Origin of the sequence: Meiothermus luteus, from assembly GCF_003574085.1 — a bacterium.
Classification (GTDB): domain Bacteria; phylum Deinococcota; class Deinococci; order Deinococcales; family Thermaceae; genus Meiothermus; species Meiothermus luteus.
On record NZ_QWKZ01000003.1, the window covers coordinates 1 to 51245 of the forward strand.

At 64.7% G+C, this 51245-nt stretch carries 52 protein-coding genes, 1 tRNA gene and 1 pseudogene; 35 read left to right on the plus strand and 19 right to left on the minus strand.

What is annotated here, in order from left to right; translation table 11 throughout:
• Window positions 1-938 (minus strand): M20/M25/M40 family metallo-hydrolase (locus tag Mlute_RS00840; RefSeq protein WP_147371016.1); only part of this gene is annotated, 938 nt, incomplete at its 3' end.
• A gap of 77 nt (window positions 939-1015) precedes the next feature.
• On the opposite strand from Mlute_RS00840, the gene deoD reads away from it, so the two are divergent.
• Complete coding sequence (gene deoD, locus Mlute_RS00845) at window positions 1016-1720, plus strand: purine-nucleoside phosphorylase (protein ID WP_119358886.1); 705 nt, start codon at window positions 1016-1018, stop codon at window positions 1718-1720.
• A gap of 1 nt (window position 1721) precedes the next feature.
• On the opposite strand, the gene Mlute_RS00850 is transcribed toward deoD, so the two are convergent.
• On the minus strand, window positions 1722-3239 hold the full coding sequence (locus Mlute_RS00850) for a CoA-acylating methylmalonate-semialdehyde dehydrogenase (RefSeq protein ID WP_119358887.1): 1518 nt from the start codon (window positions 3237-3239) through the stop codon (window positions 1722-1724).
• A gap of 141 nt (window positions 3240-3380) precedes the next feature.
• Here Mlute_RS00850 and Mlute_RS00855 point away from each other — a divergent pair, with 141 nt between their 5' ends.
• The 7 genes from Mlute_RS00855 to folE2 all read left to right on the plus strand — a co-directional run bounded on the left by Mlute_RS00855 (window position 3381) and on the right by folE2 (window position 8686).
• Window positions 3381-4328: a nitroreductase family protein gene (locus tag Mlute_RS00855; protein WP_119358888.1), complete on the plus strand. Its 948-nt coding sequence runs from the start codon at window positions 3381-3383 to the stop codon at window positions 4326-4328.
• Window positions 4329-4725: 397 nt separating this feature from the next.
• Window positions 4726-5118, plus strand: a complete 393-nt coding sequence (locus Mlute_RS00865) for a helix-turn-helix domain-containing protein (protein ID WP_119358889.1) — start codon at window positions 4726-4728, stop codon at window positions 5116-5118.
• Between the two features lie 18 nt (window positions 5119-5136).
• Window positions 5137-5604: a GyrI-like domain-containing protein gene (locus tag Mlute_RS00870; protein WP_119358890.1), complete on the plus strand. Its 468-nt coding sequence runs from the start codon at window positions 5137-5139 to the stop codon at window positions 5602-5604.
• A 10-nt stretch (window positions 5605-5614) separates the two neighbouring features.
• Window positions 5615-6334 carry an ImmA/IrrE family metallo-endopeptidase gene (locus Mlute_RS00875; RefSeq protein ID WP_119358891.1) on the plus strand — a complete coding sequence of 240 codons (720 nt, stop codon included), beginning with the start codon at window positions 5615-5617 and terminating at the stop codon, window positions 6332-6334.
• Between the two features lie 8 nt (window positions 6335-6342).
• Window positions 6343-6750 (plus strand): NUDIX domain-containing protein, encoded by a 408-nt coding sequence (locus Mlute_RS00880; RefSeq protein WP_119358892.1) that lies wholly within the window; start codon window positions 6343-6345, stop codon window positions 6748-6750.
• The gene (tmpR, locus tag Mlute_RS00885; RefSeq protein WP_119358893.1) at window positions 6747-7460 is read left to right on the plus strand and encodes a bifunctional dihydropteridine reductase/dihydrofolate reductase TmpR; all 714 of its coding nucleotides are present in this window, start codon (window positions 6747-6749) and stop codon (window positions 7458-7460) included. Before Mlute_RS00880 ends, tmpR begins: the two co-directional genes overlap by 4 nt.
• A gap of 197 nt (window positions 7461-7657) precedes the next feature.
• Window positions 7658-8686 carry a GTP cyclohydrolase FolE2 gene (folE2, locus tag Mlute_RS00890; protein ID WP_119358894.1) on the plus strand — a complete coding sequence of 343 codons (1029 nt, stop codon included), beginning with the start codon at window positions 7658-7660 and terminating at the stop codon, window positions 8684-8686.
• Here the strand turns inward: folE2 and Mlute_RS00895 are convergent.
• Window positions 8683-10539, minus strand: coding sequence for a phosphoenolpyruvate carboxykinase (GTP) (locus Mlute_RS00895; RefSeq protein WP_119358895.1), 1857 nt, complete (start codon window positions 10537-10539; stop codon window positions 8683-8685). The two genes, folE2 and Mlute_RS00895, sit on opposite strands and share 4 nt — an antisense overlap.
• Before the next feature lie 85 nt (window positions 10540-10624).
• Here Mlute_RS00895 and Mlute_RS00900 point away from each other — a divergent pair, with 85 nt between their 5' ends.
• The 7 genes from Mlute_RS00900 to prmC all read left to right on the plus strand — a co-directional run bounded on the left by Mlute_RS00900 (window position 10625) and on the right by prmC (window position 15447).
• Window positions 10625-11629: a tagatose 1,6-diphosphate aldolase gene (locus Mlute_RS00900; protein WP_119358896.1), complete on the plus strand. Its 1005-nt coding sequence runs from the start codon at window positions 10625-10627 to the stop codon at window positions 11627-11629.
• An 83-nt stretch (window positions 11630-11712) separates the two neighbouring features.
• On the plus strand, window positions 11713-11871 hold the full coding sequence (rpmH, locus tag Mlute_RS00905) for a 50S ribosomal protein L34 (RefSeq protein ID WP_119358897.1): 159 nt from the start codon (window positions 11713-11715) through the stop codon (window positions 11869-11871).
• 46 nt (window positions 11872-11917) lie between these two features.
• Window positions 11918-12250, plus strand: a complete 333-nt coding sequence (rnpA, locus tag Mlute_RS00910) for a ribonuclease P protein component (protein WP_119358898.1) — start codon at window positions 11918-11920, stop codon at window positions 12248-12250.
• A gap of 7 nt (window positions 12251-12257) precedes the next feature.
• Window positions 12258-12557, plus strand: a complete 300-nt coding sequence (gene yidD, locus Mlute_RS00915) for a membrane protein insertion efficiency factor YidD (protein ID WP_182482438.1) — start codon at window positions 12258-12260, stop codon at window positions 12555-12557.
• Window positions 12554-13930: a YidC/Oxa1 family membrane protein insertase gene (locus Mlute_RS00920; RefSeq protein ID WP_119358899.1), complete on the plus strand. Its 1377-nt coding sequence runs from the start codon at window positions 12554-12556 to the stop codon at window positions 13928-13930. The genes yidD and Mlute_RS00920 overlap by 4 nt, the downstream gene beginning before the upstream one ends.
• A gap of 74 nt (window positions 13931-14004) precedes the next feature.
• On the plus strand, window positions 14005-14607 hold the full coding sequence (locus Mlute_RS00925) for a Jag family protein (protein WP_119358900.1): 603 nt from the start codon (window positions 14005-14007) through the stop codon (window positions 14605-14607).
• Window positions 14608-14613: 6 nt separating this feature from the next.
• On the plus strand, window positions 14614-15447 hold the full coding sequence (gene prmC, locus Mlute_RS00930; protein WP_119358901.1) for a peptide chain release factor N(5)-glutamine methyltransferase: 834 nt from the start codon (window positions 14614-14616) through the stop codon (window positions 15445-15447).
• Here the strand turns inward: prmC and Mlute_RS00935 are convergent.
• From Mlute_RS00935 to Mlute_RS00945, 3 genes are read right to left on the minus strand one after another with little or no spacing between them, the layout of a single operon-like run.
• Window positions 15444-15671 (minus strand): DUF1653 domain-containing protein, encoded by a 228-nt coding sequence (locus tag Mlute_RS00935; protein ID WP_119358902.1) that lies wholly within the window; start codon window positions 15669-15671, stop codon window positions 15444-15446. The genes prmC and Mlute_RS00935 overlap by 4 nt on opposite strands.
• A 9-nt stretch (window positions 15672-15680) precedes the next feature.
• On the minus strand, window positions 15681-16817 hold the full coding sequence (locus Mlute_RS00940) for an acetoin utilization protein AcuC (RefSeq protein ID WP_119358903.1): 1137 nt from the start codon (window positions 16815-16817) through the stop codon (window positions 15681-15683).
• Window positions 16814-17449 carry a CBS and ACT domain-containing protein gene (locus Mlute_RS00945; protein WP_119358904.1) on the minus strand — a complete coding sequence of 212 codons (636 nt, stop codon included), beginning with the start codon at window positions 17447-17449 and terminating at the stop codon, window positions 16814-16816. Before Mlute_RS00945 ends, Mlute_RS00940 begins: the two co-directional genes overlap by 4 nt.
• Before the next feature lie 64 nt (window positions 17450-17513).
• On the opposite strand from Mlute_RS00945, the pseudogene Mlute_RS00950 reads away from it, so the two are divergent.
• The 3 genes and pseudogenes from Mlute_RS00950 to Mlute_RS00960 form a co-directional block, all read left to right on the plus strand.
• A pseudogene (locus Mlute_RS00950) lies at window positions 17514-18158 on the plus strand (putative ABC transporter permease subunit); the annotation flags it as partial.
• A 260-nt stretch (window positions 18159-18418) separates the two neighbouring features.
• Window positions 18419-19393 carry a putative ABC transporter permease subunit gene (locus tag Mlute_RS00955; RefSeq protein WP_245958794.1) on the plus strand — a complete coding sequence of 325 codons (975 nt, stop codon included), beginning with the start codon at window positions 18419-18421 and terminating at the stop codon, window positions 19391-19393.
• A gap of 27 nt (window positions 19394-19420) precedes the next feature.
• Window positions 19421-20941 carry an Rqc2 family fibronectin-binding protein gene (locus tag Mlute_RS00960; RefSeq protein ID WP_119358905.1) on the plus strand — a complete coding sequence of 507 codons (1521 nt, stop codon included), beginning with the start codon at window positions 19421-19423 and terminating at the stop codon, window positions 20939-20941.
• 22 nt (window positions 20942-20963) lie between these two features.
• On the opposite strand, the gene Mlute_RS00965 is transcribed toward Mlute_RS00960, so the two are convergent.
• The gene (locus Mlute_RS00965) at window positions 20964-22187 is read right to left on the minus strand and encodes a potassium/proton antiporter (protein WP_119358906.1); all 1224 of its coding nucleotides are present in this window, start codon (window positions 22185-22187) and stop codon (window positions 20964-20966) included.
• Window positions 22188-22303: 116 nt separating this feature from the next.
• Here Mlute_RS00965 and Mlute_RS00970 point away from each other — a divergent pair, with 116 nt between their 5' ends.
• On the plus strand, window positions 22304-23494 hold the full coding sequence (locus tag Mlute_RS00970; protein WP_119358907.1) for an anion transporter: 1191 nt from the start codon (window positions 22304-22306) through the stop codon (window positions 23492-23494).
• A gap of 13 nt (window positions 23495-23507) precedes the next feature.
• Window positions 23508-24146: a tRNA (adenine(22)-N(1))-methyltransferase gene (locus Mlute_RS00975; protein WP_245958795.1), complete on the plus strand. Its 639-nt coding sequence runs from the start codon at window positions 23508-23510 to the stop codon at window positions 24144-24146.
• A gap of 2 nt (window positions 24147-24148) precedes the next feature.
• Here Mlute_RS00975 and Mlute_RS00980 read toward each other — a convergent pair whose 3' ends face one another.
• The 4 genes from Mlute_RS00980 to Mlute_RS00995 all read right to left on the minus strand — a co-directional run bounded on the left by Mlute_RS00980 (window position 24149) and on the right by Mlute_RS00995 (window position 27596).
• The gene (locus Mlute_RS00980) at window positions 24149-24598 is read right to left on the minus strand and encodes a DUF6691 family protein (RefSeq protein ID WP_119358909.1); all 450 of its coding nucleotides are present in this window, start codon (window positions 24596-24598) and stop codon (window positions 24149-24151) included.
• A 3-nt stretch (window positions 24599-24601) separates the two neighbouring features.
• Entirely contained in the window at window positions 24602-25165 is a 564-nt protein-coding gene (locus Mlute_RS00985) for a YeeE/YedE family protein (protein ID WP_119358910.1), read from the minus strand.
• A gap of 96 nt (window positions 25166-25261) precedes the next feature.
• Entirely contained in the window at window positions 25262-25678 is a 417-nt protein-coding gene (gene ndk, locus Mlute_RS00990; RefSeq protein WP_119358911.1) for a nucleoside-diphosphate kinase, read from the minus strand.
• A gap of 67 nt (window positions 25679-25745) precedes the next feature.
• Window positions 25746-27596 carry a peptidyl-prolyl cis-trans isomerase gene (locus tag Mlute_RS00995; RefSeq protein WP_119358912.1) on the minus strand — a complete coding sequence of 617 codons (1851 nt, stop codon included), beginning with the start codon at window positions 27594-27596 and terminating at the stop codon, window positions 25746-25748.
• Between the two features lie 42 nt (window positions 27597-27638).
• Here Mlute_RS00995 and Mlute_RS01000 point away from each other — a divergent pair.
• From Mlute_RS01000 to Mlute_RS01015, 4 genes are all read left to right on the plus strand, one after another.
• Window positions 27639-27714: transfer RNA gene (locus tag Mlute_RS01000), tRNA-Arg, on the plus strand.
• 112 nt (window positions 27715-27826) lie between these two features.
• A complete protein-coding gene (locus Mlute_RS01005; RefSeq protein ID WP_119358913.1) occupies window positions 27827-28513 on the plus strand; it encodes an endonuclease V in 687 nt (228 codons plus the stop codon).
• A gap of 85 nt (window positions 28514-28598) precedes the next feature.
• Window positions 28599-29513, plus strand: a complete 915-nt coding sequence (locus Mlute_RS01010) for an MBL fold metallo-hydrolase (RefSeq protein WP_119358914.1) — start codon at window positions 28599-28601, stop codon at window positions 29511-29513.
• A 90-nt stretch (window positions 29514-29603) separates the two neighbouring features.
• Window positions 29604-31223: a long-chain fatty acid--CoA ligase gene (locus Mlute_RS01015; protein WP_119358915.1), complete on the plus strand. Its 1620-nt coding sequence runs from the start codon at window positions 29604-29606 to the stop codon at window positions 31221-31223.
• 7 nt (window positions 31224-31230) lie between these two features.
• On the opposite strand, the gene Mlute_RS01020 is transcribed toward Mlute_RS01015, so the two are convergent.
• The 6 genes from Mlute_RS01020 to argF are packed head-to-tail and all read right to left on the minus strand — an operon-like array spanning window position 31231 to window position 36481.
• Window positions 31231-32262 carry an NAD(P)H-dependent glycerol-3-phosphate dehydrogenase gene (locus Mlute_RS01020; RefSeq protein WP_119358916.1) on the minus strand — a complete coding sequence of 344 codons (1032 nt, stop codon included), beginning with the start codon at window positions 32260-32262 and terminating at the stop codon, window positions 31231-31233.
• Between the two features lie 11 nt (window positions 32263-32273).
• Entirely contained in the window at window positions 32274-33314 is a 1041-nt protein-coding gene (locus Mlute_RS01025; RefSeq protein ID WP_245958796.1) for a stage II sporulation protein M, read from the minus strand.
• 16 nt (window positions 33315-33330) lie between these two features.
• Window positions 33331-33879 carry an orotate phosphoribosyltransferase gene (gene pyrE, locus Mlute_RS01030; RefSeq protein WP_119358934.1) on the minus strand — a complete coding sequence of 183 codons (549 nt, stop codon included), beginning with the start codon at window positions 33877-33879 and terminating at the stop codon, window positions 33331-33333.
• A gap of 54 nt (window positions 33880-33933) precedes the next feature.
• Window positions 33934-34557, minus strand: a complete 624-nt coding sequence (locus Mlute_RS01035) for a DsbA family oxidoreductase (RefSeq protein WP_119358918.1) — start codon at window positions 34555-34557, stop codon at window positions 33934-33936.
• 1 nt (window position 34558) lies between these two features.
• Complete coding sequence (gene argC / locus Mlute_RS01040) at window positions 34559-35524, minus strand: N-acetyl-gamma-glutamyl-phosphate reductase (protein ID WP_119358919.1); 966 nt, start codon at window positions 35522-35524, stop codon at window positions 34559-34561.
• Between the two features lie 21 nt (window positions 35525-35545).
• Window positions 35546-36481: an ornithine carbamoyltransferase gene (argF, locus tag Mlute_RS01045; RefSeq protein ID WP_119358935.1), complete on the minus strand. Its 936-nt coding sequence runs from the start codon at window positions 36479-36481 to the stop codon at window positions 35546-35548.
• Between the two features lie 247 nt (window positions 36482-36728).
• Between argF and Mlute_RS01050 the strand changes: the two genes are divergently transcribed.
• The 10 genes from Mlute_RS01050 to galT all read left to right on the plus strand — a co-directional run bounded on the left by Mlute_RS01050 (window position 36729) and on the right by galT (window position 47817).
• On the plus strand, window positions 36729-37088 hold the full coding sequence (locus tag Mlute_RS01050; RefSeq protein ID WP_119358920.1) for a hypothetical protein: 360 nt from the start codon (window positions 36729-36731) through the stop codon (window positions 37086-37088).
• A complete protein-coding gene (locus Mlute_RS01055; RefSeq protein ID WP_119358921.1) occupies window positions 37085-37759 on the plus strand; it encodes a response regulator transcription factor in 675 nt (224 codons plus the stop codon). Before Mlute_RS01050 ends, Mlute_RS01055 begins: the two co-directional genes overlap by 4 nt.
• Before the next feature lie 12 nt (window positions 37760-37771).
• Entirely contained in the window at window positions 37772-39133 is a 1362-nt protein-coding gene (locus Mlute_RS01060) for a sensor histidine kinase (protein ID WP_119358922.1), read from the plus strand.
• 44 nt (window positions 39134-39177) lie between these two features.
• Complete coding sequence (locus tag Mlute_RS01065; protein ID WP_119358923.1) at window positions 39178-39960, plus strand: DeoR/GlpR family DNA-binding transcription regulator; 783 nt, start codon at window positions 39178-39180, stop codon at window positions 39958-39960.
• A 140-nt stretch (window positions 39961-40100) separates the two neighbouring features.
• Window positions 40101-41393 carry an ABC transporter substrate-binding protein gene (locus Mlute_RS01070; protein ID WP_119358924.1) on the plus strand — a complete coding sequence of 431 codons (1293 nt, stop codon included), beginning with the start codon at window positions 40101-40103 and terminating at the stop codon, window positions 41391-41393.
• Between the two features lie 63 nt (window positions 41394-41456).
• Complete coding sequence (locus Mlute_RS01075) at window positions 41457-42296, plus strand: carbohydrate ABC transporter permease (protein ID WP_119358936.1); 840 nt, start codon at window positions 41457-41459, stop codon at window positions 42294-42296.
• Window positions 42293-43303, plus strand: coding sequence for a carbohydrate ABC transporter permease (locus Mlute_RS01080; protein WP_119358925.1), 1011 nt, complete (start codon window positions 42293-42295; stop codon window positions 43301-43303). The genes Mlute_RS01075 and Mlute_RS01080 overlap by 4 nt, the downstream gene beginning before the upstream one ends.
• Before the next feature lie 56 nt (window positions 43304-43359).
• On the plus strand, window positions 43360-45300 hold the full coding sequence (locus Mlute_RS01085) for a beta-galactosidase (RefSeq protein WP_119358926.1): 1941 nt from the start codon (window positions 43360-43362) through the stop codon (window positions 45298-45300).
• A gap of 3 nt (window positions 45301-45303) precedes the next feature.
• Entirely contained in the window at window positions 45304-46752 is a 1449-nt protein-coding gene (locus tag Mlute_RS01090) for a glycoside hydrolase family 36 protein (RefSeq protein WP_119358927.1), read from the plus strand.
• Window positions 46753-46761: 9 nt separating this feature from the next.
• Window positions 46762-47817 carry a galactose-1-phosphate uridylyltransferase gene (gene galT, locus Mlute_RS01095; RefSeq protein WP_119358928.1) on the plus strand — a complete coding sequence of 352 codons (1056 nt, stop codon included), beginning with the start codon at window positions 46762-46764 and terminating at the stop codon, window positions 47815-47817.
• Between the two features lie 6 nt (window positions 47818-47823).
• Here the strand turns inward: galT and Mlute_RS01100 are convergent, their stop codons facing one another.
• Window positions 47824-48336: a DinB family protein gene (locus Mlute_RS01100; RefSeq protein WP_119358929.1), complete on the minus strand. Its 513-nt coding sequence runs from the start codon at window positions 48334-48336 to the stop codon at window positions 47824-47826.
• Between the two features lie 3 nt (window positions 48337-48339).
• Window positions 48340-49179: an ABC transporter substrate-binding protein gene (locus tag Mlute_RS01105; protein WP_119358930.1), complete on the minus strand. Its 840-nt coding sequence runs from the start codon at window positions 49177-49179 to the stop codon at window positions 48340-48342.
• Between the two features lie 103 nt (window positions 49180-49282).
• Here Mlute_RS01105 and lepA point away from each other — a divergent pair, with 103 nt between their 5' ends.
• Window positions 49283-51082, plus strand: coding sequence for a translation elongation factor 4 (gene lepA / locus Mlute_RS01110; RefSeq protein WP_119358931.1), 1800 nt, complete (start codon window positions 49283-49285; stop codon window positions 51080-51082).
• Window positions 51083-51245: the final 163 nt, after the last annotated feature.

Consider the following 51245-nt stretch of genomic DNA (forward strand, 5'->3'; position numbering starts at 1 on the left):
CCCAGGTGGAGCCCCAGCCCCTCCCCGATGCGGCGGGCTGTCTCGAAAAGGGCCATGGAGGCCTGGGTGGGCTCCATGGGCGGGCGGTTGAGGCCGCCTTCTAGGCGTAAAAGAGCACCGGGGAGTTCCGGCCTCAGCGCCCTGAGCGCCGTTTCTATTCGCTCGGCCTCGGCCTGGGTCCAGACCCTAAGGTCTATCTCCACCCAGGCTTCCGCGGCCACCACGTTGGAGGTGGTGCCGCCCCGGACCACGTTGGGCCCCAGGATGGTGCCCTTCTCCCAGTCCTGTAGGGCCACGATGCGGGGAATTTGGTGGGCCAGCTCCAAAATGGCGTTGACGCCCTTTTCCGGTTCCACCCCCTGGTGGGCGGCCTTGCCCTGGGCGGTGAGCCGGTACTGCCCCACCCCCTTGCGGGCCACCTTCAGGTCGCCGTTGCCCATGGGGGGCTCCAGCACCAGCACCGCCTGGCTCCGCAGGGCGGCCTCCTCTATGGCCGCCCTTGAGGCATGGGAGCCCACTTCCTCGTCCGGGGTGAAGAGGAGCTCGAGCCGGGGCCAGCCCAACCCGAGCTCCCGGTTGGCCCGCAGGGCCCAAAGGAGCTGCACGATGCCCCCCTTCATGTCGTAGACGCCTGGCCCGTAGGCCCGCTCCCCCTCCACCCTCCAGAGGGGTTGGAAGCTGCCGATGGGGTGTACCGTGTCGTAGTGGCAGAGTATCAGCACCGGCTTTCCCTCGCCAGCCACCTCTACCCGCAGCAGGGGGCCGTTGGGGGTCTGGGTCTGGGTTACGGGGCCGAAGGGGCGGAAGTGCTCCTCAATCCAGCCAGCGGCCTCCTCCAAGCCCGCCTGGTGATGGGAAGGGGATTCGCGGATGACGAGCGCTTCCAGGTCGGATAGAATCGCCGAAAGCCGGCTTTGCAGGTAGTCCAGGGGTCTCACAGGCCCATCCTAACGCCAAAGGGCTGGCTCGAGCAGGCCCCAAAGGGTGGGGTTGCCCGTGGGGTACTATAAGCACCATGACGCCGCACATTTCTGCCCCCAAAGAGGCCATTGCTGAAATCGTGCTGCTCCCGGGAGACCCCCTGCGGGCCAGGCACATCGCCGAGAGCTTCCTAGAAGACCCCGTGCTCTACAACCAGGTGCGGGGCATGCTCGGCTACACCGGCACCTACCGGGGCCGCCGGGTGAGCGTGCAGGGAACCGGCATGGGTATTCCCTCGGCCAACATATACATTCACGAACTTATCCAGTTTTACGGCTGTAAGACCTTGGTCCGGGTGGGGACCGCGGGGGCCATCCAACCCCACCTGCGCCTGCGGGATTTGGTCATCGCCCAGGCCGCCTGCACCGACTCCTCCCTCAACAACCTGCGCTTTGGTGGGCAAAACTACGCCCCTATCGCCAGCTTTTCCCTCTTGTACCGGGCTTTTGAGCGGGCCCAGGCCCGGGGGATGCCGGTCTATGTGGGCAACGTTCTCTCCACCGACACCTTCTACCCCGAAGACCCCGAGGCCTACCGGCTTTGGGCCCAGTACGGGGTGCTGGCGGTGGAGATGGAGGCCGCCGGGCTTTATACCCTGGCGGCCCGCTTTGGCGTGGAGGCCCTTTGCATCCTGACCGTGAGCGACCACCTGATAACCGGGGAGCGCTCAACCCCCGAGGAGCGGCAGGAAACCTTCAACCAGATGGTTGAACTGGCCCTGGAGACGGTGGCAGGGTAGCTCAGCGCACCTGGGGGAAGCCCAGGTCTACCTTGGAGGTGCTGGGATCGGGCCAGCGGCTGGTGACCACCTTGGCTCGGGTGTAGAACTGAACTCCCTCCGGGCCGTACATGTGCAGGTCGCCGAACAGGCTGGCCTTCCAACCGCCGAAGCTGTAGTAGGCCACCGGCACCGGGATGGGCACGTTAATCCCCACCATTCCCGCCTCCACGTCAAACTGGAACTGCCGGGCTGCCCCGCCGTCGCGGGTGAAGATGGCGGTCCCATTGCCGTAGGGGTGCTCGTTGATGAGCCGGACCGCTTCCTCGTAGGTTTTGACCCGTACCACGCTGAGCACCGGACCAAAGATTTCCTCGTCGTAGCACTTCATGCCGGGTTTTACGTGGTCCAGCAGGCTTACCCCCAGGAAGAAGCCCTCCCGTTTGGCGATAGGGTCTTGACGGCCGTCCACCACCACTGTGGCCCCTTCTTTGGGCGCGTTTTCAATATAGGAGGCCACCTTGTCGCGGTGCTCGCGGGTGACCAAGGGGCCCATCTCCACCCCTTCTTCCAGCCCCGGCCCCACCTTGATTTTGGGCAAGCGCTCCTTGATGGCGGCGATCAGGGCTTCGGCGGTGCTATCGCCCACCGCCACCACCACCGAGATGGCCATGCAGCGCTCCCCGGCGGAGCCATAGGCGGCGCTTACCGCGGCGTCGGCGGCCATTCCGATGTCGGCGTCGGGCAGCACCACCATGTGGTTCTTGGCCCCGCCCAGGGCCTGTACCCGCTTTCCGTTTTTGGTGCCGGTCTCGTAGATGTACTTGGCGATGGGGGTAGAGCCTACGAAGCTCACGGCCTTGATCTCGGGGTGCTCCAGCAGCCGATCCACCGCTACCTTGTCGCCCTGCACCACGTTGAAGACCCCATCGGGAAGCCCCGCTTCCTTCAGCAGCTCGGCCAGGAAGAGGCTGGGGGAGGGGTCTTTTTCCGAGGGTTTGAGGACGAAGGTGTTGCCGCAGGCGATGGCGTTGGCGAACATCCACATCGGCACCATGGCCGGGAAGTTGAAAGGGGTGATCCCGGCCACCACGCCCAGGGGCTGGCGAATTTGGTAAACGTCTACCCCCCGGCTTACCTGCTCGGAGTAGCCGCCTTTGAGAAGGTGGGGGATTCCGGTGGCGAACTCCACGTTCTCTAGGCCCCGGGCCACCTCACCCAGGGCATCGGCCAGGGTCTTGCCGTGCTCGAGCACGATCAGCTCGGCCAGCCGGCGGCGGTTTTGGTCCAAGAGCTCCCGGAACTTGAACATGATCTCGGCCCGCCGCGAAAGCGGGGTCTGCCGCCAGCTTTTGAAGGCCTCTTTGGCCACCGCCACAGCCTGGTCCACCTCTTCCACCGAGGCGAAGTCCACCACCGCCTGCTGCTCGCCGGTGGCTGGGTTCCAAACCGGCCCGCTGCGCCCCGACCGGCCCTCCACTACCCGGCCGCCAATCCAGTGAGAGACGCGCTTTAGGGTTACTTGGGGTTCCTTGACCATACCTGCCTCCTTTGGGCTTCGTGTGAGAGTAGACTTTGGCGCCCAGACAGATTCATGGTAGGCGCAGGGCCCGGCCGGTGCAATGGACAGGGTGTCTAAAGACTCACATTCAGCTGGCCCCTCTCTATTAGGCTGGCCGCCATGAGCGAGCTGTATGCCCTGTACCAGCGCCGCGCCAGCGTGCGGAAGTTTAAGCCCGAACCCTTGCGGGAAGGGGATCTGGAGAAGATACTCTTCGCCGCCCAGCGCGCTCCCACCGACGCCACTGCGCAGATGTACAGCCTGTTGCGGGTCAGCGATCCCCTGCTTCGGCGCCAGATATCCAGCCATTCCGGGCGGAACCCCCACATAGAGACCTGCGCGGAGTTTTTCCTGATTCTAGCCGATGTCCACCGGCTGCAGAGGCTGCTCGAGCACCGAGGGGAGGCGCTTGGGCGCTGGCCCCGAACCGCCCTGCACTTTGCCATTGTGGACGCGGTGCTGGCCGGGAGCGCCTTGGCCACCATGGCCGAGAGCCTGGGTTACGGCATCGTCTGGATTGGGGGAGTTTTGAACGGAATTCGGGAGATTTCCCGGTTGTGTGGGCTGCCTCGAGGCGTGGTCCCGGTGGCAGGGCTTTGCGTAGGGGTGCCCGACGAAGCACCTCCGCCCCGGCCGCGCCTGCCGCGGAGCATGGTGCTGCACGAGAACCGGTACCGGGCCTACGAGCCTGAGGAGCTCGAGCAGGCCTACGCCCAGATGGCCCCCATCGCCCGCGGGGGGGACTGGCACGAGCTGCTCAAGCGCTACTTTGCCCAGGGGGGCACCATGGAGGCCCGTGAACCGGCCTACCGGGTCTTTACCGCCCAGCAGGGCTTTGAACCCGACCTGCCGGCAGAGCTGCTGGAGCGCCTCCAGGAGAGGGGGTTGGAGGCAGGCAGCCTGGGGGAGCTGATTGCCCAGGCCCACGCCCGGGGGTTTCGCAGCCTTCAGTTTCACAGCCAGGGCCACGTTTGGATAGAGAAAGAACCCGCCGCCTACCGGGGCCAGGGGGCTCCGGGAGAGGCCCTGGGCCAGGCCCTGTTGGAAGCCTTGGAACAGGAAGGTTAGAGGGCTCGGCGGCTCACGGACGTGAGGACTGAGGAGCTGGAAGAGTCGGGAGAGGCGGCTTTCAGGGTAGTAGGTCTCGCGGTACAGGACGGTGGCCTCCAGCCAAGCCTGGGCCAGGGGCCGGGCGGTAGGCCGCAAGCGGGGAATTTTTTTCCGGAGTTCTTGCTCTAGGGCGTAAAGCCCCACCGGGCCCTTGCGGTTGTCCAGCTCGGTCAGGACGTTCAGGACCTCGCTGGGGTGGGCCTTGCCCCGCCCGATGCTCTGCCAGATTCTTTCTTCACAGCTCATAAGCTACCTCTTTTTTATGATTATAGCATAAAAAAGTCTGCATAACACGATGTCTAGGGGGAGAGATTACGCCTTGACCATAGAAAGCTTTTATGCTAGCGTCAGAATCATGACCCTAGCCGAACGCCTGCGTGAGCTGCGCACCCAAAGGGGCTGGCGCCTGAAGGACCTATCCGAGAAAAGCGGGCTTTCCGTGCCTTACCTCTCCGACCTCGAGCGGGGCCGCACCAACCCCTCTTTGGAAACCCTACAGACCCTGGCCGCCTCCTACGGGCTCAGCGTCAACGACCTTTTGGCCCCGGTGGACTTCTACGGCGAGCGTACCCCTGCCTCGCTGCCCAAGGGACTGGCGGAGCTGATTGCCGACCCCCAGCTTGGGGCGGAGATAACCCCGGAGTGGCAGCAGACCCTCTCTCGGATCGAACTGCGGGGCAAGCGGCCGGAGTCTAAGCGCGACTGGTACGAGATATACCTGCACCTCAAGCGGGTCTTGGAGGGCTGAGGGCCTCCGCCCGGCCGTATGGAGCGTCCGATCCTGACCCGAGAGTGGGGTTTTCTGGTGGCGGGCTACGCGGTGCGCACCGCCCACAGCGCCGAGGCCGACCCCAGCAGGGCCCGGCTCCCTGGGCTCTGGGCCCAGCTAGAGGGGGGGGCCCTCGAGCTGGCCCTGCCCCGCCGGCTGGCCAAGGGCAAGCCCTTTGTGGTCTACCACGACTACGATGCGGACCAGGACCGCTGCACAATGCTGGTGGGCTATCAGGTGCGCGGGCTGGAGGATGTGCCCGATGGGCTTGCTGCGCTCAACGTTCCTTCGGGGCGCTATCTGATGTTCACCGCCCAAGGGCCCCAGCCCCAGACGGCCCGCCGGGCCTGGGTGGAGGTAGAGGCCTACTTCCGCCAGCCCCACGCGCCGCGGCGGGCCTACAGCTTTGATTTTGAGGTCTACGAAAACCATCTGCGGGCCTCAATATTTGTGGCGGTTCGCTGAGGGAACACTGGTGGACCTGCGTCAACGGGTTTTGGATCTGGCCCGGGCTTACCGCCGGGCCCAGGCCCCTCTCACCCCGGCGCGGCTGGCAGGGGGGGTAGGGGTCCACCTGGCCTACGGCCGGATGCCAGAGGGGCGTTTTGGCGCCTGGATGCCTGAGCAGAACCTCATCCTGCTGGACCCTCAGGCCCCGCTGCGGCGGCAGCGCTTCACCCTGGCCCACGAGGTCATGCACCTCCTCATCCAGCAGGACCCCGACCTCCTCTCCGAGCTGCACGAGGCCTACGCGGGGAAGGCGCTGGAGCGGGAGCTGGAGGCCCTGTGCAACCTGGGGGCGGCGGAGATGCTCCTGCCGAGTGAGGCGGTGGAGGCGGCCATCGCCCGGAAGGGGCAGACCCCAAGGCTGGTTTTGGAGCTGGCCGAGCAGCACCAGGTTTCGGAGGAGGTGGCCATCATCGCCCTGGCTGAGCGAGGCCCGGTCCCCTCCTTGGTGCTGATGGCGGGAGGACAGCCCCTGCGGGTCTACTTCAGCGCCCGGCACCCCAGCATTCCCGACCGGCTCTCCCGGGGGCTGGGTTTTCGCCGCGAGGACCCCTTGGCGGTGGCCTTGGAAACCGGTCTGCCCCAGCGGGCCGAGGCCCGCCTGCCCAACCATGCCCAGACCTACCACCTCGAGGCCTACCCCAAAGGGGGACGGGTTTACGCGGTTTACAAGGCCCGGCTAGACTGAGGCGGTTTATGGAGTACCCTATTCCCACCGTGGGCGCGTTGGCTCGAGGGCCCCAGGGCCGCGTGTTGATCGTGAGGACGGCCAAGTGGAACGGGCTTTGGGGGGTGCCGGGGGGTAAGGTGAACTGGGGGGAGCCGCTGGAGGCGGCCTTGAGGCGCGAGTTTTTGGAGGAGGTGGGGCTCGAGCCCTCCCGGCTTCGCTTCGCCCTTCTGCAGGAGGGGGTTTTTGACCCGGAATTTTACAGGCCGGTGCACTTTCTGTTCGTGAACTACTTTGCCGAGGTGGCGAGCGAGCGGGTGCGGCCGGGCCAGGAAATTTTGGAATGGGCCTGGCTGGAGCCAGAGGTGGCTTTGGGCTACCCCTTGAACCGGATTACCCGTGGCCTCCTCGAGGTCTACCTGCGGGAGGAGGGATGAGGCGGGTAGCCCTGGTGACCGGCTCCGCCAGGGGTATCGGGCGGGCCATCCTGCTGGCCTTGGCCGGGGCCGGTTTTGACGTGGCGGTCCACTACCGCACGAGCGAGGAGGAGGCCGAGGAGACCCGCAGGCAGGCCGAGGGGCTGGGGGTGCGGGCCATTAAGCTTAGGGCCGATGTGACCCGGCTCGAGGAGGCCCAAGGGCTGATCCGCGCTGTGGTGGAGGGCCTGGGGGGGCTTCATGTTCTGGTCAACAACGTGGGGGACTACCTCAAAAAGCCGGTGGAGGCCCTGAGCCCCGAGGAGTGGTGTAGGATACTGGACTCTAACCTCAATGCCCCTTTCTACCTGACCCAGGCCGCCCTCCCTTACCTGTGCGCGAGCGGCTACGGCCGGGTGGTGAACCTGGGCTTCGCTGGGGCCCAACAGCTTCGGGCCTGGCCGCAGATCACCCCTTACGCGGTGGCCAAGACCGGCCTCATCCTCTACACCAAGGCCCTGGCCCAGCGCCTGGCGCCTCGGGGGGTCACGGTGAACGTGGTGGCCCCCGGGGTGGCCGAGAACTCCGTTTCTAAGCCGGTGAGCGAGATTCCCATGGGTCGCTTGGCGGCCCTGTCGGAGGTGGCCCGGGCGGTGCTCTTTTTCGTGGAGGAGGGCAGCGGCTACCTGACCGGGCAGGTGCTCGAGGTGGCCGGGGGTTGGAACCTCTGACCGCGCTGGGGCGCTTAGACCATCGTTCAGGTTACGTTTAGCCTTCGTATAAGGTGGCATATTGGGCGGGTGTGGTCTGAAGCGTCCACACGGGCCCTCGGGCTGGGCGGAAGGGAGACGGCCCAGGGGCCCCGGCTGGGCTCCCTTCACCTGGCCACCAGACTCTCGAGGTTGCTGGTGGGAATAAGGAGACGCCCTTGCTTCGCTACGACGATAAGCAAACCCTCGAGCCCCTCCCTCCTAGTGGGCAAAACGGTGGCAGAAAGGCCTACCTGTTTCGCAATACCGATGGCGCCGAGCCGGTGATTCCACGGGTCTACGACGCCCATTTCCGCCCCGATGAGGCCTACCGGGCCAGCCTGCCCGACATGACCGAGACGGTGGATGCGGTGGAGGGGGCCAATGTGCCCATCCCGCAGGTGGGCATTGCGGGTTTCCGGCTGCCCCTTCGCTTCGCCGTCCCCTCAGGGGAGCCTTTGCTCCTGGAGGCCCGGGTGACGGGAACGGTCTCCCTCGAGGCCGACCTCAAAGGCATCAACATGAGCCGGATTATCCGCACCTTCTACGCCCGAAAGGAGGCGATCTTTGACCTGGATACGCTGGCCCAGGTGGTGCGCGACTACCAGCGGGAGCTGGGCAGCCTCAGCGCCCGGGTCAGGGTGGCCTTTAGCTACCCTATGCTGGTGCCCTCGCTCCGCTCGGGTCTGGAGGGCTACCAGTACTACGATGGCCGCTATGAAGCGGCGGTAGAGGGGAGCGGGCCGGTGCGCCGCTATGTCGAGCTGGACTTTGTTTACTCCTCGGCCTGCCCTTGCTCGGCGGAGCTGGCCGAGCACGCCCGCGACGTGCGGGGGGCCTACGCCATACCCCATAGCCAGCGTTCGGTGGCCCACCTCAGGGTGGAGGTGGCGGAAGGGGCCCGGCTGCACCTGGAAGACCTGGTTCATCACGCCCGGGAGGCTCTCAAGACCGAGGTTCAGGTGATGGTCAAGCGAGAGGATGAGCAGGCCTTTGCCGAGCTGAACGGGGTCTACGTGAAGTTCGTGGAAGACGCGGTGCGCCTGCTTTACGCCAGGTTGGTGGCCGACCCCCGCATCCACGACTTCCAGGTAGCCTGCGCCCACCTGGAGAGCCTGCACGCCCACGATGCGGTTGCGGTGATAGCCAAGGGGGTGCCAGGAGGTTTTCGGCCCGACTTCACCGATTTTTCCAGCCTGGTGCGCTAGGTGCTGTACCCCTCACCCCCCACGTCCCAGTGCTGGGGAGAGCGCCAGAGATTGGAGATAAGAATCTCCCGCATGGCCAGGAACTCCTTGGGCATCCGGGTGTAGAGCTTGATAAAGAGCTCCTCGTGGGAGAGGATTTCCTTGAGCCATAGGTCGCGGTCTATGGCCATCAGCTCCTGAAACTGCTCCTTGCTGAAGTTGAGCCCCCGCCAGTCCAGGTCTTCGTAGCGGGGCACGTAGCCCAGGGGGCTTTCGGTGGCGTAGCCCCGCCCGTTGGCCCGCTCCACAATCCACTTCAGCACCCGCATGTTCTCACCGTAGCCGGGCCACAGGTAGTTTCCGTCCTTGTCCTTGCGGAACCAGTTCACGCTGAAGATGCGCGGAGGGTCCACCACGCGGCGGCCTATATCCAGCCAGTGGTTGAAGTAGCTGGCCATGTGGTAGCCGATAAAGGGCAGCATGGCGAAGGGATCGCGCCGCACCTCGCCAATTTGTCCGAAGGCCGCTGCGGTCATCTCCGAGCCCATGGTGGCCCCTAGGTACACCCCGAAGCTCCAGTTGAAGCTTTGGTAGACGAGCGGGACCACCGTGGCCCGCCGACCGCCGAAGATGAAGGCCTTGATGGGCACCCCCTTGGGATTGTCCCACTCGGGGTCAATGGCCGGGTTTTGATGGGCTGGAGCGGTGAAACGCCCGTTGGGGTGGGCTGCTTTTCGGCCGCAGTCGGGCGTCCACTCGTTGCCCTGCCAGTCAATGGCCCTGGCCGGGGGCGGGCCGTCCATGCCCTCCCACCACACGTCCCCCTCCGGCGTGAGGGCCACGTTGGTGAAGATGGTGTTGGCCCGGATGGTCTCCATGGCATTGGGGTTGGTGGCGTAGGAGGTACCGGGGGCCACCCCGAAGTAGCCCGCCTCGGGGTTAATGGCATACAGGCGGCCGTCGGGGCCGGGCTTAATCCAGGCGATGTCGTCGCCCACCGTGGTAACCTTCCAGCCCTCTTCCTGGAAGGGCTTGGGGGGGACCAGCATGGCGAAGTTGGTCTTGCCGCAGGCCGAGGGGAAAGCCGCCGCCACGTAGGTCTTCTGGCCCTTAGGGTCTTGTACCCCCAGGATGAGCATGTGCTCGGCAAGCCAGCCCTCGTCGCGCCCGATAACGCTGGCAATGCGCAAGGCCAAAGCCTTTTTGCCCAGCAAGGCGTTGCCCCCGTACCCGGAGCCGTAGCTCCAAATGCTGCGCTCCTCGGGAAAGTGCACGATGTACTTGGTGGGGTTGCAAGGCCAAGGAACGTCTTTCTGACCGGGTGCTAGAGGCATGCCCACGCTGTGCATACAGGGCACGAAGTCGCCGTCCTCGCCCAGCACATCGTAGACCGCCTTGCCCATCCGGGTCATGATTCTCATGTTGACCACCACATAGGCCGAGTCGGTGATTTCTATGCCGATGTAGCTGATGGGCGAGCCCAGCGGCCCCATGCTGAAGGGCACCACGTACATGGTGCGGCCCCGCATGCAGCCGTCGAAGAGCTCCAGGAGGGTGGCCTTCATCTCCTTGGGGTTGACCCAGTTGTTGGTAGGACCGGCGTCCTCCTTGTTAAGGGAGCAGATGAAGGTGCGGTCTTCCACCCGGGCCACGTCGCTGGGATCGGTGCGGGCTAAGAAGCTGCCCGGACGCAGCTTTGGGTTCAGGCGGATGAAGGTCCCGCTGGCCACGAGTTGGTCGCACAGGGCCCGGTACTCCTCCTCTGAGCCATCGCAGAAGTGAACCGCGTCCGGCTTGCACAGGGCCACCGCTTCGGCAATCCACCGCTTGACCCGTTCGTTTCGGATGTAGGGGGGAAACTCGAGGTTCTGCATGTCGCATTAACTCTAAAGGGTAGGGCCAGTTCTTGCACAAGCACTTTGCTGGGCCTGGTTGTAGACTTGGGGGTGGAGGAGCGTTATGAAGCTGAGCCGAGGGAAGTACCAGCGGATACAGGCCTGTGCGGACGAAAGAGGGGTCATTGCTGCTGCCGCCATGGACCAGCGGGGTTCGCTCCGCAAGGCCATCGCCAAGGCCAAAGGGGCCGAGGTTAGCGATGCTGAATTGACCGAATTCAAGACCGCGGTGGTCAAAATCCTAACCCCCTACGCCTCGGCGATTCTGATGGACACCGAGTATGGCTTGCCAGCTCTCCAGCACAAGGCTCCCCGTACCGGGGTTCTGTTGGCTTATGAGAAGTCGGGGTACGATACCAGCGTACCCGGGAGGCTTCCCGACCTTCTTCCTGAGCTGAGCGTGCGGCGCATCCAGGAGCTTGGTGGGGATGCGGTTAAGATCCTTCTGTACTACAACCCCGAGGACGATGCCAAAATCAACGCCATCAAGCACGCCTTTGTGGAGCGCGTGGGGGCGGAGTGCGCTGCGCTGGAGATGCCCTTTTTCCTCGAGCCCATCGCCTACGACGACCGGTTGGGAGAGGGGCTGGAGATGGCCAAGGCCAAGCCGCGCTACGTGGCCAAGTACATGGAGGAGTTCTCTAAGGACCGCTATGGGGTGGATGTGCTCAAGGTGGAGTTCCCCTTCAACATCGCTTATACCAGCGGCACCTTGGGCTTCAAGGGCGAGGCTGCCTACACCCGCGCCCAGGCCCTGCAGTTCCTGAAGGACACCGCCAGCGCTGCGGGCAAGCCCTTCATCTACCTTTCGGCCGGGGTGAGCGACGCGGTTTTCCGGGAGTCGCTGGAGATGGCTGCGGAGGCCGGGGTGCCCTACAGCGGGGTGCTCTGTGGACGGGCCACCTGGCAGGACGGCATCCCCGTGTACGCCCAAAAGGGCCTGGCGGCCCTGGAGGATTGGCTCTCCGACCAGGGGGTGAAGAACATCCAGATGCTCAACGCTGTGCTGGCCAAAGGAGCCAAGCCTTGGTGGACGGTTTACGGCAGCCCGGAGGCGGCTTTGGCCTAAGGCTTTTCGCCTTGGGGGGTTTGTGCTAGACTGCAAGGGTTGCCTGGCTCGGCCCGGCAGGACTTCACGCCTGGAGGAACCCGATGAAGCGCACTTGGCAGCCCAACAAGCGTAAGCGGGCCAAGACCCATGGTTTTCGTGCCCGAATGAAGACCGCCGGCGGCCGCAAGGTGCTGGCGCGCCGTCGCGCCAAAGGCCGCCACAAGCTTACCGTGAGCAGCGAGCCCCAGCTTCGGCGCTAAGCCTGGGGCAACGCCGGGGCTCCCCAGTTTTGGGGAGTTTTTTACCATGCCCTTCTCTTCGCTAAAGGGGGAAAAAGCCTTCCAACGCCTGCGTGGGGGGCGGGTGGGGCGCGGGAAGTACCTGGTGCTCCGCTGGCTTCCCTTGCGGCCTACCGCCTACAACCCGGTGCGGGTGGGCATTGTGGTCTCGAGCAAGGTTTCCAAGAAGGCCACCGTGCGCAACAGAATCCGCCGACGCTTGCGGGAGATTCTTCGGAAGATGCACCTTCCGCCCTCAGAGATGGTCATCTGGGTGCAGCCTGAAGCGGTAGAGGCTTCCTACTGGGACCTGCTGCGCGACCTAGGGCATGCTTTGAAGAAGAGCGGGCTGGTACAATAGCACGGGTATGGGAGCAGGAGTCCGGGTGGAAGCGGCCGTGAAGCGGTTCTTGGTAGGGGGTGTGCGCTTTTACCAGCGCTATCTTTCCCCCTTGAAGCCCCCTACCTGCCGTTTCTACCCTACCTGCAGCCACTACGCTTTGGAGGCCCTCGAGCGCCACGGACCCTTCTGGGGACTCTATCTAAGCGTGAGGCGCATCCTCAAATGCCATCCGCTGCACCCAGGGGGGATAGACCGGGTACCCGAGGAGCACCCTAGGGTTCGCTGGAGCCCCCTGGGGGTGCGAAAAAAAGGAGCATCTGGATGAGACGTTGGTTTTGGACGAGTCTGGCTTTTTTCGCCCTAGCCCCCGCCCTGGCCCTCACCCCTGAGTGGCGGGAGGTGGACGTGAACAAAGACGGCCGGCCCGAGAGGGTGGCGGTAACCAACCTGGCCGATGTGGCCTTCAACCTGCAAGGCCAGATTGTGGGCTGGTATGTCAAGACCGCCCGCGCCACCGACTTCAAGGGCAACTATGAGCGGGCCCACAACCTGGTCCGCCCAGGGCAGACCCCTCCGGGCACCCTTGAGGGTTTTGTGCCCACCACCTTTGAGTTTACCCGGCGCGAGGCAGGCAACCCCGATGCCGACTTCATCGCCACCTTCAGCGATGGCTCCACCCGCCTCACCTACACCATCCACCCCCGCTTCCTAACCTTGGAGGTGGAGGTGGAAAGCCCCACCCCGCGCAAGCTCATCTGGACCGGCATTGGGGGCACCGATACGCCCATTACCAAGTGGCTTGGCCTGGGCAACGCCCAGCCCATCAACGCTGGGCAGGGGCCTGCGGTCTATGTGGGCTGGCAGACCCAGAAGGGTTCCGGTTTCGCCATGTTTCTCAGACCCCAAGAGCCCACCCCTATCAGCATGACCCAGCTCAACGGAGCGGGCATTGCCGAGGTAAGCCTTCCGGCGGGGAAGACCAGCCTGAAGGTGTACGGCGGCCTGAACGAGTTGGTTCGGCTGCATGTGGAGGGGTTTTACCAGCTTCCTGGGGTTTTCCAGCCCAACATCTGGGGGCAGGTTTCGCTGGGGCTCATCTGGGCCCTGGAGCAGGCCCATCGGCTGGCCGGGGGAAGCTGGATTCTGGCCATTTTGATCGTGACCGTGGGCATCCGGCTCTTGATGTGGCCTCTGATGCACCAGCAGTTCAAGAGCATCGCCGAGATGCAGAAAATCCAGCCCCTCATAAAGAAAATCCAGGAGAAGTACAAGGACAACAAGGAGAAGCAGCAGGAAGAGATGATGAAGCTCTACCAGGAACACAGGATTAATCCCCTGGGGGGCTGCTTTCCAATCCTCCTGCAGATGCCCATCCTTTTCCTCATGTACAAGGTGATGGTGGGCTACGAGTTTGGCCAGGGCTTCTTGTGGATTCGGGACCTGGCCCTGCCCGATCCCCTTTACATCCTGCCTTTCTTGTACATTGTGGTGCTTCTGGCCTCGACCTGGCTTTCGGCGGCCGGGAACAAGGACGCCTTGCGCCAGGGTATTCTCATTAACCTGGTGTTTGCCTTCATCCTCTTTAGCTTTCCGGCTGGGGTTACCCTATACTGGCTGGTCTCCACGCTGATAGGGGTGGGCCAGCAGTGGCTCATCAACAAGCAACTGGGTCTGCCCCTGGCCCCAGCCAAAGGGTAGGCCGCCAAACCCTATGCCCCCGGCTCGAGGTCCGGGGGTCTATTTTTCCTTGGTAAGCTATAAAGCGATTACGTATGGATGACAAGAAGCGTGGACTTGACGACCTGTTGTCCGACCTGGGGATTGGGGAGAACGAAGCCGCCCCCGAGGTCGTGCCGAGGGAGGAGGAGGGGCCCATTGTGGCCCCAGCCCCTCCGCAGGAGGACCCTAAGAGCGTCCTGGAGAACTTCTTGGTGGGGCTTTTGCTGCGTTTAGACCCTGCCTACTCGGTGGATGTGCAGCAGCAGGAGAACCTCTTTCGAGTGGAGGTTTTGGGGGGGGACTCAGGGCGGGTGATTGGCCGTGAGGGGAGGACGCTGCAGAGCCTGGAGTTCCTTACCAACGTGGTCATGGCCAAGCATTTTGGCCCGGCCTACCGGGTGGTGCTGGATGCCGCAGGCTACCGCAGGCGCAACGAGGAGCGCATCCGTCGGCTGGCTGCCGACGCCGCGCTGCAGGTGGAGATGAGCGGCCAGCCGGTGGAGCTACCCCCCATGCGCCCGAGCGAGCGGCGCATCATCCACGTCTTGCTGAAGCAGCACCCCAAGGTGACCACCACCTCGGTTGGGGAAGGGGAAGCCCGGCACGTGGTGGTGATGCCCCGGGCTGAGGCCGAAAGCTCACCGGAGGAGCCCTAAGGCCTGATGGGGAGCTATCTGGCCCTTTTGAGGGCCCTTCGGGAGCGGTTAGAGGCTCACGGAAAGCCTTCTGTAGAGGCCCGCTGGATGCTGGAACGCGCCGCAGGACTAGGGGCCGGTGAGCTGTTCAGGAATCTTCAGCAGCCGGTGCCAAGCGGGGTGGCCGAGGTGGTCTGGGCCATGCTGGAGCGGCGCTTAAGAGGGTACCCCTTGCAGCTTCTGTTGGGGGAGACGGAGTTCTTTGGGCTTAGGCTCGAGGTGGCCCCCGGGGTGCTCATTCCCCGCCCGGAGACCGAGGGCTTGGTGGAGCTAGTCCTGGCCCGCTTTCCGGAAGGGGCGGCCTTGCGGGTGTTGGACGTGGGGACCGGAAGCGGGGCGATTGCCTTGGCCATTAAGGCCAGGCGACCGGAGGCCTTGGTGTGGGCTACCGAGGTGGACCCTAAGGCCCTGGCGCTGGCCCGCAGGAACGCTCGGCGGCTTGGGCTCGAGGTGGCCTTTTTAGAGGCCCCTTTTACCGGTGGCTTGAGCGGCTTGGACCTGCTGGTCTCCAACCCTCCCTACCTGCCGGAGGCCTATCGGAGCGAGGCCCCAGCCGAGCTGGCCTACGAGGATGAAGCTGCCCTCTACGCCGGTCCAGACGGGCTGGGGGTGGCCCGGCCCTTGCTCGGGGAAGCGGAGGTGGCCCTACGGCAGGGAGGTTGGCTCCTGCTGGAGCTGGCCCCTGAGAACGTGGGAGTTCTGGCCGACGAGGCGGTGACCCGGGGCTGGCGGGCGGTGCGGGTGGAACGCGACCTGGCCGGAAGGCCCCGCTACTTGGTAGGGCGGTGGGGGAGGGCCTAGGGGTCTTTGGGCCCCAGGTAGCGGAAGCGCGGCACCCTTTGCCCGCCGACCTCCACTTCTTCTAGGAACATCGCTAAAGGGCGCACCCAGAGGCTCTCCTCTCCTTGGCCATAGCAGGTCTGGTAGACCACATACCACTCCTCGGTCTCGCTGTGGCGGGCTAGGCCCAAGACCCGGTAAAGCCCTCCTTTGTAGTGCCGGTATAGGCCCGTGGGTAACTGCATAGGTGCCCTTCACTTCCAGTAGGGGCGGACCGCTTCCAAGAGCCGCTCGGCCACCTGGCGGTTCCGCCGTTCAATCTCGGTCCGGCGAGGGATTTCCGGGTAGGGGTTGGGTGGGTCGTGAAGCGTGGGGGTGAGCCCCCGGCCAAGCTGGGAACCCCAGCGGTGTAGCCAGGCCTCCGGCAGCTGCTCGGGCAAGGGCAGGTCTTGCAGGAGCAGGTACAAAAGCGCCCAGACCCGGCTGGTGGCGTCCAAGCTATATCCTCCGCCCAGGGTATAGATGGCCCGGCCCCCAGCAAACTCGGCCACGTACTGGCGGAGTAGTAGGAAGATTTGGGCGTAGGCCCGGGTGGAGAGCAGGATTTCCGCCAGGGGGTCTTGGTAGTGGGCGTCGGCCCCGCACTGAATCACCATCACATCGGGGCGGAACCAGCGCAGGGCGGGCTCGAGGCTCATCTGCAGCACCTCTAGATAGGAGCCGTCCTCGGTGAAGGGCTCCAGCGGAAGGTTGAGCTTGCGCCCAGTGCCCTGAGCCTTCCCTATCTCGTGGATATGGCCGGTGCCGGGGTAGAGGTAGCGCCCCGACTCGTGGATGGAGAGGGTGAGCACCGCGGCCTCGTCGTAGTGAATCCACTGCACCCCATCGCCGTGATGGACGTCAATGTCCACATAGGCCACCCGCAGGCCTTGGTCGGTGAGGTGCCGGATGGCCACCGAGAGGTCGTTGTAGACGCAAAAGCCCGCTGCCAGGTCTTTTTGCGCGTGGTGCAGCCCGCCCCCGAGCTGCAAGACCTCCTTGGCCTGCCCCTGGGCGACCATCCGGGCGGCGCTTAGGGTGCCCCCCACCAGCCAGCGGGCCGCCTCGTCCATGCCGGGAAAGATGGGGGTGTCGGCGGTACCCAGGCCATAATGCTCAAAGCTAGGGGAGGCCTCCCCCCGGCTGGCCGCCTCTACCCGCCGGACGAAGGACTCCAGGTGCACCGTGCGCACCTCCTCGCGGGTGGCTGGGGCCGGCTCGGTGAACCTGGGGGGATGCCCCAGGTGCTCTAGAAGCTCGAGCAGCATCACCAAGCGTAGCGGGCTGAAGGGGTGCTGAGGCCCGAAGTTGTAGTCCAGGTAGTGGGGGCTGTAGACCACGGGCACGCTCATAAGCCCTTGCTCGGCAGCTCGGGGGGCCACTGAACCGAGAACCCCTGCTGGCGCAGCTCCTGGGCGAGCTTGCGCACCTCCGGGGTGCTCACCCGCACCACGCTGTTGACCTGGGTCGGGTTCAGGGGGTAGCTCAGCAGGGAGTGGATGTTGATGTTCCGGCTGGCCAGCTCTGCACACAGCCGGGCCAGCTCCCCAGGCCTATCGGGCAGGGTGACCTCGAGCCGCCCGCTGGGTTTGCCCACCCCGGTCAGGCGCAGGAGGGCATCCAGAAGGTCGATCCCGGTTACGATGCCCACGATGCGCTCTTCCTCCAGAACTGGCAGGGCCCCAATCTTGCGCTCCCGCATAACCCGCGCGGCCTCTTCCACAGGGTCTAGGGGATGGCCGGTGACCACTGGTTGGCTCATTGCCTCGCCCACCGGGGTGTGGGTGGGCCGGGCCCCTTTGGCCGAGAGGGGGCTGGTGGCAAGCCGGATGTCCCGGTCGGTTATCATTCCAACCAGCCGGCCCTGGGCGGTGACCGGAATGTGCCGGATGTTGTGCTTTAGCATGAGCCAGTAGGCTTCTTCTAGGCTTGTCCCCACCTCTACTGTCAGAACGGGGCTGTTCATCACGTCCTTGACCAGCATTTGCCTTAGTCTAAACCACTGCCGCAATATGCAAAGCCGCCGGGGCCTGCTTAGACTGAGACCGATGTTGGCCCTGCGCCTGCGCCTTTTGTGGAACGGCTTTCGCCAGAGTCCTGCTGCGGCCCTCCTGGGCTTTTCCCTGGGGGCGGGGCTGGCTTTTGGAATGGGCTGGGGCACGAGCTGGTTTCTTAACTTCCTTAGCAACGAGATTTTTGGCAGCGGTGCGTTTTTGAATCGCCTAGTGGCGGCTTTCACCCGAGATGTGTTGGTAGACCGGCTTCTGGGAAGCTTGCTCCTGGTACTCTCCAGTGCGGTGGTTCTCTCCGCCTTGCCCAACGCGGTTTCGGTTCTCTACGCCTCGGAGGATTTGCCCTTGCACCTGGCCTTGCCGCAGAGTGCGGTCCGGGTCTTTTTGTTCAAGGTGGGCGAGGTTTTTGCGGTCACCGCACTTTGGCCCACCCTGCTCCTGCTGCCGGTGCTTTTTGCCTATGGCCTGCACTACGCTGCTCCACCGGTCTTTTTTGTGGGCGCGGTGGCGGTTGCACTCTGCCTTTTCGCCTTTCCAGTGGCTTTAGGGGTGGGGCTGGCCCTGCCCCTAGTGCGATACGCCCCAGCCGGCCGGGCCCGGGAGTGGGCGGCGGCGGTAGGGGCGGTGCTGGGCGGGGCCTTGATTTTCCTGCTGCGGGCCTTGAGGCCCGAGATGCTCATGAACTACTCGCAACCAACTGCGTTTGGTTGGAGTTTCGCGCGACCATCCTCACAAGCTTTGACGTGTGTGGGGCACTCGCTTGCGGCTCCCTTTACGCGCATCCCCGTTCCAGGGATGACCCACGAAAGTATTATACAGGGCTTTGCCCTGGTGGGGCTATCCTTCCCCGGCCAAGGTGGAGCGCTTTGGCCGGGGACTGCCGCCCCACACCCCTATGGTTCAAAACCGATTTCTCCAATCCCGAAGAGCTGGACCGCTTTTTGGAAGCCTTCCGCGACCCCTCAGCCCCCCTTCTGCCCTCCTCGTTGGCCCAGCAGGCCCTGAAGGGATTGGGCCAGGGGCAGGTGGGGGAGGCTTTTTGGCTGCTGCTCTTGCTTGCGGGAGGGCTTTTGGTGCTGGTGGGCCTGCTGGCCGGCTACGCCTACCAACAGGGCTGGGTTCGGGCGCTGGAAGGGTCGGTGCGGGAGCGGGGCATGCAAGGGCCAGGGCTTCTTGACCGCTGGACCATGTCGGGGGTGGTGGGCGCGCTTTGGGCTCGCGACCTGCGCCTTTTCTTCCGCGACGCCAACCAGGCGGCCCAGCTCGTTTTGGTAGGGGTTCTGGTGCTCCTATACACCACCAGCCTGCAGTACCTGCCGCTGGGGGAGGTGCGCTTCCAGCTTGTGGCAGGCTTCATGCACCTGGCCTTCCAGGGGTTCGTGATTGGGGGGGTCGGGGTGCGGCTAGCCTACCCCCTTTTGAGCCTCGAGGGGCCCAGCTACTGGATGCTCCAGACCGGTCCTGTTTCCAAGCAGACCCTGCTCCTCACCCGCTTTGCCTTGGCCCTTTTTTTCCTGCTGCCCCTGGGGCTGACCTTGGGCTACTTGTCCCCTAAGGTCCTGGGGCTGGACGCCAACCTTACCCAAATCTCCTTGCTTCTGGCCCTGGCCTCGGCCTTGGCCACAGCCGGCTTGGGGGTGGGGCTGGGAGCGGCCTACCCCAAGTTTGATGCTGCCAACCCCGCAGAGGTCCCCCTGAGCACCGGTGGATTTTTGTATATGGCCCTGACCCTCCTGCACGCGGGGATGCTGGTCCTCCTGGCCAGCCGCCCGGTCTATTTGGCCTTGGTGGAGCGCCAGAGCAGCTACCTAACCAGCCCGGAAGGGCCCCTTTGGCTCTTGGTGCTGGTGCTTGTGACCTTGGTGCCGGTGGGGTTGGCGTTGGGTTTTGGCTACCTGCGGATGGGGGAGAGGTAAGGACGGCCCAATATACTTGGCCATGGCATGGAGGGCCTTTTCATTCACGCAGTGTTGCGGGGGCTGATGGGCCGGCTGCCCTCGCGCGCTTTGGGCTGGGTCTTTCCCGACGAGGGAACCGCGGCGCTGCTCCTAGAGGGAGTGGGCAACCTGGTGCTGCGCTACCGCCCTCCCCGCCCGCTGCTCGGCGTGGAACTAGGCCGCCTGTGGGGGGAGGCCAAAACCCCCTTCCAGCGCCTGTTGGAGGCCCGATGCAAAGGACGGCTTTTAGCCGCGGAGCAGCTCAAACTGGACCGGGTGGTGTTCTTTGACTTTGAAGGAGAGCGGGGCTTTGTGGACATAGCCCCTACCCGGCTCGTCTTTGAGCTTACTGGGCGGAACGCCAACCTAATCCTCTGCGACCTAGAAGGGCGCATTTTGGGCTTGGATCGGCCTGTGCCCCGCGAGGTCAACCGCTACCGCGAGCTGCGGCCTGGCCTGCCCTACGTCCCACCCCCCCCCTACCAGAAGCTTGACCCCCGCACCCTGAAGGTGGAAGACCTGGCCCCTTTTTTGGGCCAGCCGCTGCTCCAGCTCATCAGGAACCTAGACGGCGTGGGTAAAGAGCTCACCGCTGAGCTGCTGCGCCGGGTCCAGCTACCCTCCCAGACCCCGCTGGCCGCCGAGCACCTGCCGCTCGTTCATGAGGCGCTCCAGCGTCTGGTGGCGCAGCCTGCCGGCCAGACCCGGCCTTCTGAAGGGCTGCAGAAGCTCTGGGAGGAGGAGGCCGAGGCTTTGCGCAAGCCCCTCCGAGAGGCTTTGCAGCGTCAGCGCAAGACCTTGCAGGCCCGTCTTTTGGACTACCGACGGGCGCTGGAGCGGCTGGAGGAGGCGGAGCGGTTGCGGGGATGGGGGGACCTTTTGATGGCCTATGCTTCCCGGATTCCCCCGGGCCCTGTGGCGCGGGTGGAGGACTTTGACGGCAAGGAGGTGGAGATACCGCTGGAGCCGGGGCTTTCCCCGATTCAGACCGCAGCCAGGTTCTACCAGCGGGCCAAGCGGCTGGAGGCCAGCGCAGAGAGGGCCTTGGAGCTGATTCCCCAGACCGAGGCACAGATAGCCGCGCTGGAGGCTGAGCTGGCACGCCTGGAGAGCCTGTCGCGGGAGGAGCTGCGTAAGGAGAGCCGCAGGGTTCGCGAGAAAGGGCCGCAGGTGGGCCTGCGCCTGAGGAGCCCGGAGGGTTTTGAGGTCTGGGTGGGCCGCAACAGCAAAGAGAATGACCTCCTTACCCGCATGGCCCACTCGGAGGACCTATGGTTCCATGTCCAGGGCCTGCCTGGCTCGCATGTAATTCTGCGTACCCAGGGCCGCCCGGCCGACCTGCCCGACCTGCTTTTTGCTGCCCGGCTGGCGGCTTACCATTCCAGGGCCAGAGGGGACAGGAACGTTCCGGTGGACTACACGGCCAAAAAGTACGTCTGGCGGCCCCGTAAGGCAGCGGCCGGGCAGGTGCTTTACACCCAGGCTCGGACGCTTTTCGTGGATGCGCTGCCGCTGGAGGAAGTCTAGAAAAGCCGGCCTCCAGCTGGTGTTAGGCCTCGAGTCTGACCGCTGCTTGAGGAGCCTGGCCCTCCTCCACCCGGCACACCCGGGCAGCCCAGGAGAGGGTGGTGCCCTGCACCAGCAGGGATACCAGCACCACGAAAAAGCTCACGTTGAATATCTTCTGGGCGGCGCCTACCCCGGCCAGCAGGGGGAAGGTAGCCAGGACGATGGGGATGGCCCCCCGCAGCCCCACCCAGGCGATAAAGGCTTTCTCACCCCAGCCAAAACGGGTCGTGGGAAGGCTGAGAAAGACTGCAATTGGGCGGGCTACCAGCATCAGGAAGGCTGAGAGGAGCAGGGCTGGAGCTGCTACCGCGGGGAGCTGGGAGGGAAAGACCAGCAGCCCCAGGATGAGGAAGAGCCCAATCTCCATCAACCAGCTCATGCCCTCGTGAAAGCTAAGCAGGGCCGTTTTCCGGGGGAAGTCTTGGTTGCCCACCACTATTCCGGCCACATAGGCGGCCAGGAAGCCGCTGCCCCCGAGCATCGCGGGGATGGCGAAGACCAAGAGCATCAGGGCAATGGACAGCACGGCATACAGCCCATCAAAGCCCAGCCGCAACCGCCGCAGCAGGAGCACCACGCCCCAGCCCAGCCCGTAGCCCAAGAGCAGCCCTAGGAGCATCTGCTGGATGAAGAGGGGGAGAATCTGCCAGCCGCTCATCTGCGGCTGGGTAAGAAGCAGGGTCAGGCCTATGGTCAGAAAAATGGCCATGGGGTCGTTGCTGCCGGACTCAAACTCCAGCAGGGGTTTGAGGTGCTTTTTTAAGCGTATGGCCCGCTGCCGCAGAACGCTAAAAACTGCGCTGGCGTCGGTGCTGGAAACGATGGCCCCCAGCAGCAGGGCCTCGAGCCAGGAAAGCTCCAGCGCATAGCGGGCAAAGGCCCCGGTGAGCAGGGTGGTGAGCAGAACCCCTAGGGTGGCCAAGGAGAGCCCCGGTCCGAGGATAGGCCGCACCGCCGCCCAACGGGTAAAGAGCCCCCCCGAGTAGAGGATAAAGACCAGGGCTGCGGTTCCCACAAACTGGGCCAGGGGATAGTTGTCAAACCAGATGCCGCCCGGTCCGTCGCTGCCGGCTAGCATGCCGATGGCCAAAAAGAGCAACAAGCCCGGTATTCCAAGCCGTCCGCCCAGCTTAGAGGCCAGCACGCTCAGAAGGAGCAGTGTCCCGGCAATTAGGAGAACCAGTTCGGCTTTGAGCAAAAACACCTCCTCCCTTGGGAAAATTCCAGTCCTAGCTTTAGTATGGCCTTTTGATTTGGAAATGAAAGGTGCTCCTCCTTAGGTTTCTGATTCCGGGGGCTGGCCTTAGGTAAGATGAACGGGTGGAGTATCTGGCCTATGGGGTGCTGGTTCTGACCTACTTGGGCCTGGGCCTGGGCTACTGGCCCGGCTACCGTATGAACCGCGCTGCCATCGCCCTTACGGGGGCGGCCTTGCTCATTGTGCTGGGGGTGCTTGACTTTGAGGGGGCCTGGCGGGCGCTGGAGCCCCACACCCTGGGCTTTTTGTTTGGGGTAATGGTGCTCAATGCCCATCTGGGCTACGCGGGGTTTTTTCAGCTATTCCTCTACCGGTTGGTCCGTCTGGCCCACAGCCCGCTGGGGATGCTGGTCTGGCTCACCTTCGGAACCGGGATTCTTTCCGCCCTGTTCCTAAACGACACCATTGCCATCCTCTTTAGCCCTTTGGTCCTTTCCCTGAGCCGGGCCCTGGGGCTGCCCCCAGTACCCTATCTGCTGGCCCTAGCCGGGGCCACCAATGTGGGCAGCGTGGCTACCCTCACCGGGAACCCGCAGAACATCGTGGTCGGAAGCCTCTCCAAGATAGGCTACCTGGACTTTGCCCTGGCCCTAGGCCCGGTGGCCCTTTTAGGCTTGCTGGTACAGGTGGTTCTGCTCTATGCGCTTTACCCGGCGGTGCGCTCGAGGGCCCCTCTGCCCCCTCTGCCGTCTTTCCGCTTCCGCTACAGCCGCCCCCTTTTGCTCAAGGGGGCTGCGGTGGCCCTGGGCCTTTTGGGGGCCTTCCTGCTGGGCTATCCGCTGGCCCAGGCGGCCTTGGTGGCTGCTGGGCTTCTGCTTTGGAGCCGGCGACTTCGCTCCGAGCGGTTTTTCTCTCGGGTGGACTGGGAGCTTCTGGTGCTTTTTGCTGGACTTTTTATGGTGACTGCGGCGGTGCAGGCGCTGGGGTTGCTGGAGGGGGTGGCCCCGCTGGTGACCACACCCCTTAGCCTGATGCTGGCAACGGTGGGGCTTTCCAACCTGATCTCCAACGTTCCCGCGGTGCTCCTGATGCACCCCTTGGTGGCCCCTGGGGACACCCAGGGCTGGTTGCTGCTGGCCGCAGCCTCTACCCTAGCCGGCAACCTGACCCTTTTGGGTTCGGTGGCCAACCTGATTGTGGCCGAGGCCGCACGACGCGAGGGGTATCGCTTGGGTTTCCTCGAGCACCTTCGCTTTGGCCTGCCCTTAACCCTTCTGACCCTGTTTCTGGCCTATGTCTGGATATACCGCTGAAAAGGCGATTGTCTTGGAAGCTCGGCTGCTGGCGGTGGCGGCGGAGGTGGTGGGGCCGGTGTGCGCCGACATAGGAACCGACCATGCCCGGCTGCCCCGCTACCTCCTGCAAACTGGCCGGGTGGAACGGGCCATTGCGGTGGAAAAGAGCCGGGGGCCTTTTGAGAACGCCAGGCGGGCCCTTTTGGGCCTGAATGCAGAGGTGCGTTTTGGCGATGGCTTTTCGGTCTTGCGGCCCGGCGAGGCCAGCTCGGCGAGCCTGTGTGGGATGGGGGCGAGGCGCATGGTGGGCATCCTCTCCCGTCACCCCGAGCGGCTCCCCCAGCGGCTGGTGTTGCAGCCCAACGACGGGGCCGAGCCCCTGCGCCGCTGGGCCCTCTCGGCGGGGTATGCGCTGGTGCGCGAGCAGATGGTGGAGGGCTTCTGGCGCTACCCTGTTTTGACCTTTGAGCGGGGGGTCTGTACCGCCTATGCTGGGCTTCCCCTCGAGCTGGCCCTTCGCTTTGGCCCTTGGTTGCTTCGTCAAGGGCATCCCCTGCTTAAGACTGAGCTGCTGGCCCAGCGAAAGCGGCTGCGGAGCCTTCCGCCGGTGGAGTGGGTGCGGTTCGAGCTGCGCTGGGTGGAGGAGGCCTTGGCTCTGCTAGGGGAATAGGGTTAGTGGGGCAGCCTCCGCTGCAGCCAGCCGTAGGCGTAGGTGCCCAGCAGGGCCCCCAGGAAGACCACCCCGGCCCCGGCCACCCCGCTTCCGAGCAAGGCGTAGATAGGGCCCGGGCAGGCCCCCACCAGCCCCCAGCCTAGGCCGAAGACCACCCCTCCAAGCAGGTAGCGGTAACGCCCTGGCTCGCTGGGCCGTATTTCCAACCCCCACCGGCGCAGCAGCCGCAGGCAAAGAGCCCCGGTGAGCACCGCGCTGCCGATGATGCCGTACATGTGGAACGACTCAAAGCGGAACATCTCGTAGATGCGGTACCAGGAGGCTATCTCCGAGCGGATGGCCAGGAAGCCGAAGAAACCTCCTGCCACGAAGTAAGGAACCAGCCCCAGTACCGAAGGGGTTGGCCGGGAGGCTTCAAGGGGAAACTCATCCGGAATGGGAAGCGCCATGGTTCACCTCAACGCCTGCAGGGCCCAGGGCAGAATCAGGTGGGCCGCCAGTAGCCCCCCTAGGAAGAAGCCCAGGGTGGCCAGAAGGGAAGGGGGCTGGAAGGCTGAAAGGCCGCTGATGGCATGCCCAGAGGTGCAACCCCCTGCCCAGCGGGCCCCGAACCCCACCAGGAAACCCCCCAGCAGAAGGAACACAAAACCCTTCCAGCTCAGCACCGCCTGCCACGAGAAGAGCTCCTGAGGCACCAGCCCACCTTCGGGTGAGAGGCCCATCTGCCGCAGGGCCGCAGCGGTCTGGGGGCTGAGCTCGAGGGGGCCCGGGTGGGGCAGCAGCACCCCTGCGGCAAACCCCCCGGCGGCGATGCCCAGCACGAAGGCCAGGTTCCAGGCCTCGGCCCGCCAGTTGTAGCGGAAGAAGGGCAGCCGGCTGCCCATGGCGGCGCACAGGTGGCGCAGCGAGGAGGAGATGCCGAAGCGTCGGTTGCCAAGGACGAGGAGCAGCGGCACGAAAAGCCCGATGAGCGGGCCGGCCAGGTACCAGGGCCAGGGTTGCTTGAGCGCCTCCATGGCTTCTTATGATGTGGGATAAGTTTACATAGATTGTAAACTGATTTGCAAAAAGGGGCCCCCACCCGCTGGGTGGGGTGGTTTCGGGTAGGCCCCTTAGCTCAGGATTTCCTCGGGTTTGAAGAAGAGGCCAATTTCGCGGGCCGCGCTCTCCGGCCCGTCGGAGCCGTGGATTACGTTCTCGTCCACGGTGATGGCGAAGTCGGCCCGGATGGTGCCGGGGGCTGCCTCCCAGGGGCGGGTGGCCCCCATCAGGCGGCGCATCTCGGCGATGGCTCCGGGGCCCTCCACCACCATAGCCACCACCGGCCCGCTGGTGATGAAGCGGACCAGCCCTTCGTAGAAGGGCTTGCCCTGGTGTTCGGCGTAGTGGGTTTCGGCCATCTCGCGGGAAATCCGCATCTTCTTCATGGCCACGATCTGGAAGCCTTTGCGCTCAATGCGCTGGATAATCTCGCCGGTAAGCCCCCGGCGCACGCCGTCGGGCTTGACCATGATGAAGGTACGCTCCATACCGCAGTAGAGTCTAGCACTACCCCACGGCAAAATAAAAAGCCCTCCCCATGGGGAGGGCCTGGGGCTAGCGGTTGGAGGGGTTCTGGCCCGGCTGGTTTTGGGGCGCGCTCGAGCCCGAGCTAGAGCGGCCCTCCTCCTTCTTGGGTTCCTCCTTGGGGGTGAGGGCGGCCAGCACCTTTTGCAGGTTGTTCTCCACCTTGGCAGCCTTGCGCACCTCTTCCACCCACTTCTGGGCGGCCTCGGCCCGGCGGCTGGCCAACACCATCTGGCGGGCCTCCTCTTTGACCTCCTCAAAGGGGCGCAGCACCTCGGCCTTGCGGTCGTTCACGATGAGCACCTGGAAGCTGCCGTCCTCTAGCTTCACCACCTCGCTCACCTCGCCCAGAGGGCCTTTGGGGAAGCCGCCCCGGGTTAGGAAGACCAGCCGATTGGGTACCGGGGGCAGGGTGCCGGGGTTGGCCGTCCCGTAGTCCTGCACGGTACCCCCGTTGGCCTTGGCCAGGTCCTCGAGCTTGCCGCCTTTTAGGGCTGCAGCCCGGAAGGCCTCGGCCTTGGCCCGGTCCTCCCCCTTGAAGCTGACCGCCTGCACCCGGGCCGAGGCCGGGATGGTGAAGCTGGCCAGGTTGGAGTCGTAGTACTTGCGCACCTCGGCGTCGGTAACGGTGATGTCGCGGGTTTTCCACTGCTGGGCCTGGTTGGCGATGTCGGTCTTGGTGCCGAAGAAGGGCTGGCCCAGCCCCTTGGCTGCTTGTACGACGGCTTCCCGGTTGATGAGCTGCTCCAGGGTCTGGGGTAGGAAGAACTGCAACGCCAGCTCGCCTAGGCCCTGCTGGAAAAGCTGGAGCACCTGAGGGTTGGCGAAGACGATTTGGGTCACCTCGGCGAGGCGGATCTCCGCGTCCCCCACCTTGGCCACCACCGGGTTTTCGTAGCGGAACTCGGCCCCTTCAGCCACCTTCACACTGGCCTTGGCCCGCAGCCCCTCGAGGTAGGCTTCCAGCGCCCCCTGGCCTTTGACCCGCTTGGCGTCCTCCCGAACCCGGTCTTTGACCTCCTCAAAGGCCACATCGCTGGCGGGCAGGTACTTTTCTACCTTCACGATGTAGAAGCGCCCTCCGGCCTCAATGGGCTTGGTAATCTGGCCATCGCGGAGCTTAAAGACCGCCTCCGCCACCGCGTTGGGGAAGACCACCCGGGTCACTGGGCCTGGCTCGCTCTTCCCCGCCTCGGCCCCCAGGGCCCCGCCCTGTTCGGCGTTGAGCTTGGAGTGGGCCTTGGCGAGGGCTGCGAAGTCGGCGCCCGGGGCCGTGGCTTGGGCGTAGACCTTTTCCGCGGTGGCCTTGTCGTCAAGCACGATCTGGCGGGCCAGCACCCGCTCCTCGTTCCTGTACTGCTCCCGGTTGAGCTCAAAGTAGAGCCGCATCTCCTCCTCGGTGGGCTCGGCTTTCTTCTGGATTTCCTCCACCCGCTTATTTATGCGGATTTGGTCGCGCAGCTCGCCCCTGAGCTGGGCGTCGGTGTAGCCCACCTGGGTCAAGAAGCGGTCGTAGTCTTCCTTTTTCTGCAGGCCGAAGCGCTCTTTGATGCTGTCCAGTTCCTTTCTAAGCTCCCCGCTGGAGACCCGGATGCGGGCGGTGTCCTGCAAGAGCGCGGTAGTGATGATGAAGCGGTCGGCGAAGTTAATCTCCGCCAGGTTCTTCAGCAGCCCTTGGGGGTTGGTGCTCAGAATGGCGTCGCTTTGTCGGGCCCGGGCCAGCTCGAGCTCGCTGACCGCGCGGCCGTTCACGGTCAGCACCGTTTTTCCTTGGGGGTTGCGCTGGCCTTGGGGGGTGAAGAGCAGAATTGAGCCCACCACAAAAGCCAGGGCCAGGACGCCAAAGACAACCCCAACTACCCTCTTGCTGATTCCAAACACTTGACTGCCTCCTCTTTCGGTGCTACCCTTCTTGGTGCTGATGCACCCGTAGCTCAGTGGATAGAGCGTTCGCCTCCGGAGCGAAAGGCCACAGGTTCGAGTCCTGTCGGGTGCGCCATTTTTCTTTTGGAGCCCCTTTGGCGACCCTTTCTAAGCCCTTTGTACCCCGAGTTGCTAAGACCAAGGTTAAGGGAGTCCACACCAAGTGGCGATTGTAGCATAAGGGCTGGATGCGAATCCCCTTTGACCTGAAAGAAGCGGCGGCACTGCAGCAAACCTTGGCCCAGCGGGTAGCGCTTGGGGGGGGGCTGCAGGGCGTGCGCTACTTGGCCGCGCTGGACGCCTCCCATCCACCACGATTCTCTGCTGGGGTGGGCCTCTCGGTGGCTGTAGCGGTGCTTTGGGACCTAGAGGCTGGGCGGGTGGTGGAGGTGGCTGTGGCCCAGGCTGAGGAGGTGGAGCTCTTTCCCTATGTGCCCGGCTTCCTATCCTTTCGCGAGGCTCCTCTTTACCTGGTGGCTTTGGCCCGGTTATCCCGTTCTCCCCAGGCCCTTCTCGTGGACGGGCAAGGTGTGGCCCATCCCCGTGGCCTAGGCATTGCGGCCCATCTGGGGGTGCAGCTGGACCTCCCGGCCATCGGGGTGGCCAAGAGCCTCCTATGCGGCCATCCAGAAGGGGAACTACCCGTGGAGGCTGGCGCATGCGTGCGGCTTCTGATGGGCGGGGTTCAGGTGGGCTGGGTCTACCGCAGCCGCAAAGGGGTGCGGCCCCTCTACATCTCTCCTGGCCATCGGGTGGGCATGGAGGAGGCTTTAGCCTTTGTCCGTACCCTTCCCGGGAAAACCCGGCTTCCTGAGCCCTTGCGCAGGGCTCACCTCGAGGCGGGTCTAGCCCGGCGGCGGCTCGAGGCAGTGTGAGCTAGGACAGCTTTATAAAGGGAAGCCTACCGTTATGGTTTTTTCCGGTAACCTGCCAGCTAGGGGCATTAGAAAAGGAGGCTGTATGAGCAAGGTTTCAAGACGGGGAGCGCTACGGTTTATAGGGGCTACCGGTGCGGCGGCCGCAGTGGGCACAATGCCTGCCATGGCCCAGCAAAGCCCGCCTTTGCCCAACGGGGCGGGGTTTTATCGTTTCAAGTTGGAAGACTACACCCTCACCGTCCTGAGCGATGGTCAAAGCGCGCCGGGCAATGCTTTCCCCAACTGGGGGGCCAACCCGGGCCGACAGGCAGAGTTTGCCGCCGCCTTGCGGGAACACTTCCTGGACCCCAGCCAGTTCATCAACAACTTCAACCCTATGGTGATTGACACTGGGCGGGTCAAGGTGCTGGTGGATACTGGCCGGGGCCAGGCCGGGCAGCTTCTGGCGAACATGGCCAACGCTGGACTCAGGCCCGCTGATATCAACATCGTCTTTATCACCCACGGCCACGGCGACCACATCGGCGGTCTGGTGCGGGACGGCCAGCCGGTCTTTGCAAACGCCCAGCACATCATCGGGGAGACGGAGCTTCAGTTCTGGCTTTCCCAGGCCAACCCCCCAGCCAACCTGGCCGCCCTTCAGAACCGCTTTACCCGGGTGCGCGGCGGGGCCGAGATTGCCCCTGGGGTGACGGTGGTGGACACCCCTGGGCACACCGTGGGGCATATGGCGGTGCAGGTGAGCTCGGGCGGCCGGACGCTGTGGCACCTGGGCGACGCGGGCGGGCACTACATCCTCTCCCTCCGCTTCCCCGACCATTACCTGGGCTTTGACGCTAATCCCCAGCAGGCCGTGGCCACCCGGGCTCGGCTTTGGCAGACCGCGGCGGCAGAGCGGATTATGGTGGTGGGCTACCACTTCGCCTGGCCGGGGGTGGGATACGTGCGCCGGGCGGGCAACGCCTACGAGTTCGTGCCGGCGTTTTTCACCTTCTGAGCCTGAGGACCCAAAGCCCTTCCCCAGGACCAAGGGAGGGCTTTGCGCTTTTAAGTCGTACAATTGCAACCAAAGCCTAAGGAGGAGCCTATGCAGTCCACCATGATGGATTTTCCCCTTACCCTGGTGCACATCCTGGAGCGGGCAGGGAAGTTCTTCCCCCAAGAGGAGGTCGTGACCCGGCTGCCCGACAGGTCGCTCCACCGCTACACCTACGCCGAGTTCTACCGCCGGGCCCGCCAGCTGGCCTCGGCTTTGCAAAAGGCTGGGTTGCAAAGGGGCGAGCGGGTGGCGACCCTCTCCTGGAACACCTACGCCCACCTCGAGGCCTACTTCGGGGTTCCGGTGGCGGGGGGTGTGGTGCACCCTTTGAACCTTAGGCTCCATCCCTCGGATATCGCCTACATCGTGAACCACGCCCAGGACAAAATCCTGATCGTGGACGATGTGCTCCTGGGGCTTTACGAGGCCATCCGGCCCCACGTCCGGCTCGAGCGGGTGCTGGTGGTGCCCCTCACGGGGCAGCCGGTGCCGGAGGGCTTGGAGAGCTACGAGGACTTCCTGGCCACGGGGGACGAGGGCTTCGCCTACCCCGAGCTAAGTGAGCAAGAGGCCGCCGGGATGTGCTACACCTCTGGCACCACCGGGAAGCCCAAGGGGGTGGTGTACTCCCACCGCTCCATTGCCCTGCACAGCCTGGGCTCGGCCCTGCCGGACGCCCTGAACCTCTCCAGCCGCGATGTGCTCCTGCCGGTGGTGCCCATGTTCCACGTGCTGGCCTGGGGGCTGCCCTACACCGGGGTAATGACGGGCTGCAAACTGGTGCTGCCGGGGCCACACCTGGACGCGGTGAGCCTGCTGGACCTGTTTGAGGCGGAGGGGGTGAACAAGACCGCCGGGGTGCCCACCATCTGGCTGGGGGTGCTGCAGGCCCTGGAGAAGGAGCCCACCCGCTGGCGGCTGAGGCCCATGGAGATGGTGGTGGGGGGCAGCGCGGCCCCCGAGGCCATGATCCGGGCCTTCGACCGGCTGGGCCACACCGTGCTCCACGCCTGGGGCATGACCGAGATGAGCCCCCTGGGCACCGTGAGCCGGCTCAAGCGGCACCTGCTGGGTGACCCCGAGGTGGCCTACCGTTACCGGGCCCAGCAGGGCCTGCCCACCCCCTGGGTGGAGATTCGGGCGGTGGGCGAGCAGGGCGAGGTGCCCTGGGATGGGCGCTCGCTGGGCGAGCTGCAGGTGCGGGGGCCCTGGGTGGCCAGGAGCTACTACAACCTCGAGGCGGAGTCCGACAAGTGGACCCCGGACGGCTGGTTCCGCACTGGGGATGTGGTGGCCATTGACCCCGAGGGCTATATTCGCATTGCCGACCGCACCAAAGACCTGATCAAGTCCGGCGGCGAGTGGATTAGCTCAATTGACCTGGAGAATGCCCTGATGGCCCACCCCGCGGTCAAGGAGGCCGCGGTCATCGCCATCCCCGACCCCAAGTGGGACGAACGCCCGCTGGCGGTGGTGGTCCTCAAGGAGGGGCAGAGCGCCACACCGGAGGAGCTAAGGGCCTTCCTCGAGCCCCGCTTCGCCAAGTGGTGGCTGCCCGATGGGTACGTTTTTGTGGACGAGATTCCCCGCACCAGCACCGGCAAGTTCCTGAAGTCTAAGCTGCGCGAAACCTACAAGGATTACAAGGCCACCGCAGCCCAGCAATAAGACCGGTCTACTCGGGCTTAGCCTCACGCCCCATCAGCCGGGAGAGTTCCTCTAGGGGGTCGGCTCCTAGGTAGACGACCCGGTACACCGCCTCGGTGATGGGCAGGTCGGCTCCGGTGGCCTGATCCCAGGCGTGCAGGGCTTTTACCGTGTAGATTCCCTCTACCACCGATTTTTGAGCCTCCAGATGGTCCAGGGTTCGTCCTCTTACAAGCTGCTCCCCCGCGCTGCGGTTTCGGGAGAGGGGGCTGTGGGCAGTGGCGATGAGGTCGCCCAGGCCTGAGAGGCCCATAAAAGTGGCCTCCTGGGCTCCCTGGGCTATCCCGAACCGGATGATCTCCCGCAGCCCACGGGTGATAAGGGCGGCCTTGGCGTTGTCCCCCAGTCCCAGGCCGTCCACCATGCCTGCGGCCAAGGCGATCACGTTTTTGAGCGCACCGCCCAGCTCCACCCCCACCAGGTCGTGGGTTGTGTAGACCCGGAAGCTGGGGCCACTGAAGACTTGCTGCACCTGTTGGGCCAGGGCGGGGTCGCGGGAGGCGGCCACGGCGGCCGCGGGCAGGAATCGGGCCACTTCTTCGGCCAGGTTGGGGCCTGAGAGCGCCGCTAAGCGGTCCACCCTGGTAGCCTCCTGGATTACCTGGCTTATCCGCAGGAGGTGGTTTTCGGCGAAGAGCAGGCCCTTCACCGCCGAAACGTAGGCCGGGGCCTTGGGCAGGCCTTGTAGGGTTTCCCGCAGCCCCCTGGAGGGCACTGCTACCACCGCGAACTGGGCCCTGGCCAGGGCCTCTTCGGCGTCGGCGGTGGGGTGGAGGTGTTCGGGGAAGAGGGCTCCGGGCAGGTACTCCTGGTTCTGCCGCTCCTCTTGCATGGCTTGGGCGTGCTCAGCCCGGCGGGCCCACAGGTAGACGGGGATGCCCTTGGAGGAGGCCAAAAGCGCAAGCGCAGTGCCCCAAGCCCCAGCGCCCAGCACCGCGATGGGGTCTTGGGAGGGTTGGGCTCGAGCCTTGGGTTTGGTTAGGGCTGTGGGGTGGAGCATGGTCGGCGCGGTCAAGGCCGCATGAGCACCAGAACAGAGAAAGCCTCGTACCAAGCGCCTACGAGTAGGAAGAAGGTCCCCAGGTAGATCGTGTGGCCCAGGGCCCGCAGGCCGGCCCGATAGCCCTCACCCCGTAGGGTCTTGGTCAACAGCACCAGCCCCCCAAAGGTAACCAGGATGTAGGCTTGCAGCTCGATCACGATGGTCGGAAGGTGCAGCAGGTAGTTGAGGGTGGGCAGCGCCACCGGGCTAAGGGCGAAGCCCAACACGAAGTAGCGCAGAGCGTTGAACAAAAGGGCGGGGATTCCCAGAAGAAGCGCCGGTACTGCGGTGGTGAGCAGAAGGCCGTTGGCCAGGTTCCAGTAGAAGATCACCACCGCCAGGCTGAGCACCCCTCCGCCCAGCGCGCCCCCTAGACCGATCTGTTCCAGGGCCCCTCCTACCAGCTCCTGGGTTAGCCGCACCAGCTCAGGGCTGGCATAGGCCACCAGGCTTCCCAAGGCAAAAAGCCCGTATAGGCCGATGTTTGTGCCTAGATAAAGGCCGCGGTGCTGCTGTACCAGGGTCCAGCCTTCCACCCAGCCGCGGGAGAGGGGGTTGTTGCCGCGCAGGGCCAGCAACCAGCCCAGCGAGAGGGCCACAAAGAGGGTCCAGGTGAGGGGGCTTTTGAGCCAGAGGGGCAGCAGGCCCCCTTCAGGGGCGAAGCCGATGCGGGTGACCTGGCCTTCCCGCAGGGTGACCCGCACCTCCCCTCCGCGGCCGCCTGCGGTGGCCGGGAAGGACACCACGCTGCCCCGGGGGGTGGTGTCCTCCAGGGGCTCGTCCAGGTTTACCGAGAGGTCCCGGGGGGGGTCAGGGAAGGCCAGGCTGCGCTCCAGAAGCCGGATGGCCTCCTCGGTAGGCTTGCCGATGGCTTGGGCGGGGTCTACCCGGTATTTTCCGGCCTGCCAGTCCAGCACGGCTTGGCGGGCGGTTTCCAAGTTGGACTGGGCCAGGGTGAAGCCTGCCAGCAGGCACAGAAGGAGGGCTCGAGCGGCCTTTAGCATCATCATAAGCCTACCAGCCCGGCTAGACCTCTTGTAAGGGCACCCCCCTTTGGCAAAGGGGACAGGACTCTGGGGTGTAGGTGGGAAAGTCAAGCCGCAGAAGCGCCCGGAAGGGGGCTCCGAACTCGGCCCGCCCCGCGCTGCGGTCCACGATGGCCCCCACCCCCACACAGCGGCCCCCTTTGCGCTCGGCGGCCCAGATGGCCTGCTGCACCGAGCCCCCGGTGGTAACCACATCCTCCACAGCCAAGAAGCGCTCCCCGGGGTGGACGGTGAGCCCCTCGCGTATCCGCATCCCTCCCTGTCCGTCCTTTTCCGCGAAGAGGGCCCGTGCCCCCAGGGCCTTGGCGGTTACGAAGGAGAGGACCACCCCGCCCATGGCCGGCCCTACGACGAAGTCCACCGGCTCCTCAAAGAGCTCCGCTAGGGCCTGCCCCACGGCCTCGGCGTAGAGGGGGTGTTGGAGCAGGGTGGCGCTTTGCAGAAATTTCGGCGAATGCCGCCCAGAACGCAATAAAAAGTGCCCCTCTAGGAGGGCCCCGGTCGTGCGGTAAAGCTCCAAGACGTCCACGCCCCCCATGCTACCCGAAGGCCAGGCAGCCTTTGCCGGTTTTGTGAGGCGCTTTTAGGCGCCTTGCTGGCGCTGAGGCCGCTTGAGGGTCTCCACGTGGGCCCCGTTGTGCAGAAAAGCCGTGAAGAGCTCCCACAGGTTCACTGCCAGCTCGGGCTCAACGGTGAGGTGAGTGAACCGGAAGTAGGCGGCGTCGCCTGAGGGCAGCACGAAGGTAGGGGTGCCAAAGACGCCCAGCTCGGCGGCTGCCTCCAGGTCGTAGGTGAGCTCCTTGCGCCGGGCCTCCTCTTCCTCCAGGTCAGCCAGGAAGCGTTCTAGCTCCAAACCCGCCCGCTGGGCCGCTTCCACGCAGCTTTCCTCGTCAAGGGGGCGGCCTTCTTGGTGGTGCAGGCGAAGGAGGCTAAGGGCGAAGCGCAGGTGGGCGGCGCTGCCCTGCTGTCGGGCGGCGTGGGAGGCCAAGAAGGCCAGAAGGCCACGGGGGCCGCTGCGGGGTTGCTGTGCGATGCGCCAGGCCGGGTTTTGCGCCAGGCCTCGGTTTTGAGGGTGATTGTGCTGCTCTAGGCTGAAGTGCCGAAGGGTGATTTCCAGGCCCAGGTAGGGTGCCGCGGCGTAGACCAGCTCCAGCCCTCGCCAGGCAAAGGGGCAGAGGTAGTCAAGGTACAGCGTGACGTTTTGCACCCTAGTCTCCAGGGTACTCGTAGGTGTGGGGGCCTTCCAGCCCGAGCATGATGTCCAGGTTTTGCACCGCTGCCCCTGAGGCCCCCTTGCCCAGGTTGTCAAAGCGGGCCACCAAAAGGGCTTGCTCCTGTTTAGGGTTCTCAAAGACGAAGAGCTCCAACAGGTTGGTGCCGTTGAGGGCCTGGGGGTCGAGGACCGGGTGGTGGGCCCCATAGGTCTCGAGGGGCATTACCCGGATGAAGCGCTGGCCCGCGTAGCGCTCGGCCAGGGCTTCGTGCAACTCGGCGCCGGTGGTCTTTTTGGGTAGGGCCCACAGGTGCAGCGGGATGAAGTCAAGCATTCCCTGGCGGAAGCGGGCCACCGCCGGGGTGAAGATGGGAGGACGCTCCAGCCGGGCGTAGAGGGTCATCTCGGGGATGTGCTTGTGGGCAAGCTCCAGGCCGTAGGCCCGGTAGTCGCCGGCCAGGCGGTGCTCGCCCCGCCCCTCCATGGCCTCAATAAGCTGCCGCCCTCCCCCTGAGTACCCCGAGATGGCGTGGACCGAGATGGGGAAGGTAGGGGGGAGGAGGCCGGCGTCCACCAAGGGGCGCAGCAGGGCGATGACCCCGGTGGGGTAGCAGCCGGGGTTGGCGACAAAGCGGGCCTCGCGGATGCGCTGGGGCTGCTCGGGGGTGAGCTCGGGAAAACCATAGACCCAGCCCTCCGCCACCCGGTGGGCTGAGCTGGCGTCCAGGACCCGGGTGTGGGGATTTTCCAGCATGGTCACCGCTGCTTTGGAGAGCTCGTCGTGAAGGCAGAGAATAGCCACGTCCGCTTCGTTCAGGAGCCGTTTGCGCTCGGCCTCGTCCTTGCGCCGGGCGGGGTCAATAGAGAGGAGCTCTAGGTCGGTGCGGTTTTTCAGCCGGGCGCGAATTTGCAAGCCGGTGGTCCCGGCCTCGCCGTCTATGAAGACCTTGGGTTTAGCCATCGCTGCTCCTTAGGCCGGACCTCAGCCAAGCAGGTGATATAGCAGGGCTTTCTGTGCGTGCAGCCGGTTTTCAGCCTGGTCAAAGACCCGCGACTTTTTGTGCAAGGTGGCCTCCTCCACCACCTCCTCCCCGTAGTGAGCGGGCAGGCAGTGCAGAAATATTCCATCGGGGTCTATCCTCTCCAGGGTTTCAGGGGTCACCTGGAAGCCGGCGAAGTCCTTGACCTTGCGCCGCTGGCTGGCCTCCGCCTCCTGGCCCATGGAGACCCAGACATCGGTGTAGAGCACCTGGGCCCCTTCCACCGCGGCCACCGGGTCATGGGTCAGGGTCACGTCGGCGCCCAGCCGCAGGGCCTCCATGTAGATAACCGCGTTGGGCTCGTAGCCCCTTGGCGTGGCTACGGTGAGCTTAACCCCGGAGAGCACTGCGCACTGGATGTGGGCGTTGGCCATGTTGTTGCCGTCGCCGATGTAGGTTACCCGCAGGCCTTTGGTGCTGCCGAAGTGTTCCTCTATGGTCTGGTAATCGGCCAGGAGCTGAACGGGGTGCAGCAGGTCGGAAAGCCCGTTGATGACTGGTTTTGAGGAGTAGCGGGCCAATTCCTCCAAGGTGGAGTGCAGGTAAACCCTGGCCATGATGGCGTCCACCCAGCGTTCCAGATTCAACGCGATGTCCCGGACCGGCTCCCGGGTGCCTAGGCCAATCTCGGCGTTGGTCAGGTGGATGGCGTGCCCACCGAGCTGGTTCATGGCCACCTCGAAGGTGGTGCGGGTGCGCAAGGAGGGCTTCTCAAAAATCATCGCCAGGGTCTGACCCTCCAGAGGTTTTAGGCCCCTAAACTCGCCCCGCTTCATGGCGTGGGCGGTGTCTAGGACGGCGCGGTACTCGGCAGGGGAGAGGTCTAGATTGGAAAGGAAGTCGCGGCCTTTGGCTACGGGTTTCGGGGGTTTTACCACAGCGTGCCTCCCAAGCGCGGATGCATAAACAAGCATCCAGGAGGTTTGATTATACGATTGGGGGCTTCCTCGAGGTGAGGGGAGCCAGGCTAAAGAAATGCTAAACCCTAAGCCCGGCTTCTCGCCCTAGCATGGAGGCCAAGGTGGTTGGTATTATACCTGGCCGTGCCTGCTCCGCGTTACGTTAAAATGCCCTTTACTGGAGTCCCATGGGTCTGTTCGGGTAGCCCTGCATAGTGGGGGGACGATGCGGAGTCTGGTGTTGGCCTTTGTGTTGGCGCTATCGCCCCTGCCGAACCTGCCCCAGATTCCCCCTGGAAGCGAGATTCGCGTGGTGTCCCCTGACCTGCTTACGGTATACGTGGTCTGGCATGTGGAGCAGCGCAACCTGGTGCTGCAGAGCAAGCTGGCCGCCCCCGCCAACCGGGAGGTACGGGTGCTTTTCCGCGTGGATGGAGGGTACCGCCCGCCCTACAATGGGGTTACGACCCCTGGCGGGGATGTGGTCCTGCTCATACAAGGTGAGCGGATTAGCCTGAGCGAGCTCCTTACCCGCACATACCGCCTTAACCTGCCCAACGGGCGGGTCTTGCCGGAGGTTCGATGAAACGCATACTCCTGATTGAGGACGACCCAGAGATCGCCCACCTCTTGCAGCTCGAGCTGGGTGAGGCCGGTTTTACTGTGGACTGGGCGCCTGGGGGAATGTCCGGCCTGATTCGTCTGCGCGAGGCGGTGCCGGACCTGGTTATCCTTGACCTGGGCTTGCCCGACCTGGACGGCGGCGAGGTGGCCCGCCGCATCCGGGCCGGCTACGAGGTGCCCATCATCGTCTTGACCGCGGCCGACGCCGTGGAGCGGAAGGTGAGCCTGCTCTCCGATGGGGCCGACGACTACATTGTGAAGCCCTTCCACCCCGCTGAGCTGCTGGCCCGCATCCAGGTGCAGCTTCGCCACCGGGAAGGCGGTGAGCAGGTGAGCGTGGGGGGGTTGGAGGTGCACATTGCTAAGCGCCAGGTCTTTTTTGAGGGGCAGGAGATACGGCTCTCCCCCAAGGAGTTCGAGCTGCTTTCGCTCCTGGCCAGCCGGGCGGGTAAGGTCTTCAGCCGGCAGGAGATAGAGGAGCGCCTTTGGGGACGGCAGCTCGAGCGCGACTCCAACGTGGTGGATGTGCACATCGCCAACCTGCGAGCCAAACTGCGCGAGGCTGGGGCCTACGGCTACTTGCGCACCGTGCGGGGGGTGGGCTACGCGCTACGCCAGCGCGACGCCGAGTAGGCTGGCCCCACCATGTCCTTCCGCGCCCGCCTGATTCTGGCCTACGTTGCCCTTTGGGTGCTGATTCTGGCCCTGACCCTGGGCATCGCCCTCTACAGCATCAACATCGGGCTTTATGGCCATGTGGAGCGCATTCTTTTGCGCTATGTGGGCGAGGTGGCCGAGCTGTACGCTTCGGGGCGGGCAGGGGAGATTAGCCTGCCCCGCTCAGGTCCGGTGGTGGTGAGCTTTTACAGCACCAGCGGGGAGCTCTTGATCGCCCCCAGCCACGGCTTTGAGCACCGGGTGCCCGAGGCCTACATCCGCGCGGCGGACCGCAACCCCAGGCCCTATTACGCGCCTCACTTTATGGCCGCCTACCAGGCCATCCCTGGGGCGGTGGTGGCGGTGAGCCAGGACACCCGCTACATTGAGGCTATCTCCGCTACGGTGCGCAACACCTTGGTGCAGGGGATGGCCTTTTTGTTGCCCTTGGGGGCCCTCCTCATCGTGCTGGCGGCCCGGCTTTCCTTGGTTCCCCTGCACCGCGCGGCCTCGGAGGTGGAGCGAAGGGGGTCCCGCAACCTCGAGCCCATCCCCTACACCGGCCCCAAGGACGACCTGGGGGTGATGGTGGAGAAGGTCAACGACCTGTTGCGCGAGCTGAGGGAGGCCCAAGAGCGCGAGCGGGCCTTTTTGGCCGAGGTGTCCCATGAGTTGCGTACCCCTCTGACCTCCCTGAGCGGCTACCTGGATCGGCTGGCCCGCAACCCAGGCGATACCGAGACGCTCGAGCGGGCCCGTAGAATCGCCGCGCACACCGCCCGTATGGTGCAGGACCTGCTGGCCCTGGCTCGAGGGGAGGCCGAGCGGAGCGTGAACCCCCACATCGTCAACCTGGTGGACCTGCTGCGCCAGGCGGTGGGGGAGTACCCTGGGGTCCGCCTCGAGGCTCCGCCTGGGTTCCCCGAGGTGCTGGGCGATCCGGACCGCCTCCTACAGCTTGCGCGGAACCTTATCGCCAACGCGGTGCGGGCTGCGGGTAGCCCCGAGAAGGTGCGGGTACGGGTCTGGACGGTGAGGGAGCCCACCGACAACCCCCCTGACCCCTACGGGTCGGCCGGTGAGGTCCGCACCACCTCCACCCCCGAGATGAAACCTCCCAGACAGCCTTGGGCGGTGTTTTCGGTGATAGACCAGGGGCCGGGCATTGCCCCAGAGATAATGCCCCGGCTTTTTACCCGCTTCACCCGGGGGCCTGAGGGGGGCACCGGGCTGGGCCTGGCCATCGCCAAGCAAATTGCCGAGGCCCATGGTGGGGAGATTCGGGTGGCCAGCCGGCCCGGGGAGACCCGCTTTACCGTTTTTCTGCCGCTGCTGCCTGAGGAGGAGTGAAGGGCTGGTTTGCCTTCTTGTGGACACTTTCGTATGCTTTCGCTATGCCCTCCCTCGAGGCCACCTTGCGCCACCAGGAAATCCTGAAAACCTTGCGCCAGGAGGGGCGGGTTGAGGTTGGGGCTTTGGCCCAGCGCTTCAGGGTTTCGGCAGTAACGATTCGGGCCGACCTGGAGTACCTGGAGCGGCAGGGGCTGTTGCGCCGGACTCGAGGGGGCGCGGTGCCCGCCGAGGCCAAGCGGTTTGAGCTCCCCCTGGAGGAGACCCGGCAGGTCCATGCCCGGGAGAAGGAGAGCATTGGGCGTTACGCGGCCGGATTGGTGCGCGATGGCGAGACCCTGATCCTGGACGTGGGGAGCACCACCACCGAGCTGGCCCGGGCCCTCCCGATGCACCTGAGGAACGTGGTGGTGATTACCAGCGCGCTCAACATCGCCCTTCTGCTGGAGGCCCACCCGGGCCTCACGGTCATCGTGACCGGGGGCACCCTGCGCCCCTTGCAGCACTCCTTGGTCAACCCCTACGGTACCCTGCTCCTGCGCGAGATTAACGCCGACAAGGCTTTCATTGGTTGCAACGGGGTTCACCCCGAGAAGGGCTTTACCAACACCAACCTGCAGGAGGCCGAGATTAAGCGGGCCATGATTGAGGCCGCTCGCGAAACCGTGGTGCTCGCGGACCACAGCAAGCTGATGCAGGTGGCGGCGGCCCGCATAGCCCCGCTGCGTGCGGCCCGGCTGCTGATTACGGATCACAAGGCCAAGCCCGAGGACCTGGTGCGCTTGCGGGAGGGGGGGCTCGAGGTGGCGGTGGCCCCTAGGGGATGAAAAGCGAAAGCATTTGTAACTATTGACAAGAAAAAAGAAGTCCCTTTAGACTCCCCTTGAACCTTTGACGGGGAACCAACCGGCTAAGAAGCCCACCGGTGGGCCTTGCTGCCCCGAGAAAGGCTTGCGAGGAGGAGTAGATGAGAGCAATCCTGGCGCTAGGCACGGCCTTGGCCCTTTCCTCGGCCCTGGCCCAACAGATACAGGGGAACCCCAATCTGCGGGGGGAGATCACGGTGTGGAGCTGGGACATTGCCGCCAAGGCCTTGGAGGCCAACGTCCCCGGCTTCAACAAGCTCTTCCCCAACGTTAAGGTCACGGTGGTTGACCTGGGCAACCAGGCCACCTACGACCGCGGCCTGGCCGGGTGTGCAGCTGGGGGAGGCGACCTGCCCGACGTGTACTCGGTGGAGAACAACGAGGCCGAGGTCTTCTGGACCCGCTTCCCGAACTGCTTTACCGACCTCAACACCCTGCAGCCTGCGGCTTCCACCCTGCGTAACCTTTTCCCAGCTTTTAAATGGACCGAACTCACCATGGGGAATAGGGTTTACGCTATTCCCTGGGACTCTGGGCCGGTGGTGATGTTCTACCGTCGTGACATCTACAGCCAAGCCGGGGTCAACCCCAACACCATCCGCACCTGGGACGACTTCATCGCCGCGGGTAGGAAAATTGCCGCCGCTACCAACAACCGGGTCAAGGTGGGGGTCATCGCCAACGGCCAGGACGATGAGTGGTTCCGCATGCTGGCCAACCAGAACGGCTGCTTCTACTTCAACAACGAGGGCACCGCGGTCACGGTAAACCAGCCTGGCTGCGTGACCGCTTTGGAAACGGTCAAGCGGCTGATTGACGCTGGGATCGTGCTCCAAGGAGGTTGGAACGAGCAGATTCAGGCCTTCAAGGCCGGCACCGTGGCCACCAGCATGTTTGGTGCCTGGTACGAAGGCACCATCCGCTCCAACGCCCCTGAACAAAGCGGAAAGTGGGGGGTCTACCCCATGCCGGCCTCGCGGCCGGGTGGGGTGCGGGCCGCCAACCTGGGTGGCTCGGCCCTGGCCATCCCGGCCTCCTCGCGCAACAAAGAGGCGGCCTGGGCCTTTGTCCGCTACGCCTTGGCCACCACCGAGGGCCAGATTACCATGCTCAAGCAGTATGGCCTGGTCCCCTCCTTGCTTGCGGCCACCCGTGATCCCTACGTGCAGCAACCCCAGCCCTACTGGGGCAACCAGCGCATCTGGCAGGTGATTCTGGGCACCCTAGGCAGCGTTCCGGCAGCCCGGGGCACCCAGTTCTTCCAGGAGGCCCGGGCCATCATGGTCAAGACCCAGGCCGACTACGTAGCCGGGCGCTTCCCTAGTGCCAAGGCGGCTCTTGACGCCGCTGCTCAGCAGATTTCCCAGGCCACCGGTCTGCCCGTTGCCCGATAGGTGCCCCAACCTGGGGGTGAGGCGGCCCTCACCCCCAGTTTTTCGGTTTTATTTGGAGTTGGTGTGAAGCCTGGAGCCACGCCCTACTTGTTTTTGCTGCCCTACCTGGCGGTCTTCGCCCTCTTTTGGGCCTGGCCGATACTGGACTCTTTGCTGCTCTCGTTTCAGAACACCCGGGTCTACCCTCCGGTCTGGGACCTGGGGGTCAACTGGGGCCGTATCCTGCGGGACTCGGCTTTCTGGGACGCCTTGCGCAACACCCTGCTGATTTTGGTCATCCAAGTGCCCCTAATGCTGACCCTGGCCACGGCGCTGGCCGTGGCCCTCAATTCCCACCTGCTGAAGGCCCGGGGGTTCTTCCGCTTTGCCTTTTTTGCCCCGGTGGTGGTGGGGGCGGTGGCCTATTCCGCGGTGTTTCGCCTGCTTTTCAATCAGAACGGCGCGGTGAACGCGGCTTTGGGCCTGGACTTTAACTGGATTTTTGACCCTGTGGGAGCCATGGTGGTGATCATCGTGGCCCTTACCTGGCGCTGGACGGGCTACAACGCCATCATCATTCTGGCCGGCCTCCAGAACATTCCCAAGGAGCTTTATGAGGCAGCCGAGATGGATGGGGCAAGCCCCTGGCAGCAGTTTTGGTACGTTACCTTGCCCAGCCTAAGGCCGGTGCTGCTTTTTTGCTTGGTGCTCTCCATTATCGGCACCCTGCAGCTTTTCACCGAGCCCTGGCTCATCACCAACGGCGGCCCCGGCACCGCCACCACCACCTTGGGGGTCTATCTCTACCGCCAAGGTTTCCAGAACATCAACTTTGGCTACGCCTCGACCATTGCCTACGTCATCACCCTGCTGGCCCTGGTCTTTTCGCTTATCCAGCTAAGGCTTTTCGGGAGGGAGTCATGAAGCGGCGGCTTTGGTGGCGCAGCCTTGGGTTGCACCTGTTCCTGACCCCGTTGGCCCTCTTGTGGCTGGCCCCGCTGTGGCTGATGCTGGTCTTCTCCACCCACCTCGAGACGGCCATCTTCAGCACCCCCACCCCTTTGCTGCCCGGCGACCAGTTCTGGGCCAACCTGCAGAACCTCCAGGCGGACACCAACTTTGTGCGCAGCCTTTTCAACAGCGTGGTGGTCTCAGGGTTGTACACCCTGCTCTCGCTCTTCCTGACCAGCCTGGCCGGCTACGCTTTTGCCCGTTACCAGTTTTTTGGAAAGGGCGCGCTGTTCTCGCTGGTGATCGCCACCCTGACCATCCCCTACTTTGCAGTGGTGATTCCCCAGTTCATTCTGATAGCCCGGGAGGCCAAGACCCTGCTGGCGGTTTTCCTGGGCATGGCGGCCTTTGGCCTTATGGCCTTGGCCTTGGCCTGGCTTAGGCTGCCCCTATGGCCCCGGCGGGGGCTCTGGCTGGGCTGGGGGGTGTTGGCGCTGGCCTATTTGCTCTGGGGGGTAACGGCTGTTCGGGAGGCCATGGCCTTTGAGTTTCGCCTGACCAACACCTATTGGGCGGTGATTCTGCCCGCTTTGGCCAACAGCCTGGGGGTGTTCTTCATGCGGCAGAACTTTCTGAGCCTGCCACAGAGCCTGCTGGAAGCGGCCCGCCTGGATGGGGCGAGCGAGCTGCGTATCTTTTTCCGCATCGCCCTGCCGCTGGTGCTTCCGGCGATGGCGGCCTTGGCCATCATTCTCTTTCTGAACGCCTGGAACGATTATCTATGGCCTCTTTTGGTGCTTTCAGACAAGAACATGCAGACCGCCCCGGTGGCCCTGGGTTCCCTCATCGGGCTGACCCGGGTTTCGTGGGGCGGGATTATGGTGGGAGCGGTTATGACCACCCTGCCCTTCCTAGTGCTTTTCCTCTTTCTTCAGCGCTACTTTATCGCGGGCATCACCGCGGGAGGCGTTAAGGATTGAGCTGACCCCTTGGTTTTGGGCTCGAGCGGCCGCATGCCGCTGGATGGGAGTTTGCTATGTTAGGCGTCTGCTACTACCCCGAACACTGGCCCTGCGAGCGCTGGGCCGAGGATGCCCGTCGTATGCGCGAACTGGGCCTCACCTACGTTCGTATCGGTGAGTTTGCCTGGAGCCGTATAGAACCAGAGCCGGGCCGCTTTACCTGGGCCTGGCTGGACGAGGCCATCGAAACCCTGGGCCAGGCCGGCCTAAGGGTGGTGCTGGGCACCCCCACCGCCACCCCGCCCAAGTGGCTGGTAGACCGCCACCCAGACATCCTGGCGGTGGATAAAGAGGGCCGGGTACGCGGCTTTGGCTCGCGCCGCCACTACAGCTTCAGCAGCCGGGTCTATCGTGAGGAGGCCCGCCGCATTGTGACCCTGCTGGCCCAGCGCTACGGCCAGAACCCCCACGTAGCGGGCTGGCAGACCGACAACGAGTACGGCTGCCACGACACCACCCGCAGCTACGGCCCCGAGGACCTGCGGGCTTTCCGGGAGTGGCTCCAGGCCCGCTACAAGGACATTGATGCGCTGAACGAGGCCTGGGGCAACGTCTTCTGGAGCATGGAGTACCGCAGCTTTGAGGAGATTGGTCTGCCCAACCAGACCGTCACCGAGGCCAACCCTGCCCACTGGCTCGAGTTCTACCGCTTCAGCTCGGAGCAGGTAGCCAGCTTCAACCGGATGCAGGTGGAAATCCTGCGGGCCCACTCGCCAGGGCGCTTTGTGGTGCACAACTTCATGGGCTACACTCCGGACTTTGACCACTTCAAGCTGGCCCAAGACCTGGACATCGCCGGCTGGGACAGCTACCCCCTGGGCTTTACCGACATGGACGTGCTGCCCTGCACCGAGGAGGAGAAAATCCGCTACGCCCGCACCGGCCACCCCGACATGGCGGCCTTCCACCACGACCTCTACCGCGGGGTCAAGCCCCGCTGGTGGGTGATGGAGCAGCAGCCGGGGCCGGTGAACTGGGCCCACCACAACCCCTCCCCGGCCCCCGGCATGGTGCGGCTATGGACCTGGGAGGCCCTGGCCCACGGGGCCGAGGTGGTGAGCTACTTCCGCTGGCGACAGTTTCCCAAGGCCCAGGAGCAGTTTCACGCCGGGCTAAACCGCCCCGACTTTGAGCCCGACGTGGGCTTTTTCGAGGCCAAACAAGTAGCCGAAGAACTCCAGAACCTGGGCTCCCTGCCTCCTAGCGGCCCCGCGCCGGTGGCCCTAGTCTTTGATTACGAGGCCGACTGGGTTTTTTCGATTCAACCCCAGGGAAAAGAGTTCGTCTACCGAGACCTGGTCTGGCGCTTCTACCAGGCCCTGCGCCGGCTGGGGCTGGACGTGGACTTTGTGTCTCCAGGAGCCGACCTTAGCCCCTACCGGATGGTGGTGGTGCCCAGCCTGCCCATCGTGCGGGAAGCGGCCCTAAGGGCCCTCCAGGCTTTCACCGGCCCTCTGATCCTGGGGCCGCGCAGCGGCTCCAAGACCGAGTCGCTGGGCATACCCCCTAGCCTGCCCCCAGGGCCCTTGCAGGAGCTGCTGCCCCTCAAGGTGGTGCGGGTGGAAAGCCTGCCGCCGGGGCTTTGGGAGTCCTTGGAGTGGGGCGGAAAGACCTGGGCTGTGGGGGTCTGGAGGGAGTGGGTGGAGAGCAGGCTGGTGCCCGAGGCCCGCTTTGCCGATGGCAAGGGCGCCTTGTACCGGGATGGGAACTGCTTATACCTGGCCTTCTGGCCGGAGTTGGAATTTCTCCAGGCCTGCTTGGCCCAGCAGGCTCGAGCCGCGGGGCTCTCGCCCCAGACCCTGCCGGAGGGGTTGCGGCTGCGGCGGAGGGGCCCTTGGGTTTTCGCCTTCAACTACAGCCCAGAACCCTGCCTCGTGCCGGCCCCTGAGGGCGCTCGCTTCTTGCTGGGGGGTAGGGAGGTGGCTCCCTATAATTTGAGCGTCTTTAAGGGGTAGGGGATGCGGATACAGGGCTACGACTTCCAGGTGCAGGCTGAGCGGACAACGGAGACCCTAGGGGGTTATCTTCTAGAGGGTAAGGCCGTGCAAATAGGCCACCCTTTTGGCCGTACTTCATTCTTCAAGCACGGCTGGCAGAGCTGGAGCGAGGCGGCCTGGGTCAGCCTGAAGGAGAGCCCCAAGCCCATCCTGCCGCCCGAGCGGCGCCCGCAGTGCGACGACCCAGCCTACGCCCTCTCGCCCGTTCATGGCGGCAGCGGGCTTGGGGGGGTGGAGGGCTACGACGGGCGGATGCTCTTTTTGGGGGCCTTGCGCCCTGGGGCCCGGGTGGAGGCCGACCGGCTTCACCTAAAGGGGCAGGCGGAGCACGAGTTGCAGTGGTTTTTGGCCTATGGAGAGCCCCTGGAGGTGCTTTCCCGTTACGCCGAGCTGCTGGCCGCCACCCTGGGGGTGCGCCCTCGGCAGCCCGCTCCCCGGGTGTGGTGTAGTTGGTACGGCTACTATACCCACATCTCCGAGGCCCGGCTCCTCCAGACCCTCGCGGGCCTCCAGGGATTGCCTCTGGAGGTGTTTCAGGTAGACGACGGCTGGCAGCAGAACATCGGCGACTGGGAACCCAACGATAAATTCCCCTCGGGCATGAACTACCTGGCCCTGCGGGCCCAGGCCCAAGGCCTCACGCCAGGTTTATGGCTGGCCCCCTTCATCGCCCGGCCCAGCTCCCAGCTCTACCGGGAACACCCCGACTGGTTTCTGCGTGACGAGGCGGGTGAGTTGGTGCTGGCGGGGAACAACTGGGGCGGCTACTACGCCCTGGATGTGACCTTGCCGGCGGTGCAGGACTGGCTGGTGGCCCTGTTGCGAACGGTGCGCGGCTGGGGGTTCCGCTACTTGAAGCTGGACTTCCTTTTTGCCGCCGCCCTACCGGGGAAAAGGCACCTCGAGGTGCCCCGCGAGGAGGCCTACCGAGAGGCTCTGCGCCTTGTTCGCGAGGCGGTGGGAGAGGATACCTACTTGCTGGCCTGTGGGGCGCCGGTGCTGGCCTCCTTGGGGTTGGTAGATGGGCTGCGCATCGGGCCGGACGTGGCCCCTTACTGGGACAACGAGGACCGCAGGCTCTACCTTCACGACCCCACCGGCCCCAGCGCCTACAACGCCCTGCGCACCAGCCTGCATCGGCTGTGGCTCAAACCCTTGGTGCACACCGACCCCGATGTAGCCTTCTTTCGCAGCCGCTACAACCTGCTTACCCCTGAGCAAAAGGCGGTGCTGCAGGACCTGGCCTTGGTGGCTGAGTTCAAGGCCATCTCCGACCCTCCGGAGTGGCTGGATGGGGAGGAGCGGGAGCAGCTTCAGGCCTGGCTCCTGGCCCGCCCTACCCTGGAGCAGACCGGGTTTTACACCTTCAGGATAGACGGGCGCGAAGTGGATTTTTCGCGTTGGCTATAGGAAAAGACCATGACCCAGCTAACCCTACATAAGCGCGCGTACCGCAAAAAAGATGGACGGATGCTCTACCTCTACGGCCTGCAGCCCCACACCCTGCCACCTTTGGAGGAAGGAGAACTGGCGGTAGAGGCCCGCTCCCACGCCCGCTGGCATCCTTTGCGGCAGGAGTGGGTGGTCTTCGCAGCCAGCCGCCAGGGCCGCACCTTTCTGCCTCCTAAGGAGTACGACCCACTGGCCCCCAGCAAAAAGGGGGGGTTCCCCACCGAGATTCCCTTTGAGGACTTTGAGGTTGCGGTCTTCCAAAACCGCTGGCCAGCGCTTTCGCCCGAAGCGGGGGAGCCGCCTTTGGGGTTACCCGTTCCTACCCGCGACGCCAAAGGCGACTGCGAGGTGGTGGTCTTTACCCCTGAGGACTCGGGCAGCCTGGCTACCCTAAGCCCGGAGCGGCGCGAGCTTCTGGTCCAGGTCTGGGCCGACCGCTACCGGGAGCTCTACGCCCGGGAGGCCATCCGCTTTGTGATGCCCTTTGAGAACCGAGGGGAGCCCGTGGGGGTGACGCTCCACCACCCCCACGGGCAAATCTACGCCTACCCCTGGGTGCCCCCTGTTTTGCAAAAGGAGCTCGAGGCTTTCCAGAGGGGTCCGGTTCTCCTGGAGCTTATGCCTCACCTGGGCCCCTACACGGTCTGGGAGGACGAGCACACCCTGGCCTGCGTGCCTCCTTTCGCCCGCTACCCCTATGAGGTCTGGGTTTTTCCCAAGGCCTTCCGCCCGGGGCCTTGGGCCTTCAGCCCGGCGGAAACGCACAGCCTGGCACAGGCCCTGGGCCAGGTGGTGGCCAAGCTGGACGGCCTCTTCCAAAAGCCGATGCCCTACGTGATGGCCCTGCATGCGGCCCCCAAAGGAGCCGAGGCCTTCTTCCACTTCCACGTGGAGTTCTACCCAGCCCTGCGCACCGCCGATAAGCTCAAATACCTGGCCGGTACCGAGGTGGCCGCAGGGACCTTTGCCATGGACGCCCTGCCCGAGGAGACCGCCTTGGCCCTGCGGGAGGTGCCCACCTGAGGCTACCTACCCCTTTTGGGCCTCCCAGAGCTTGCGGGTGGTGATGATCTGGCCGGCGTGGTGCTGGGCGTGGGCCCCGATGTGGTCTAGGACATACACCGCCCGGACCTCGTGGGGCCCTACCCGGACGATGCGCTGTAAGTCCTGGTCCTGCAGCCTGCGCAAGGCGGCCTTGATTTCGCCCATCCGGCTGGTGAAAACCTCCAGCACCGAGCTTGGGGGTTCCCCCGTGGGGGCTAGCTCCTCCGGCGGGCGCAGCCGCAGTCCCTCGGGAATTTCCTGGCCCAGCCCCCGCAGGAGCAGCCGGTAGGAGGAGCCAGCGATGTGCCGCACCAGCCCCCCGATGGGGTTGGCCTGGGCCGCGGGCACCCACCAGAACCCCTCGGGGGGAAGGTCGCTGGCCCACCGTTCCACCGTCTCCTCAACCTCCTCGAGGTTCCTGAGCCAGACCGAAACCAGCCAGTGTACGCCCTCAATCTCGCCACGCAGGAAGGGGGGTGTTTGGGGTGGGGGTTGCATGGCTTAGGGTTTCCAGATAGGCACACTGGTGGGGTCTACCCCCCATTCCTTGGCCAGGTAGGTCTGGGCCAGCTTTTTGAGCACCCCCTCCTTCTCCAGCGCCTCTAGGATTCTGTCCACCTGGGCCCGGTTGGGGTTGCCCTTGGTGAAGAGGGCCCCGTAGTTCTCACCGGTCTGGAACTGCCCCACCACCACCAGCGCCCCGCCCGACTTGGCTGCTTCAGAGAGCACGATGGAGGTGTCTATGACGAAGGCGTCTATCTGCCCGGCCCGCAGCGCGGTGAAGCCCCCGGCCACATCGGGGAAGACCCGGGTCAGGTTCTGGGGGTGCTTGAGGGTTTCGCTTAGGAACTTGGCCGCGGTGGTGGCCTGCTGGACCCCAATCCGGGCGGTCTTCAGGCTGGCTGGGGAGCTGAACTTGCCCTTGTCGGCGGAGCGCACCAGGACGCCGATGTCTGAGGAGAAGTAGGGCCGAGAGAAGTCCACCACCCTCTTGCGGGCCTCGGTGATGGTGATCTGGGAGAGGGCGAAGTCAAAGTTGCGGGTCTGCCCTGCGATGAGGGCATCCCAGGCCACGTTTTGCACCACCAGCTTGTCCAAGCCGGCCCGGTGGGCGATATAGGCGGCCAGGCAGTACTCAAAGCCGTCCTTGATGGTGGCGGGGCTGTCGCCGTTCCAGAAGCCGGGGCCTGGCAGGTTGGTCTGTACCGTGAGCTGGCCCGCGATGGCCGGCCGGATGGGGAACTGCCCCTTAGGGCCGGTGACCTCGCAGTTGCCGATCTTGGTCTGGGCCATCCCCAGCGAGGCTAGGGCCAAAACGGCTAGGGTTCCAAGGCGTCTCATGCGAACCTCCCTTGTCCTCGTCGTGCTAACATTACAGAACCCCACCGCCCCTGTCAACGCGCCTCACGGAGGTCCTTTGCCCATCGGCTACAATGGGTGGGCTGTGCGGGAGCGGATTCGCAACTTTTCCATCATCGCCCACGTGGACCACGGGAAGTCCACCCTGGCCGACCGCATCCTCCAGGTGACCCGGGCGGTCTCGGAGCGGGAGATGCGGGACCAGTTTTTGGACTCTCTGGAGCTCGAGCGCGAGCGGGGCATCACCATCAAGGCCAGCGCAGTGCGGCTTTTCTACGAGAGCAAAGCCGGGGAGACCTATGTCTTTAACCTGATTGACACCCCCGGCCATGTGGACTTCGGCTACGAGGTGAGCCGGGCTTTGGCCGCGGTGGAGGGGGTGTTGCTGGTGGTGGACGCCTCGCAGGGGGTGGAGGCCCAGACCATCGCCAACTTCTACCTGGCCCTAGAACACGAGCACACCATCATTCCGGTAATCAACAAAATTGACCTGCCGGGGGCCCAGCCGCTGGAGGTAGCCCTCGAGGTGGAGGAGGTCCTGGGCATTCCGGCCGAGGAGTGCATCTTCGCCTCCGGAAAAACCGGGCAGGGGGTGGACGAGATTTTAGAGGCCATCGTGGCCCGCATCCCAGCCCCCAAAGGGGCTCCGGAAAACCCCACCCAGGCCCTCATCTTTGACTCCATCTACGACGCTTACCAGGGGGTCATCCCCTACGTGCGGGTGATGGACGGCCGCCTCCGTCCCGGCGACCTCATCCGGGTCTGGTCCACGGGCAAGGAGTTCACCGTGGACAAGGTGGGTGTCTTCCGGCCGGGGGTCCTCGAGCCGGTGGCCGAGCTGGGCCCCGGCGAGGTGGGCTGGCTCACCGCGGCCATCCGCGAGATTGGAGAGACCCAGGTGGGCGATACCATCACCCTGGCCCAGAACCCCTGCAGCGCTCCCTACCCGGGCTTCAAACCGGCCAAGCCGGTGGTGTTTGCCGGCCTCTACCCTACCGACACCCAGGACTACAACCGGCTGCGCGAGGCCCTGGAGAAGCTCAAGCTCAACGACGCCGCGCTTTTCTTTGAGCCCGAGACCTCGGAGGCCTTGGGGTTTGGTTTTCGCTGTGGGTTTTTGGGCCTTCTGCACGCCGAGATTGTGCAAGAGAGGCTCGAGCGGGAGTTCGGCCTCGAGCTCATCTCCACCGCTCCCAGCGTGGTCTACCGGGTTCGCCGTACTGATGGCGCGGAGGTGGAGATTCACAACCCCTCCGAGCTGCCCAGTCCGGACAAGGTAGAGGCCGTCTACGAGCCGTATGTGAAGCTTACCGTCTACACCCCTGAGGAGTACGTGGGCCCCATCATGCAGCTTCTGCAGGAGAAGCGGGGCCGTATGCGCACCATGAACTACGTGGGCAAGCGGGTGGAGCTGGTCTACGAGGTGCCCTTCGGGGAAATCCTCTACGACTTCCACGACCGCCTCAAGTCGCTGAGCCGGGGCTACGCCTCCATGGACTACGAGCAGATGGGCTACCAGGAGGGCGACTTGGTCAAGGTGAGCATCCTGGTCAACGAGGAGCCGGTGGACGCCCTGGCCTTCATCGCCCACAAGGAGAAGGCCTACAGCATCGCCCGGGAGATTGTGGACAAGCTCGCCGAGGTGATTCCCCGGCAGCAGTTTGCGGTGCCCATCCAGGCCGCTATTGGGGGCAAGATTATCGCCCGGGCTACTGTGAAGGCCCTGCGCAAGGACGTCCTGGCCAAGTGCTATGGGGGCGATGTGACCCGAAAGAAAAAGCTTTTGGAGAAGCAGAAGGAAGGGAAGAAGCGCCTCAAGGCTATCGGCAAGGTGGAGGTTCCCCAGGAGGCCTTTTTGGCGGTGCTCTCGGCGGGCCGGGACTGATCAGTCCGGCTCCTCTTCAGGGGCCCCCTCGAGCTCCTCTTGCTCCTGCGCCTCGGGGTAGAACCGACGCAGCCGCCCGCCAAAAAGCTGGACGATTCGCTGAAAACGAGCGTCCTCCAGCAAGCTGGCTTGGGCCTCGGGGGGGGGTGATGGGCTGGGGGCC

Coding starts and splice junctions, on each gene's coding strand:
- Mlute_RS00925 (WP_119358900.1), top strand. CDS start 14,005: ATGGATGACAAGAAGCGTGGACTTGACGACCTGTTGTCCGACCTGGGG.
- Mlute_RS00900 (WP_119358896.1), top strand. CDS start 10,625: ATGAAGCTGAGCCGAGGGAAGTACCAGCGGATACAGGCCTGTGCGGAC.
- Mlute_RS01055 (WP_119358921.1), top strand. CDS start 37,085: ATGAAACGCATACTCCTGATTGAGGACGACCCAGAGATCGCCCACCTC.
- Mlute_RS00940 (WP_119358903.1), bottom strand. CDS start 16,817: ATGAGCGTGCCCGTGGTCTACAGCCCCCACTACCTGGACTACAACTTC.
- Mlute_RS00895 (WP_119358895.1), bottom strand. CDS start 10,539: ATGCAGAACCTCGAGTTTCCCCCCTACATCCGAAACGAACGGGTCAAG.
- Mlute_RS00920 (WP_119358899.1), top strand. CDS start 12,554: ATGAGACGTTGGTTTTGGACGAGTCTGGCTTTTTTCGCCCTAGCCCCC.
- Mlute_RS01050 (WP_119358920.1), top strand. CDS start 36,729: ATGCGGAGTCTGGTGTTGGCCTTTGTGTTGGCGCTATCGCCCCTGCCG.
- argC (WP_119358919.1), bottom strand. CDS start 35,524: ATGGCTAAACCCAAGGTCTTCATAGACGGCGAGGCCGGGACCACCGGC.
- Mlute_RS01070 (WP_119358924.1), top strand. CDS start 40,101: ATGAGAGCAATCCTGGCGCTAGGCACGGCCTTGGCCCTTTCCTCGGCC.
- Mlute_RS01080 (WP_119358925.1), top strand. CDS start 42,293: ATGAAGCGGCGGCTTTGGTGGCGCAGCCTTGGGTTGCACCTGTTCCTG.
- Mlute_RS01085 (WP_119358926.1), top strand. CDS start 43,360: ATGTTAGGCGTCTGCTACTACCCCGAACACTGGCCCTGCGAGCGCTGG.
- Mlute_RS01065 (WP_119358923.1), top strand. CDS start 39,178: ATGCCCTCCCTCGAGGCCACCTTGCGCCACCAGGAAATCCTGAAAACC.
- Mlute_RS00935 (WP_119358902.1), bottom strand. CDS start 15,671: ATGCAGTTACCCACGGGCCTATACCGGCACTACAAAGGAGGGCTTTAC.
- Mlute_RS01060 (WP_119358922.1), top strand. CDS start 37,772: ATGTCCTTCCGCGCCCGCCTGATTCTGGCCTACGTTGCCCTTTGGGTG.
- Mlute_RS01105 (WP_119358930.1), bottom strand. CDS start 49,179: ATGAGACGCCTTGGAACCCTAGCCGTTTTGGCCCTAGCCTCGCTGGGG.
- Mlute_RS01010 (WP_119358914.1), top strand. CDS start 28,599: ATGAGCAAGGTTTCAAGACGGGGAGCGCTACGGTTTATAGGGGCTACC.
- yidD (WP_182482438.1), top strand. CDS start 12,258: ATGGGAGCAGGAGTCCGGGTGGAAGCGGCCGTGAAGCGGTTCTTGGTA.
- Mlute_RS00865 (WP_119358889.1), top strand. CDS start 4,726: ATGACCCTAGCCGAACGCCTGCGTGAGCTGCGCACCCAAAGGGGCTGG.
- rnpA (WP_119358898.1), top strand. CDS start 11,918: ATGCCCTTCTCTTCGCTAAAGGGGGAAAAAGCCTTCCAACGCCTGCGT.
- Mlute_RS00850 (WP_119358887.1), bottom strand. CDS start 3,239: ATGGTCAAGGAACCCCAAGTAACCCTAAAGCGCGTCTCTCACTGGATT.
- Mlute_RS01025 (WP_245958796.1), bottom strand. CDS start 33,314: ATGATGATGCTAAAGGCCGCTCGAGCCCTCCTTCTGTGCCTGCTGGCA.
- Mlute_RS00855 (WP_119358888.1), top strand. CDS start 3,381: ATGAGCGAGCTGTATGCCCTGTACCAGCGCCGCGCCAGCGTGCGGAAG.
- Mlute_RS01100 (WP_119358929.1), bottom strand. CDS start 48,336: ATGCAACCCCCACCCCAAACACCCCCCTTCCTGCGTGGCGAGATTGAG.
- Mlute_RS01020 (WP_119358916.1), bottom strand. CDS start 32,262: ATGCTCCACCCCACAGCCCTAACCAAACCCAAGGCTCGAGCCCAACCC.
- rpmH (WP_119358897.1), top strand. CDS start 11,713: ATGAAGCGCACTTGGCAGCCCAACAAGCGTAAGCGGGCCAAGACCCAT.
- Mlute_RS01005 (WP_119358913.1), top strand. CDS start 27,827: ATGCGAATCCCCTTTGACCTGAAAGAAGCGGCGGCACTGCAGCAAACC.
- Mlute_RS00960 (WP_119358905.1), top strand. CDS start 19,421: ATGGAGGGCCTTTTCATTCACGCAGTGTTGCGGGGGCTGATGGGCCGG.
- prmC (WP_119358901.1), top strand. CDS start 14,614: ATGGGGAGCTATCTGGCCCTTTTGAGGGCCCTTCGGGAGCGGTTAGAG.
- galT (WP_119358928.1), top strand. CDS start 46,762: ATGACCCAGCTAACCCTACATAAGCGCGCGTACCGCAAAAAAGATGGA.
- Mlute_RS00880 (WP_119358892.1), top strand. CDS start 6,343: ATGGAGTACCCTATTCCCACCGTGGGCGCGTTGGCTCGAGGGCCCCAG.
- Mlute_RS01090 (WP_119358927.1), top strand. CDS start 45,304: ATGCGGATACAGGGCTACGACTTCCAGGTGCAGGCTGAGCGGACAACG.
- Mlute_RS00985 (WP_119358910.1), bottom strand. CDS start 25,165: ATGGAGGCGCTCAAGCAACCCTGGCCCTGGTACCTGGCCGGCCCGCTC.
- Mlute_RS00980 (WP_119358909.1), bottom strand. CDS start 24,598: ATGGCGCTTCCCATTCCGGATGAGTTTCCCCTTGAAGCCTCCCGGCCA.
- Mlute_RS00945 (WP_119358904.1), bottom strand. CDS start 17,449: ATGCTGGTCAAGGACGTGATGAACAGCCCCGTTCTGACAGTAGAGGTG.
- ndk (WP_119358911.1), bottom strand. CDS start 25,678: ATGGAGCGTACCTTCATCATGGTCAAGCCCGACGGCGTGCGCCGGGGG.
- deoD (WP_119358886.1), top strand. CDS start 1,016: ATGACGCCGCACATTTCTGCCCCCAAAGAGGCCATTGCTGAAATCGTG.
- Mlute_RS01015 (WP_119358915.1), top strand. CDS start 29,604: ATGCAGTCCACCATGATGGATTTTCCCCTTACCCTGGTGCACATCCTG.
- tmpR (WP_119358893.1), top strand. CDS start 6,747: ATGAGGCGGGTAGCCCTGGTGACCGGCTCCGCCAGGGGTATCGGGCGG.
- Mlute_RS00870 (WP_119358890.1), top strand. CDS start 5,137: ATGGAGCGTCCGATCCTGACCCGAGAGTGGGGTTTTCTGGTGGCGGGC.